This is a genomic window from Collinsella sp. AM20-15AC (assembly GCF_003471405.1).
Lineage (GTDB): Bacteria > Actinomycetota > Coriobacteriia > Coriobacteriales > Coriobacteriaceae > Collinsella.
Window position 1 is genome coordinate 1 of record NZ_QRJA01000008.1, and the last position, 57,671, is coordinate 57,671.

Here is a 57,671-nt window from a genome sequence, read left to right on the forward strand (position 1 = left end):
AGCTCGTCGTCTCCGACGCGCACGCGGGCCTCGTCGCGGCCGCGGCGGAGGTCTTCCAGGGGGCGGCATGGCAGCGCTGCGCCGTCCACCTCATGCGCGACTGCATGCGCGAGGCGGGCTCCTGGCAGCTCAGGCGCCGCGTGGGCAGGATCGTCTCGCAGGTGTTCCGCGGGCGCGACGCCGCCACCGTGACCGCCATGTACCACGTGGCGTGCGACATGCTGGAGGGGTGCTGCCCGAGGGCGGCGGCGATCCTCGAGGAGGCCGAGCCGGACGCCCTGGCATACCTCGACTTCCCGCCGTCGCACTGGAAGCGCCTGCGCACCAACAACGTCCAGGAGCGGACGAACCGCGAGATAAAGCGCAGGTCGAGGGTGGTGCAGGCGTTCCCCTCGACGGCGTCGCTGGTGCGGCTGGCAGGCGCGGTCATGTGCGAGCAGGACGAGGCATGGCAGGAATCCAGGTACTTCTCGGAGGCGAAGATGAGGGAGCTCTACGACGAGGGCCGCACGCGCGGGCTCGACGGGACGGTCGACTGGTCGCGGCTGGAGGCTGAGGCCAGGAAGATGATCGAATCCGGCCTCGAGCTTGCGGACAGGATCGAGGCGGCATAGGATATCAACCGTATTCCAGGTTCTTGGACGCCGGGCCGACTCGCTTCGGATCGGACGCTACACCAACTTTCTCGACACTACCGGCATCTCTGATTTCGTTTGAAGGGTGTCAATGTGACAATTGTCCGATATGACAACGAGACTGTCCCTTTGTCACATTCCCGGAAAGCCTGTTTGGCGCAGGGCCTCGTAGAGGACGATGGCGGCGCTGTTGGAGAGGTTGAGTGCGCTGATGCGGTAGTCGTTCGGGTCGACGAAGTTGCCGCAGATATCCTGCTGAAGGATGGCCTCGTGGCTATCCTCGGTATGCCCGAGCGCCTCCTCGTGGGCTTCCCAGACTTCGGCGTTATCGAGCGAGTCACAGTCGCGTAGCATGGGAATGCGCTCACAGCATGTGGACGCTGCGGCGAGCAGCTCTTCGGGAATCCCCGAGCTCTCGCTGCCAAAGACCAAGAAGTCGCCATCGCGGTAGGTGCTCTGCGCATAGGTGCGGCGCGCTTTTTTGGTCAGCAGGTGCAGGCGCTCGTCGGCAGGGGAGAGGCCGTTGCGCGCAAGGAAATCCTCCCAGCCGGCATATGTCGTCACGTCCAAGTTTTGCCAGTAGCCCAGGCCGGCGCGACGCACCGTCTTGTCGTCGAGCGAAAAGCCCAGTGGCTCCACCAGATGCAGGCGGGCGCCGGTAACTACGCAGGTGCGGCCGATATTGCCCGTATTGGCCGGGATCTCGGGCGCATACAGCACAATGTTGAACATGAATCTCCTTGGCTCAGAACGAAAAACCACCACGAAGGGGACAGGCACCTTCGTGGTGGTTTTGGCGGTTACGTGGGCGGAAAAATGCCCGCTTCGATAAACCTAGGCGCGGTGCCAGTCGGTCAGGCAGGCATCGAGGGCGGCGATGAGCGCATCCTTGTCCATGTGACGGCCGATGACGCACAGGCTCGTCATGCGATCGCCCGTCTCGTCGTCCCAAATCTGCATGATCTCGGGGTTCTCGTCGATAATCTTCTGCTTCTCGCCCTCGGGCGCAGAATCGACAAACAGGCCGTTCTCCATCAGGCGCATCTGGTGGCCGGCCTGCTCGAACATGTAGCACATGTCCGGATCGCCGGTCTGCCACAGCGGGCCCTTGACGCGAATGACCTCGTCGGGCCACTCCTGCTCAACAAAATCGGTGAACTTCTGCAGGTCGAACGGCTTGCGGCGCGAGTACACAAAGGTCTCGATGTCGTACTCGAGCACCTCGGGGTCGTCGTGCTCCTCGGGATGCTCCATGGCCTCGATCCAGGCGGCGGAGTTGTAGGCGCGCATAAAGTCGAAGCGGTCGGTGTCGAGCAGCTCCTCCATGGGGACCTCGCCGTTTTGGGCCTCGATAATCACGGCGTCCTTCTGCAGGCTGCGCACAATGGCCTTAAGCTCTGCGATTTGCTCGGGGGTGACGGTGTCAGTCTTATTAAGAATCAGCGTGGAGCAAAACTCGATCTGCTGGATGAGCAGGCTCTCGATGTCGTCCTCGTCGATATCCTCGGCCAGCAGGTCGCGGCCGCCGTTGAACTCGTCGTACATGCGGGCGCAGTCGACCACGGCCACGATGTTGTCGAGCGCGAGCTTGGGCTCGCCGCCCACCTTGGCCTCGTCGCAGAAGCTCGAGATGGTGTAGGCGATGGGGATAGGCTCGCAAATACCCGAGGCCTCGATGATGATGTAGTCGAACTTGCCCGAATCGGCGATGCCCTGCAGCTGGTTGGCCAGGTCGTCCGAAAGCGTGCAGCAGATGCAGCCGTTGGTGAGCGGGATGAGGTCGTCGGTCTCGGAAAGGCCGCCGTCGGCGATAAGGCTGGCGTCGACGTTGATCTCGCCGATATCGTTGACGATCACGGCGGCGCGGATGCCGCCGTCGTTGGCGAGGATGTGGTTGAGCAGCGTGGTCTTGCCGGCACCGAGGTAGCCGGTAAGCATGATGATCTTCACGGGTTTGTTGGGCATGTGCCCTCCTTTGTTAGACATGGCTTACAGTTGAATCTTATGCCAAACGCCAGCTCTTATACCCACGCGCCGACAAATAACACAGGCTACTCCCAGGCTCCCCACACATCGGGACAATAGCCGACGGTGGCCTTTTTGCCGTTGCGCACGATGGGCTCGGCCAGAACCTGCTGGTTCTCGAGCAGCTTGTCGAAGCGCTGGCTGGGGGTAAGGTGCTGGATGAGCGCGAGTGTCTCCTCGTCCTTGGCTTTGGGGTTGAGCAGCTTGTCGATGCCGCCGACCGCCTGCATCACGCTCGTGAGCTCGCCCTTGCTCATCTCTTTTTCCTTAAGGTCAATAAACTGCACCTTAATGCGGCGCTCCTTAAAATAACGCTGGGCCTTCTTGGTATCGAAGGACTTCTTAGTCCCGAAAATTTGCACGTTCATATTTATGTTCCGCCGTTCTACCGAATAAAGTTGGTTCGCTCGCGATCGGCCTCGGGGGCTTCGATGCCGGCGGCCTTTCCCGCCTCGATGCAACGCAGCAGCCAGGCCATGTTTTTACCGATGTTTCGCATGGTGGCAAGGCCCTCGGCGTCCTGGGCGGCCTCGCCCGGCATGGCACCGAAGACGTTGTTCCAGTAGGTGGATGCTACCACGGGCATCTGGTTGATGGTGAAGTACTTGTTGAGCACGTCGAAGGTGGTCGACGTGCCGCCGCGACGGGCAACGGCGACAGCGGCGCCCGGCTTGTGCGTAAAGGCCTTGCTGCCTGCATAGAATGCGCGGTCGAGTGCCGAGAGGATGCGTCCGCTGGGATGTGCGTAGTAGACGGGCGAGCCAAAGACAAAGCCGTCTGCCTGCTCGGCAGCGGCAATCAACTCGTTGACCACATCGTCGTCAAAGGTGCAACGGCAATCGAGCTTGCCGCACTGGCCGCAACCAATGCAATCGCGAATGGGCTTGGCGCCCAGCTGAAACATCTCGGCCTCGATGCCTTCGGCGTTAAGCTGCTCGGCGACCTCGGCGAGCGCGCGAGCGGTGTTGCCGTTTGCCTTGGGGCTGCCATTGACCAAAAGAACCTTCATCACAAACTCCCTCTGCTGTTGGTGACTTCTGCAGAGGATTATCGCACGAGCGGGCAGATGGCGTGGGGCACGATGCCGGCCCCGAGGGCCCACGGCAGGCACGCTTACCAGGTACGAGCGGGATACGGTCCAGAGGATGTTGGAGTGCGGGGCCTCGTGCGAGCAGATTGTAAGGGGTCTGGGCGGGTCGCCCTCGATGGCGAGCTTTGAGGCCTTGGAAGGCGGGCTGCTGCGGCGGCTATGGTTTATACTAAGGCGGTTGCTATCGAGTAATTCATACTTGGTTTGATTCGATTGTGAATGCGTAACTAGGATGGAAAGCAAAGGAAACTCTATGGAAACAGAGGATGCTGTTTGCTTGATGACTTCGATTGCCTTGATTGTCCTTTCAATCCAATACCGAAGAGGAAGATGGCTCTGCTCAATTGCTGGATATGATGTCACAAAAAGGGAGAGCGAGATTGATATACGCCCTTACGCAAAGCTGATTTCTTCTGTGACGTTATGGATGGGGCTGCTGTTTTTCTTGTGGGCGGTAGAGGGCTGGGTACGCGATTGGAATACCAGCGTTTTTGAAGTTTTGGTTCTACTTCTGTTCAGCTTGGCCTCTTTGTCGTTCGTGCGGCTCGTTAGGTTTGTGTTTATGAGGCGATAGCCAGCGGAAGTGGCTGGACGACAAAATGGACCAATGCAGCCAATTGTCAATAGAATTTGATAGGCTTGGCTTAACAGATTTACTCGAGGGCATATCCGTGGCGGGGGATAGGTTCTATCTTGTTGAGCACTTATTTGCATCAGGCAAAGTAAACCAAGAGTATCGAAACGGTGCCCCCGGGCCCCGGGAGGGACTGAGGGGACGTTCGGCTAACTGCGGGTACGACCTATTTGCCCAATGTGTTCGGTTGAGATCGGAAATTAACCATCATGCGCCCCATAACGCTAGTCCAGCTTGGTGCCCGGTACCTGCGGCGCCTCTTTAATCAGCGCATTAAGTTCGTTCAAAATGGAAACGGGCTGTCGGTCGACGGCATCTAGATGAAGTGTGGCCACACGAATGGGCGGCTGATATTCAAATGAGCCAAAGAGTACGGGCGACCCCAAGAACCGCTCGATTTCTTCTGCGATCGCGTCGGTCTCTTCGGGATCAAGGTCATCGAAAAGCGCCACGAACATCGGTCCGGTCGAGCGGAACAGACGGCCCTTGCCGCGCGAACAGTCCATGAGGCAGGCGGCACTTTCTGCCAAAACGCGGTCGCCCGCATCAAAGCCAAAGCGGGCATTGACCTTGGCGATGTCGTCGATTTTGATGGCGACCAGGCCTGCCTTGCGCGCCACGCGACGCATTTCGCCAATGGCGTTGACCAGGGCGTGGATATCGCCCAGGCCGGTCACGGAATCGGTCGTATCCGCCAAGCTTCGGTTGATGATAATGCCCACATACATGTTGGGCTCGGTTTCGGTGCTATCCAAGCGGTAGCCCGTACACTCGCACAGCGCATATTTACCAGCGGTATTCATGACGCGATACTGCATGTAATGGAAGTGCCACGCGCCGTTTACCACCATATCGAGCTCGCTGCGCACGTTGTCGCGGTCCTCGGGGTGAACGCGGGCGAGCCACATATCGAGCGAGTTATAGGGATGCTGGGAGGGCAGGTCAAAATCGCGCACGGCATTAATCGACCATTGCGATTCGCCGGTATCGAGGTTAAGGATAAACGGATAGCGCGTCTCGGAGCTCATGGAGATCGCTTGGAACACCCGGTCGTTGCAGGGAGGCTGATCGGCGATCGGGCGCATGGATGCGTCGTTTTCCTTCGGCTGCTGCACACGGTGCATGAGCTTGTAGCGATACATTTTGCGGTCGGCGTCCATGGTCATCTGGCGACGCGTATCGCCAGCGAGTGGGTCGACGCGCGAGCAGCCAAAGCTAAAGCTAGCGATCATGGGCGCTTTGCCGCCCGATGTTGCCTCGATAAGGTCGGTGCGCGTCCGCTCCAGGCGCTGCTCGAGTTCGGCTTCATCTGTCGTGGGGGATACGAGTACAAATTCGTCTCCACCGATACGGAACAGCAGGTCATTGGGTTCCATTGTCTCGGTGAGTGCACGGCAGATGCTCAGGATGTAGCGATTGCCCTCGGTGTGGCCAAACGTATCGTTGCAATGCTTAAGGCGATCGATATCGATATAAGCGCAGGTGAAGGGGGTGCCTTTGTGCCAAAGCAGCTCGGCATAACGGTGGAGTCCAGCACGGTTGCCAAGATTGGTGAGCGAATCGATATAGGCGCCGCGCTCAAGCAGCTCGCGTTCTTGCTGCAGGATGGCAAATGTCTTCTGTAGCTGCTCGCCGATGGCGCACAGCTCCGTGGGCAGCGCGGCAACATCGAGCTCGGCGGTCGAGACCCCGTTCGCAAGTCGCTGAAGATAGGCAATGATCGATTGCTCGCCCAGGCGATACGACTCGTTCATGATGGATAACCTCCTTGGGCACAACAGTGGTTTGCATCATATCCCCAATTCGGTTTGGATTGGGGGCATAAGTTAGCCAATGGGGACAAGCGCCCCTTCGGCGGTATCGTTTTGCGCGCGAGCGTATCAGTTTTTGTTGCCGCCATCGAGCAATGCCTCAAAATCCTTTGCCTGCATGGGGCGGTAGTAGAGGAAGCCCTGAGCGTAGTGGGCACCCATGTGGAGCAGCATGTTCGCCTGCTCGTTTGTCTCGACGCCTTCGATTACAACGGGCAGATGGAGCGATTGCGCCATCTCGAGCATTGATGAAACGATTTGCGCGCTACGGCTTTGATCGCGGTCGGTGGGCACAAACGTGCGATCAAGCTTGATGACGTCGACGTTGACGTTCTTGAGCATCGCGAGCGTAGACTGGCCGGTGCCAAAATCGTCCATGTAGGTCGAGAAACCGCGAGTGTGTAGGTCGGCCGTCAGCTTATCCACGGCCTCGGACTCTCCCGTATAAGCCGTCTCGGTGATCTCAATGCGCATGAGCTCGGGCGGTAGGTTGTATTGGGCGGCAAGCGCCCCCATATGCTCGGCGACGTCGCAGGCAAGGATATCCACGCGCGACACATTGAGCGAGATCGGAACTACGCGCAGCCCTCGATCGATGCACTCACGCAGCCACGAGGCGACGCCCTGCCAAACATATTTGTCGAGCGTCACCACAAAACCGCTTTCCTCGAGAGCGGGGATAAAGGTGGTAGGTGAAATGAGGGAGCCATCCTTGTCAATCCAGCGTGTGAGCGCCTCGGCGCCAACGATCTCGCCGGTTTCCATGTCGACCTGGGGCTGCACGTAGTAGGTAATGCGGCCGTTTGAGAGCGCATACTGGAATTCGGTCAGCGTGCGGTGGAACGCGATTTCGTGCTCGTATTCCTCGGGGCGGAAAATGGCAATGCGCTCCTTAAAGTCGTTTTTTGCGCGCCGATTGGTAAACATGGCCTTGGCCTGCGCATCGATGGTGATTTCCTCGTTGGAGTCGATGGGGTAGACGCCCATGGACGGCCAGAAGCCCACGCCGTCATCATGCTTGACCACGGCCTGGCGAACGCGGCTATAGATCTGATGGACGGTGTCGTGTTCAAAGGGGATGAGTACGCAAAAATCGTCTTGGCCCCAGTACCCTGCGACGCCCATGGCGGCATTCTCGATGTCCTTGAGAACCGTGCCCACATCGGCGAGTACGCGGTCGCCCTCGGCCTGTCCGTGCCATTCGTTGAACAGTCGCATGTGCCCCATATCGACGGTGGCGATACACCAGGCGCCATTGCGCCTTGTCTCGAGAAATTCGTTGGCGCGGCGCATAAACTCGCTGGGTCGATAGAGACCCGTGAGCGGATCGATGCGTTCGGCGATGGCGCTTTTGCGCTCCACCTCGGGTATGGGGAGGCTGTCGTTGGGAACAAGCCCGCCGGCCGTGCGAATGCGACGGTCGAGTTCGCCTAAAACGGCGGCCGTTTGATTGGTCAGGTGCTCGTAAAAGGCCGGAACGACAAGACAGACGGGGGTAATAGTGTCGCCCGCGATTCGAACGGGAGCGAAAACGGCCTCTTTGAGATGTTGGATCAGTTGCTCGAATGCTTCGTGATCCAAATTGTTGCTAAGCACGACGAACTGGGCGTTGCGTGAACGGAAGACGCGACTCCTGCCGCGAGTAATCGACAGCATGCGGCCTGCGTATTCGGCGAGCATGTTGTCGACGGCCTCGGCCCCGTAGAGCTCGTTGAGCTTTGCCGTGCCGCGAACGCGCACTGCTATAAGCCCCGTCTCGCAACGGTCGCGACGGCAGGCATCGATAGCGTTGATCAGCGTGCGCTGCGTTCCGAGACCCGTGGCGGCGTCGACGGTCTCGGCAAGCGAGTGGTTGACGAGCTCGCCGACATAGAGCGAGGGGACATTTCCGTCGCCGTCGATACGAAACCCGCGAGCACGGCCGAGGATGTAATCGCCGGCGGCATTGCGCACGCGGTACTGCATGACGTGACGATGTTTGGAGCCGTCATAGATTTGGTCGATGTCGTTGGTATAGGCCTCAAGGTCATCGGGATGGACACGCGTTTTCCAATAATCGTGACAGTTGTCTATATGCTCCGAAGGAAGACCAAGATCGCGCAAGGCGCCTTGTGACCAAAGGGTTCGATGTTTGTCCAAGTTCTCGATAAAGAAATAGCGGCCTTCGTTGAGCATCGAAAGGGCGTCGAAAATTCGATCGCTTATTTCGAAGTCGTCGGTGTGGGCTTGTGCGATATTGCGTCGATCAAGGTGCACGGCATGACGTAGCTTGTAGTCGTACATGCGATGGTCGGCATCGTTCGTCAAGCGATTGGGGGCTTCGCCCAGGGCGGGGTCGGCGTGTGCCACTCCGTAGCTAAACGAGTGAGGCATCTCGGCATCGTTGTTTTTGAGCAGGACCGTTCGGCAGCGTTCCAGACGTTCGGCGAGGTCGTCCTCGGTTGCAATCGTAGACAGGATGGCAAACTCGTCGCCTCCCAGACGAAACGCCGCTTCGTCCACCTCCATATACAGCTTGAGATAGAGGCTTACCTGCAAAATATAGCGGTTGCCCTCGTCATGGCCAAAGACGTCGTTGCAGTGCTTGAGATTGTCGATATCGATGTACGCCATGGTAACGGGGGTGTCCTGCTCCCAGAGCTCCTCGAGGGAACGGGCAAAGCCGCCGCGGTTGCCAAGCCCGGTAAGCTGGTCGGTAAAGGCGGTCCTGACCAGATCCTCCTGACGCTTGAGAAGGTCGCGGACGGTCTTTTCGAGCGTTTCAGTGTAATTGCTGGGGGTATCCATGCTGTAGGCGGCTTTCTGGGGTCGGGGCGGATTGCGTCGGGCGAGCTCGTTGTGCACACGCGTTGTTGCTCAACGCCTCGCGTGTTTCCAAGCCCCCGCCTTGCCGCGTCGTTGGGTTTATTTGTCGGCTGACGTTCGTTGCTGATAACTACTGAGTAGTATAAACAACTGTTTTGGTTTGTATATGGGTGTCCATGCGGTGGATGGCTATTATTCGCCAAGCGGTGGCGCTACGACGCAATGTTCGATGAAAATGCGACTGAGGCGATATGTGTTGGCGGCTATACTTGTCCCGGTTTAAAACGCAGGAACGGAGATGGTCGCATGGCACAGCCAGATACGACGCCCACGGTGGGGCTTGCGCTCGAGGGAGGCGGCTACCGCGGTATGTATACGGCGGGCGTGCTCGACGTATGGATGGAGCACGGCTTGACCTGCGACCATATGGTGGGCGTCTCGGCGGGCGCGGCGTTTGGCTACAACTTTAAATCGCGCCAAATCGGCCGTGCCATTCGCTACAACAAGGCCTATTGCGCTGACAAGCGCTATGCGAGCGTGACGAGCTGGCTGCGAACCGGCGACATGTTCAATGCCGAGTTTGCCTATCACGAGGTGCCCATCGAGCGCGATCCCATCGACCTTAAGGCTTATCGTGCCTGCCCCATGCGGTTCACCTGCGCGTGCACCGATATCGAGACGGGCAAGGCCGTCTACCATGACTTGCCCTATGGCGACGAGCGCGATATCGAGTGGATCCGGGCGTCATCGGCGATTCCCGTGGCAACGCGTCCTGTCGCCATTGAGGGGCATAAGTATCTGGACGGCGGCGTTGCCGATTCCATTCCCAGCGCCTGGCTGTTTGCGCAGGGCTATGACCGCAACGTGGTGGTGCTGACGCAGCCGGCGGGCTTTGTAAAGCAGCCCAATAGCGTGATGCCCATGCTGCGTCGCGTGTATCGTCACTATCCGGAATTTGTTGCGGCGCTTGAGCATCGGCACGAGGTCTACAACGCCACGCTCGATGACCTAGCGCGTCGCGAGGTCGCTGGCGAGGTCTTTGTGGTGCGGCCGAGCGAATCGGTAAAGGTGCCGTCGCTGTGTCGCGAACCGGATGAGCTCGAGCGCATCTATCAGATCGGCCGCCACGATGCGCAAGCGACGTTGCCCGCGCTGGAAGCGTATCTGGCAGAGTAGGGCAAACTGCCGCGCGCTCAGCGGAAGGCGCATCCCGGAATTTACGTTCAGAATGGGATGCGGTTTCCCAATGGAGCTGCAAACGGAAAGCGCATCCCGGAATGGACGTCCAAACTGGGATGCGCTTTTTCGCTATTGAAGATGTGAGGCTGCGGAGCAACTGCTCGGCATAGGCCTATGCCTGCTGCCAGGTATCGACGAGCTCCTTGGCCGCGGCGCAGGGGTCGTCGGCACTGCATACGGCGCTCACCACAAAGAAGCCGTCGACGCCGGTGGCCTTGAGCTGCGGCAAGTCGGCTTTCTTGACGCCGCCGCCCACCACGATGGGCACGGGGCTTGCCGCGTGGAGGGCGGCCAGGTCCTCAAAACTCTTGGTGATAATGGAGCCATCTGCCGCGCGTCCGCAATCGCGCTTGGTCTCGGTCTCGTGGAGCGGGCCGATGCCCAGGTAGTCGACCAGGCTCATGTCGGCGGTTTTGACGTACTCGAGCATCTCTTCGCAACGGGCCGAAAGGCCCACGATGGCATCGGGGCCCAGAAGCTTGCGGCAGACCTCGACGGGAATATCGCTTTGGCCCACATGCACGCCGTCGACAGCGATGCCCTGCTCGCGCGCGGCGAGTACGCAGTCAAGGCGGTCGTCGATCAGCAGAGCGACCTGACCGGTCTTGCCAGCCTGAGCGATAGCCTGCGCGGCATCGCCCGTCAGCGCGATGATCTCGCGGGCGCTTGCCACCTTGGAGCGCACCTGGATGCAGGTAAAGCCTGCGTCGAGCGCCTGGGCCACCACATCGCCCACGGGACGTCCCAGCGTGTTTTCGGGGCCGAGAACCAGATAGGCCGAGATATCAAGGTTGTCGCGGATGCTCATCGTGCTTCCTCCTGCTTTTTGATCTGCGCTTCCATGCGCTCGAGCTTGCCGGTCATGGTGTCGGTAAATCCGGGTCGAATATCGGCTTTGAGCACGACTTCGGTGCGGATGCCCTTGCTCGCCAGAACAAAGGTTGCATCGCGCACGACCTGCATGACCTCGTCCCAGTCGCCCTCGATCTCGGTGAACATCGAGGTGGTGCGGTTGGGAAGGCCGCTCTCGCGAATGACGCGCACGACCTCAGCGACCTCGGCGGACAGTTCATCGCCGGTGCCGCACGGGGCGATGGCCACGGCGACGAGTGTGTTCATGCCGGCGTTGGTTGCGGGCTCGGACATGGCTTATGCCTCCTCGAGCTCGAGTCGGTTATCGGCGATGTCCTGGGCGGTCGCGCGGTAGAGCTCGTCGATAAAGGCGACCTTAAAGCTTGCCGGGGCATCGGCGACAGCGGCGGCACGCGTGCCTGCGACGTTGTAGACGGCGGTGCCGCAGACTGCCGCCGTAAACGGATCGGTAGCACAGGCGTACACGGCCAGCACGCCGCCCTGCGAGCAGCCACAACCGGTGATTTTTGACATGAGCGGGCTGCCGCCGTGGGATTTGGCCACGGTCGTGCCCTCGGTGATTAGGTCGACTTCGCCCGAGACCACTACGGCGCCGCCGGTGTAGCGGGCGAGCGCCACGGCGGCATCGCGGGCGGCGTCGACCGTGTCGGTGGTATCGACACCGCGCACGCGGCTCAGGTCGGCCGCCTCGCCCTCAAGACCCCACAGGCCGGCGAGCGCGATAATCTCGGAGGCGTTGCCGCGCACGATGGCTGGCTTGTACTGCTTGAGTTCGCTTACCAGTTGGGTGCGCAGGCTGCCGATGCCCAGGCCCACTGGATCGAGCACCCAGGGCTTGCCGGCGTCGTGTGCTGCCTTGGCCACGCGGGGGATCGTCTGCTCGTAGATGGGGAAGAGCGTTCCCATGTTCAGATAAATGGCGCCGCCGCCGGCAACAAGTGCCTCGCCCTCGTCGGGAAGATAGACCATAGCGGCCGAACCGCCCACGGCGAGCTGCGCGTTGGCGACAAAGTCAATCGTCACCGTATTGGTGATGGAGCCTGCCATCGGGTTGGTGGCGCGAATCTCCTCCACGGCCTTGACCACTTGTTGCTTAAGCTGTTCCGAATCGATCACTGCACATGCCTCCTTGGCACAGAAAAGGGGCGCTGTGCATAGACAGCGCCCCTGTAAAGGCGGCATGCTCCCTACGCCAGCATTAACTGACAGGTTCAAAGGATTGGGCCCTATGCCCTCTCAGCCTTGTGGTTTGCACCGCCGGCACTCCCGCATCGAATCTGTTGTTCCCTATACTAGCGCACCTGCCAATATGGGACAGGTTTATTTTGGCAGGTGGCAACAGGGGCGCTGCATTTTCCCAGATAAAACCTGCCAAGATAAACCTGTCCCTTATTGGCAGGTCGTTACAATAGACGGGATAAAGAATGACCGAGGGGACCTTATGATCAAACTTGTGCTGACCGATATGGACGATACGCTGATTCCTGCTGGACACGATGGCGCCAGCGACTGCGCCATCGAGGGCATTCATGCCATGCAGGCGGCGGGCCTGCATTTTGGCCCGGTTTCGGGTCGCCAGCCGTCCGCGATGAGCTGGATGTTCCGCAATCGCTCCGAGTGCTTCTCGACCGGTGCGTTTTGCAACGGCCAGGTGATGTTTGTCGATGGCGAGGCGGTTGCCTCGCGCGCAACTGATAACGATGCCCTTATGCGCCTGGCCGACTACCTGGAGCAAGAGACCGACGATACCTATTTGAAGGTCTACCGTCTGGGTGATGACTTTTGGGACAACGACGCCTATTGCGTGACAAGCGATCCCGAGCGTGTGCGTCACGCCATGGAGTCAGGCGGCAACGCGTGGCTCAAGGGCGAAGAGGCTCCCTGTCGCCCTGTCGTTGACGATGCCCCGGTATACAAGGCGAATATCTGGAGTGCCCGTTCGCGCGAGGAGCTCGCCGAGCTGCGCGAGCGTGTTGCCGCCGAGGTGCCGGAGCTCTCGCTCGTGTTTCCCAACAACCGCGTGCGCCTGTTCGACGTTCTTCCGACCGGCTGGGACAAGGGCTGTGCTGCGCTGGAGCTGGCGCGCGCTTTGGGCCTGACGCCCGACGAGGTGGCCGTATTCGGCGATTCCGATAACGATTTGCCCATGATCGATGCCGTTCCCAATTCCGTTGCAGTCGCCAATGCTAACGAGGCCGTCACGGCTGCCGCGCGCTGGCATATCGGCGCTGCGGCAGATGATGCGGTTGCCGGGGCTCTGCATCAGATTGCCGCCTGCGCCGCGACGGGGGAGATGCCGTCGTTTATGCGTCAGATGGACGTGACGGGTTTCGACGTCACGAACGTCTAGGGAGAAAGCCATGAAGCTCCAGCAGCTCAGATATGTCGTCAAAGTTGCCGAATGCGGCAGCATCACCGAGGCCTCGCGCCGGCTCTTTGTGTCGCAGCCTTCGATTACCGCGTCAATTCGCGATCTCGAAAACGAGATGGGTGTACACATCTTTGAGCGCACCAACAAGGGCGTCATTGTGTCCGAGGAAGGCGAGACCTTCTTGGGCTACGCGCGCCAGGTGCTCGACCAGGCCGACCTGCTCGAGGGCAAGTACAAAGGCACGTCCGAGCAGGTGCCGCACTTTAGTGTGAGCTGCCAGCATTATTCCTTTGCCGTTAATGCATTTGTCGATGTGATCCGCGAGTTCGATGCCGCGCGCTACGACTTTACCCTGCGCGAGGAACAGACCCACGAGATTATCGAGGACGTCGCGCATATGAAAAGCGAGCTCGGCATCCTGTATCTGTCGGAGCACAATCGCGAGGTCATCGAGCGCATGCTGGCGGCCAACGAGCTCGTATTCGAAGGACTCTTCTGCGCTACGCCGCATGTCTTTGTGTGCTCCGACCATCCGCTGGCGGGTCGCTCGAGTGTGACGCTCGAGGACTTGGAAGACTACCCGTTCCTGTCCTATGAGCAGGGCAGCTACAACTCGTTTTACTATTCCGAGGAGCTGACCTCGACCTTTGAGCGCCGCAAGAATATCCGCGTGCGCGACCGTGCGACGCTGTTCAACCTAGCTATGGGCCTTAACGGCTACACGGTTTGTTCGGGCGTGATCAGCCATGAACTTAACGGCCCCGGCATTATCTCCATTCCGCTCGATGTAGACGAGTACATGGAGATCGGCATCATCACGCGCAAGAACACGACACTTACGCGCTACGGGCAGGCCTATATCGAAGCGATTCGTCAGCACATCTAGACTGCTGCGTTCTGCACGGGTCAAATCTCTTTATGGCAGTCCTAGCTGATATAGGAAACATCTATATCAAACTGTTATAAACATATATTTTACGATGGCCATATGAGCGCTCATACTCTGTCCCAGTAAAGCAACCAATGCAAAGGGAGATATCCATGAGCACTTCGATTCAACCGAACGCGCCGTTTCGCGCCGATATCGTCGGCAGCTTTCTTCGTCCGCAGGCTGTAAAGGACGCCCGTGCCGCCTATGTCGCGGGTAAACTCGACGCTTCCGGCCTTAAGGCCGTCGAGGACGAGGCCATCCGCGACTTAGTGGCCAAGCAAAAGGCCGCCGGCCTGCAGGTCATCACCGATGGCGAGTTTCGCCGCAGCTACTGGCACCTCGATTTTATGTGGGGGCTGAACGGCGTCGAGCGTCGCACCTCGCGTACGGGCTATATGTTCCACGATGAGGAGACTACCGCCGACACCGCCGTGGTAACCGGTTCCATTAGCGGCGAGAATCATCCGTTCGTCGAGCACTTTAAATTTGTCAAGGCGCTCGAGGGGGAGGGCCAGGTCGCACGGCAAACCATTCCGGCGCCGATCCAGACGTTCTCTGAGGTCACGCTCGATCGCTGCGATGGCCAGCAGGAGAGCCTGCGCGCCGTCTACAAGACCGACGAAGAGCTCGCCGATGCCATCGCCGCAGTATATCGCACCGTGATTGCCGACCTGTATGCCGCAGGCTGCCGCAACATTCAATTTGATGACTGCACCTGGGGCATCTATTGCGATACCGACTTTGTGTCCAAGACCGGCATGAGTCCGGTTGACCTGCAAAAGGTGAGCGAGCTGGGCGTGGCGCTCAACAATGCTGCCATCGCGGGCAAGCCCGACGATTTGGTCATCAACACGCATGTATGCCGCGGCAACTACCACTCCACCTACGCTTTTGAAGGCGGCTACGATCCCATCGCTCCATATCTGTTTGCGCATGAGGACGTCGACGCTTTCTATCTGGAGTTCGACACGCCGCGCGCCGGTGGTTTTGAGCCGCTCAAGTACGTTGCCCCGGGCAAGAAGGTCGTGCTGGGCTTGGTAACCACCAAGGCGGCAGAGCTCGAGAACGAGGATGTTATCGTCGAGCGCATCCGCGAAGCCGCAAAGTACGTGCCGCTCGAGAACCTGTACCTGTCGCCCCAGTGTGGCTTTGCCAGCTGCGAGATTGGCAACAAGCTGACTGAGGACGAACAGTGGGCAAAGATCGCGCTGGTCAAGCGCATTGCCGAGCGCGTTTGGAAATAGCGCTAGCGTTTGCAGGTGGCGGCGCGTGCGAGACGTGGCGTATCGCGTACAATGGTTCGGATCGTATCGTTCGGGCAGGTTATCCGATATGCCTGATCGCCCTTCCATTCGAAAGGACTTCCATGTCCCAGTCTTCGACACCCGCCGTCACCGATGCCATCTACGATGCATCGTCGCTCGGTCGCCCGCGCATGTTTTTGCTCGGCCTACAGCACCTGTTTGCCATGTTTGGTGCCACGGTGCTGGTGCCCGTGCTCACTGGTCTCTCGGTTTCGGCAACGCTTTTGTTTGCCGGCTTGGGCACGCTGCTGTTCCATTTCCTGTCGCGCGGTAAGGTCCCCGCATTCTTGGGCTCATCGTTTGCCTTTATTGCCGGTTATGCTGCCATTGCACCCAACGGCGAGGCCGAGCTATTGCCTTACGCTTGTCTGGGCGTTGCCTGCGCCGGATTGCTCTATCCGGTGCTCGCGGCGCTCTTCCGTGCGTTTGGTGCCAAGCGCGTCATGCGCTTCTTCCCGCCGGTGGTGACGGGCCCCATCGTCATTTCGATCGGTCTGATCCTGGCAAGCTCCGCTATTGCCAACTGCCAGACCAACTGGCTCGTTGCCGTGGTTGCCGTCGCCGTAATCGTCATCTGCAATATTTGGGGTCGCGGCATGGTCAAGATTGTGCCGATTTTGCTGGGCGTTGTGGTGAGCTATGCCGTTGCGACCGCGCTGGGCGAGGTCGATTTTTCGGGCGTTGCCGCCGCTCCCTGGGTTGGCTTGCCCGTCGTGTGGGACAACACAGTGTTTGCACTCTTTGGGCCGCAGTTTGATAGCGGCCTCGCCACGACGGCCATCATCACTATCATGCCGCTGGCCTTCGCAACCATGATCGAGCATATCGGTGATATCTCCGCTATTGGCTCCACTTGCGAGCGTAACTACATCGCCGATCCCGGCCTGCATCGCACGCTGCTCGGCGATGGCCTTGCCACGATTCTGGCTTCGCTCTTTGGTGCTCCGGCCAACACTACCTATGGCGAGAACACCGGCGTGCTTGCTCTGACGCGTGTGTTCGACCCGCGCGTGATTCGCATTGCCGCGTGCTGCGCCATCGTGCTTTCGTTCTGCCCCAAGTTCGCGGCCGTCATTGCGGCCATGCCGGCGTGTGTAATCGGCGGCGTGTCGCTCGTGCTCTATGGCATGATCAGTGCCGTGGGCGTACGCAACCTTATCGAAAACCAGGTCGATTTCCAGAACAACCGCAACGTGCTGGTGGCAGCTCTGGTGCTCGTGCTTTCGCTCGGCATTGCCTATAGCACCGCCGGTGCCATCGTGCTGGAGCTGGGCGGCGTGACGATTTCGCTTTCCGGCCTTGCCGTGGGCTCGCTGGTGGGTATCGTGCTCAACGCGATTCTGCCGGGTAACGACTTTGAGTTTGATGTCTCCGAGCTTGAGGAGGCTGCTGAGTAGCAGCTGCGTTCAGCTAAAACAAGATATGGTGCCCATGCGTATATGCGCGTGGGCACCATTTTTAATGATTCAGTATCCAGTGGATGCCGCGGGCCATGCGCAAGTCGGTTTGGGCAAAGTGATTGCCGGGGTTGAGCTCCAGCGTTGTTGGAATGCCGCGCTCGACGAGCAGCGCTTCCATCGCGCGTGTGTCGTCGAGTACGTGCCGCATCATGCGGTTGGGCGTCTTGGTCTCTTTTTTGCCGAGCGACAGGTAGACGGCATCGGGCGCGTTCGGCATCGTGTGCTCGTGCGCGTAGTCGATAAAACCGGGAAACCACAGCGACCCCGATGCACTCGCCGCGCGCTCAAAGACATCGGTTTGCCAAAGTGTCCACAGTGCAAAAAGACCCGCCAACGAGTAGCCGGCAACGCCGCGCCAGGTGGGTGGTTGCGGGAGCGATGATTCGGCCTCTGGGATTATCTGCTTCAACAACTCGTCAAGAAAACCAGCAGCCTGTCCGCCAAAGGGTTCGGCATCTCGTATAGTTCCGTCGCATTCCCAGGGGCTCAGCTCGCGATTCCAGTTGAGGCTGCCAATGCCGACAAGCGTGAAGGGCGGGCAGTTGAGCTCTCGGCAGCGTTCATAAACCTCCGTGCCGTCGCCCATGACCACGGGAAGATAGATGACTGGTGCGCTTTCGGCATGCTGTGCATGAACGGTTATCTGCTTTTGATGCGCTTCCATGACGGGCTTCTCTCGGCGTTGTGATATCGACGGCCCCCATTGTCGCACGCCGGCTCATGCAGGTTGGGCTAGACCAAAGACAATCTCGTGCATACCCTGCGGACGCATATGGAAAACGCCACCGCCGGAGGGGAGCTCGGCGGTGGCGTTGTTAAACGGTGCTGGGACTCGGGGCCTTCGCGGGAGCTGCCATGTGCGCAGAGGCGTCTAAGAGCGCTTGCGGCTCGCCATGGTGCCTGCGGCGATAGCGGCTGTTCCCGCAAGGACGGTTGCCACGATGGCCGCACCCGAGGTGTCGCCGGTTGCCGCGAGCACGCCGGTAGTCTTGGCTTTCGTGATTGAAGCCGCAGCGGCCTTGGTCGGCTTTGAGCCCTCAGGCTTGGGGTTCTGCTTGGACTCCGCGGGCTTGCTTTCTGCGGGCTTGGTCTCGTCGGGCTTGGGGTCTTCCGGCTTGGCTACCTCGGGAGGCGCGATGACCATGCTCTTGGCGACAGCTTCGTTATAGGGGGAGTCGATCACAGCGTCGCCTGTGCCGATGGCTTGGCCTGCCTCGTAGATGCCGTCACGGAGCTTGCGATAGTCAATGACCTTGCCGCCTTCGGGCGTCTGGATGGCGGCGTTCTCAATCTTGATGGTGCCGATTGTCTTGCCGTCAGCGCTCATGGCACGGGCAAAGATTGCCGCTGTATCTCCTTCGGCCGTTACCTTGCTGCGGATGATCGAGATGACTGCGGGTGTGACGCCCTCGCTGGTCTGGGCGATGATGCCGATGTTCTCGCCTTGGGGCTCGGGGCTCGTCTCACCATCTTGGTTTTCGCTGTAGGGGATGGGGCCGTCGCCGTTCCCGACATAGCGGGCTATGGCCTTGACAACGGAGTCGCTGATGTAGATGTGGCCACCCTCCTCGTTGGGTCGATCGTTTCTGGTGGAGAATGCAGCCGAAACCTCGCCTTCCGCAAACGCGTCCACGGTGGAGCCGTTCTTGACGACGATATCGTCTTGGTAGGTGAAGAGGGCAATGGCGTCACCGTATCTGCCTTTACTTGCGCGGACTGTCACGTTTGCATGATCGAGTGTGATGCCCTTGTGGGCATAGACGCCATATTCAACACCGTTTGCGTTGAGGGAGGCGTTTGTGGCTGCGAGGCTGCCCTTGGCCTCGACGGCGGCGTCTTTATCGGAGCTCGCCTTGACCTGGCTGCCGTCCGAGATATTGATGTTGCCGCCGCTCCAAATGGCCTCACCATCGGCTGAGCTTGCCTCGACTGTGCCGCCACCCTTGATGGTGAGGTTCTTGTCGGTTCCGATACCCTTGTCCTTGGTAGCCCTGGCGGTGACGGCCCCGCTGTCGTCAATCGTGATATTGCCGTTTGCCCTGATGCCATCCGATACGCCCGTGGCGTTGACGTTGCCCGAACCTTTGATAGCGAGATCGCCCTCGGCGTCGATGGCATCAAACCCAGCGCTCGTGGCGTTGACGGATCCGACTCCGTCGATGTTGATATTACCCGTGGAGAGGATAGCGTCCTCAGTAGATGTCACGCTGAGCGTGCCGCCCGCGTCGCCTTGGATATTGAGCTCGGCGTTCTCATTCTTGCCATGAGTAGCCTTGATGCCTTCGATCCAGTCGGCAGTGACGATGTTGTTTCCCGAGTAATTCACGTTGAGCTTGCCTGCGGCCTGGATCTCGCCGCCGTTATAGCCGTTGAGCTTCAAGTCGTCGGCGCCGTCCCACGACCAGGTGCCGGTCTCGTCGCCCGCCGCAGTGCCGGCGTTGTATTTGGTTTCGCCGACCTTGACCCATTCCGCCGCGAGCGAGACGCTCGGCATGAGCAGCGAGCTCACCGTGAGCGCGCACACGGCGCCTACGACGATGCGGCGCGTCACGCGGCGCCAGCTGCCGTGCGCGAGTCCTATGCGACGGCGAACGTCGGGTTCGGCAACATGGGTTCCGGCGGTAGTGTCATTGCGCTTGGGGGTCGTGAACAAGGCTGCCATGGTTGCTCCCGTTCTCATAGGGCCTATACGGCTAGGTTCAGCGTATCTGCTGGATGTTGCCGGCGGTAGTGCCGTTTGGAGGGCAAAATGGCCAAAATGGGGGAGAAATAGGCCGCACGCCGGCGCAGGGACCGACGCTAAAAGAAAAGCGCGGGGCCGCATGGCGACTCCGCGCTTTATTGTTCAGCTTTTGCAGCCTTGCCCTTACGCTACGAAGAAGTAGACGGGGAAGGCAAGGGCTGCGATCCACCCGTCCTGTGCGAAAAAGTGTTTACGAGCGTTTGCGACTCGCCAGGGCGCCTGCGGCGATGGCGGCTGTTCCCGCAAGGGCGGCTGCCACGATGGCTGCGTTCGAGGTGTCGCCGGTTGCCGCGAGCTTGCCGACGGTCTTGGTTCCCTTGGCTGCAACTGCAACGGTCTTGGTTGTCTTCGTGCCCTCGGACTTGGAACCCTCTGGCTTGGTCTTGCCGTGCTTTTCCTCGGGCTTGGTCTCCTCGGGAGGCACGATGACCGTGCTCTTGGCGACTGCTTCGTTGTAGGGGGAGTCGATCACGGCGTCGCCCGTGCCGATGGTTTGACCCGCCTCGTAGACGATGCCGTCGCTGAGCTCTTCCTTGTTGCGATAGTCAATGACTTTGCCGCCTGCAGGCGTCTGGATGATGGCGTCCTTGATTTCGATGGTGCCGATCGCCTTGCCGTCCGCGCTCATGGCAAGGGCGAAGATTGCCGCCGTGTCTCCCTCGGCCGTGACCCTGCTGCGGACGATCGAGATGGTCGCGGGCGTGATGCCCTCGCTGGTCTGCGCGAAGATGCCGATGTTCAGGCCCTCGGACTCAGGGATGATTTCGTCGTTTTGGTCTCCACTGTAGTGGTCGGGGCCGTCGCCGCTGGTCTCGGCATAGCGGACTATGGCCTTGACAACGGAGTCGCTGATGTAGATATGGCCACCCGCTTCGCCGGAGTAGAAATTACTGGTGGAGATTGCAACCGAGAACCTGCCTTCTGCGAGCGCATCCACAGTCGAGCCGTTCTTGATGACGATGTCGTCCTCATCGGTGAAGAGTGCGCTGACTTCCCCGCCATCTGAGCTTGCGCGGATCGTCACGGTCGCGCCATCGAGCGTGATGCCCTTGTAGACATAGATGCCATACCCAACGCCACTTGCGTTGAGGGAAGCGTTCGTGACCGTGAGGCTGTTTTTACCGTCGATGGCGGCGTCTTCCTCGGAGCTTGCCTTGACCTGGCTGCCACCCGAGATCTCGATACTGCCGTCGGCCCAAATCGCATTGTCCTCGATAGAGCTTGCCTCTACCTTGCCGCCGCCCTTTATGATGAGGTTCTCGTTAGCATCGATACCCTGATCCTCGGTGGCCTTGGCGGTGACGGTTCCGCTGTTGTCGATCGTGATGTTGCCGTCGGCCCTGATGCCATCCGAATCGCCCGTGGCGTTAACGTTTCCCGAGCCCTTGATGGTGACATCGCCCCCGGCATCGATGGCATCGTGCTCGGTGCTCGTGGCGTTGACAGTGCCAGCGCCGTCGATGTTGATGTTGCCGACGGAAGTGATGGCGTCACGAGAAGATGTCACGTTGAGCGTGCTGGACGCGTCGCCCTGAATATTAAGCTCGGCGTTCTCGTTCGCGCCATCCTTAACCTTGATGCCGCGGCCGTCGTCGTTAGTGACGGTGTTGTTGCCCTCGTAGCTCACGTTGAGCTTGCCCGCTGCCTCGATCGCGCCGCCGTTATAGCCGTTGAGCTTCATGTCATCGGCGCCATCCCATGACCAGGTACCGGCGGCGTCTCCCGTGGGGCCCGCGGCCGCTTCGTGGCGGACGCCGCCAACGTCCACCCACTCGGCTGCGAGCGAGATGCTCGGCATGAGCAGCGAGCTTACCGTAAGCGCGCATACGGCGCCTACAACGATGCGGCGCGTCACGCGGCGCCAGCTGCCGTGTGCGAGCAGCGTGCGACGGCGCAGGTCGGGCTCGACAAAATGGGCTCCAGAGGTTTTGTCATTGCGCTTGGGGGTCGTGAACAAGGCGGCCATGGTTACTCCCATCCTCATAGGGCCTATGCGGTTATATCCAGCATATCTGCAGGATGTAGCCGTCGGTAGTGCCGTTTGGAGAGCAAAACGTCCAAAACTTGCGAAGCAATACATCGCGTGTCCGTGTGGTGCCTGGCTTTAAAAGCAAAGCGCGGAGCCGCTCGATGCGACTCCGCGCTTTGCTGTTTGGTATTGCGAATCTTGCGCCTACGCTACAAAGAAGTAGACGAGGAAGGCGAGGGCTGCGATCCACATGAGCGGCTTGATCTTGGAGGCCTCGCCCTTAAAGAGCGCGACGATCACGTAGGCGATAAAGCCCAGGCCAATGCCGGCAGAGATGGAGTAGGTGAAGGGCACGCCGGCGACAATCATGAACGCCGGGAAACCCTGCGACACGTCGGACCAGTCGATCTCGGAGGCCTCGCTCATCATGAGGTAACCGACGTAGACCAGAGCACCGCAGGTGGCGGCGCTGGAAACGATGGTGACGATGGGGGAGAAGAACGCGGCGAGAATGAACAGCACGCCGGTGGTGACGGAGGTGAGGCCCGTGCGGCCACCGTCGGCAGCGCCAGAGGTGGACTCGACGAAGGTGGTGATGGAGGAGACGCCCATAAAGCCACCGGCAGCAGCGGCCACGGAGTCGACGACCAGGATGGGACGGATGTCCTCGACATTGCCGTCCTCGGTCAAGAACTCGCCCTGCTTGGCGACGGCCATCGCGGTGCCCATGGTGTCGAAGAAGTCGCTCATGAGCAGCGAGAAGGCAACGACGAGCAGCATCGGGTCGGTCAGGACCTTCACGATGGCAAGGTTGCCGTCGGCAGTGCTGGCAAACGGGGCGCCGAAGGTCGAGAAGTCGAGCGGTGCGATGAGGCCCTCGGGCGCATGGGTGACGCCCAGCGGGATGCCGGCGATAACGGCGACGATGATACCGATGAGCAGCGAGCCCGGCACGTTGCGGGAGGCCAGGGCAACCGTCACGACGATGGAGATGATGCCGACGATAAAGGTGGGGGAGGTGATGTCGCCCAGACCGACGAGTGTACCGGCGCCAGCGGTGATGATGCCGGCGTCGCACAGGCCGATCATGGCGATGAACAGACCCAGGCCCACCGAGATAGCGTGGCGCAGAACCACGGGGATGGCGTCCATAATGGCCTCGCGCAGGCCGCAAAGGACGAGCAGCAAGATGGCGACACCCTCGAGGAAGATGACGCTCATGGCCACGTGCCAGTCACCGCCGCACATGGTGGTGGTGATGCCCGCAATCATGGCGTTGATGCCCAGGCCCGACGCGCATGCGAGCGGACGGTTGGCGAAGATGCCCATGCAGATGGTCATGATGCCGGCGCCCAGGCAAGTGGCGCAGGCGAGCGCTCCCGCATCGATGCCGGCGCCCGAGAGCACTGCGGGGTTGACGGCGATGATGTAGGCCATCGCCAGGAATGTTGTCAGTCCAGCGCGAAGTTCGGTCCCGATTGTGGACTTGCGCTCACTGACGTGAAAAAGTTCGTCCATGCATACCCTTTCCTTGTTCGGCCCCGAGTTTAGGCCGATTGACACGAACCCACCCACTATATCGCCTTTGTGAAGTTGGTGTTCCTCACATGTTGATGTTCGGCGGTTTGTAACGGACGGGCGGTATCTTTCGCATGAAATTGTGTAGGTACCGTATACTTAAGCGGTTACAACGACCCCTATGGAGGAACGTATGATTAAAGAGCTTTGCCACGACGAGGCTATCCTGTCCCAGCGTTGCGAGGTTGCGACCGTCGAGGACGAGTCGGTTGCTCAGGACCTGATCGATACCATCAAGTCGCTCGACGATGCCGGCTGCCTTGCCGCTAACCAGATTGGCGTTACCAAGAAGGTTTGCGTCTACCTGGACGACGCCGGCGAGCCCCACGTGCTCTACAACCCCCGTCTGGTGTTTGGCCTGGGTGCCAGCAAGATGGAGGAGAGCTGCCTGGCGCACGAGGAGGTCACCAAGTCCACGCGCTATATCAAGTGCAAGGTTGCCTTTGACCAGATCGTCGACGGCAAGATGAAGGAGTGCCGCCGCGACTATGCAGGCTTCGAAGCTCAGATGATCCAGCACATGATTGATCACTGCCAAGGCAAACTTGTCTAGGGTGGTTCAATTGGGGACCGAATTTGCGGTCTTTGTCCCGGGCGTGACATTGTTGTCATGTCCGGGCTTTTTTTGTTTAGCGCCTCTTTGTTTGGTGACAATGAGTTTAGCAAGAACGAAAAGCTAGGAGGCGCTATGTGCACGAGCATTCGATTTACCGATAATTCTGGCCACATGTATCTGGGCCGTAACCTCGACTGGAGCTTTGACTACGGCCAACAGGTTCGCGTGATGCCGCGCGGGTTTCACATTCCGTATTCGTTTATCGACGACGCGACAGCGGCACACGCGGTGATCGGCATGTGCATCGATTACAAGAACTACCCCATGTTCTTCGACTGCGGCAACGATGCGGGCCTCGCCGTGGCGGGTCTCAATTTCCCGGGTTATGCCGAGTATGCCGAGGATCCTGCCGACGGCAAGACCAATATCGCGGCCTATGAGTTTCCCCTGTGGGTGGCAGCGACGTTCTCGACGGTCGACGAGGTCGAGGCTGCGTTGCACGATACGGTGATTGTTGCCAAATCTGCAGGAGAGGGGCTGGGCGTGTCGCTGCTCCATTGGATTATCGGCGACAGGCAGCGTAGCATCGTGGTCGAGATGATGGCTGACGGCCTGCACGTATACGACGATCCGGTCGACACCCTTGCCAACCAGCCGACCTTCCCGTGGCATATGGAAAATCTACGCACCTATATCACCGCCACAAGCGATTTTCCGCAGACGGCGACGTGGCGTGGCGCCGAGCTTAAGCCCTATGGAGCCGGTGCCGGCATGCGCGGCATTCCCGGCGACTGCTATTCGCCGAGCCGTTTTGTAAAGGCAGCGTACCTCAATGCCAATTACCCGCAAAAAGACAGCGAGGCCGAAAACGTCGTCCGCATGTTCCGTTCGCTCGAGGGCGTGGCGATGATCGAGGGAGCGTCCAAGATGGGCGATGGCAAGTTCGAGAAGACCATCTACACCGGATGCTTTAGCGCGCGTACGGGCAATTATTACTACGCGACCTACGATGACCCATCGATTCGCTACGTGAGCCTGATGGATGCCGAGGGCGCGAGCCCCGATGGGCTCGTGGTTCCCGAGCCGCGTCGTTCGTAGCCCATAGCTTTACTGCAATGCAAAATGGCCCTGCATCTCCCGTGAGGTGCAGGGCCACTGTCATCGATGTGTGACGTCGCTAGAAGTTGACGTCGTTGAGCTGGGCACTCTCGAGGCCGTCGAGCTGTTGCTGTTCGGGCGTATCGGCGACGCTTAGGTGTGATGCTGCGGCGGTAGCTCGCCCGACGCCATCAGGTCGCCAACAATCTGGCGCAGGTAGGCGTTGACGCGCTGGTTGACCTTAAAGCCCAGGTCCAAGCGCACGCGGAACAAAAAGTCCGTGCCAAAGGTCTCGACGGAATACTCGTGCGTATAGGGCTCGTCGGTGACATGCACGTTGATGAACCAGTATGCCTTGGCGCGCTTGGGGTGTTTGTCCAGGATGGAGTAGAGCACGTCGCGGTCGAGCGTGAGCGGGTCGGGGCTGTTGGTGAGAAACACGAGGTTGTCGGCGGGCACGGGATAGGTCTCGTCGTTGCGCAGACGGTCGAGCTGATCAATGTACTTGGAGACGGGCAGCAGGATCGTTTGCGTGCGCTCGATGGCGAGGCCGTAGGCGTACTTTTATGCCGTCTTCATACATATATGAGCAGTGTGGCTCATCGGATTATTTAAGACAATAATCCCCAGCTGGGGATTATTCACGTACGCAGGTAGCATTTCAAAATAGGGGCGCATCCGCTGAATGGTTCTGCTGCAATGTGATAACCGCGGACAGACCCTGCTTTGAAACTGAAGAGGGGCTTTTAGGCGCGTGCTGCCTGGGCGATACCGGCCTTGGCGCTTGCGCGTTTGCCGGCGAGTTCGCAAAAGATCGCGCCGCAGATGATAAGCGCGGCGCCCATCAGGCGGACCGGCGTTATGGCTTCGCCCAAGAGGACGGCGGAGAATACGACGGCCGAAAGTGGCTCGAGGTAGCCGACGACCGCGACGGTCTGCACGGGCAGCTTGGCGACGGCACTAAAGTAGAGCAGGCAACCGATGCCGGTGTTGACGACGCCGAGCATAGCGACGGCGCGCCAATCTATGCCTGCGGCGATGCCGGGGGATAAGAACGAGGGGACTCCCTGAGTGGCGAGTGTGAGGACAAGCGCGGTCACAAAGGCAGCGCTCACCTGGAGCGCGGAGTTCTCGAGGCCTTCGATGTGCGGCGCTCTCTTGCTGGCAATGATCATCAATGCATAGCAGAAGGCCGAGGCGATGCCGCAGACGATGCCCACAATGGGCATATTGCCGCCGAGACCTTGCGCCGCAATGAGAAAAGCGCCGCAGGCGACGGCGATAAACCCGGCGATTTTGCCGCCGGTCAGTTTTTCGCCAAAGATAAGCGGTGAGAGGGCCATGACGATGATGGGACCGCAGTAGTACAGCAGCGAGGAGACGCCGACGCCAATCGTCTGATACGCGCGGAACAGAAAAATCCAGCTGGCGCCCAGCGCGGCTCCCGAGAGGAGGAGGGCTGCGGCTTCGCGGGGGCGAGATGGCGCCTGCAACTTATGGCGTTGGGTGATGGCGAGGATGGCGGCAAGCGAGAGTGCGCCCAAAAACGTGCGTAGTAGCACGATATCGGAGCTCGGCAGTGCGATGACGGCGGCGATGATGCCGTTGGAGCCAAACAATAGCAATGCTGCTAAGTACGCAAACAGTCCGTTGTTCATGTGCTGACATCCCCTCTATATCCGAGCATGTTCACTATGGGTGAACTGGCTTTAGAAGAAAAGCGAATATAATGCATGGATAACATGACAAAGACTCATGCAAAGGTGGAGGGGTGCCGTGGAGACGAATATTCAAAAGATGCAGGTGCTGCTCGAGACCGTGCGCGCCGGCAGTTTTACGCGCGCCGCCGAGCGGCTGAGCTATTCGCAGTCGGGCGTGAGCCGTATGGTGGCCGATCTCGAGGCCGACTGGGGCTTTAAAGTGCTCGATAGAAGCCGCGAGGGCGTAGTGCTTTCTGCCGATGGGCGGCAGGTCATGCCGGCAGTCGAGGCGTTATGCGAAGAGTTTGGCCGCCTGCAACGACGGGTGGATGAGATGCGCGGGCTCATGCGCGGCAAAATCTGCATCGGTACGTTTTCGAGTGTGGCGACCCACGTGTTGCCGCCGGTGATTGCGCGTTTTCGCGCCGATCACCCGGACGTCGATTATGAGTTGCTGATGGGCGATTACTCAGAGATTGAACAATGGGTGGCAGAGGGCCGCTGCGATCTGGGCTTTATCCCGCGTGAGCCACGCGGCGCCGGCATGGCGTCGCGGCCGTTGGTGCAAGACGAGCTGATGGCCGTGGTGCCAGCGGACTCCTCGCTTGCCACCGCGGAGATCGTTTCCCTTGCCGATTTGGCCAACGAGCAGTTTATTCTGCTGGAACGCGGTAGCGACGACGAGATCACGCCGCTGTTCCGCCGCGCGGGCCTGGCGGTGCGCTCTAAGCTGTCGACCTGGGATGATTATGCGATTATGGCTATGGTCGAGGACGGCCTGGGCGTGAGCATTCTTCCCGCGCTCATCTTGCGCCGCTGCCAGTTCGATGTTGCCGTGCGTTCGCTCGAAGGGCATCCCCATCGGCAGATCAACGCCATATGCCGCACCGCTGACGTTTCGCTTGCGGCGGCTCGTTTCCTCGAATACCTCTAAACGTGTACACGTCATTGTCCGCTTTGGGCAAATCTCAGAGTCCGGTACATTTTCTTATGAAATTGAACTTTCGAATGAGGTGGCGCGTTATACTGCTGCCTAAATTGAACTTTGGTTCAATTCGTGTTCTATAAATTGAACTTTGCCAGCAAGGAGGTTCCTGTGGCCCAAGAGGCGTTTTGCGATCGCCTGCGACAGACTATGTCCGATCGCGACGTTCGCCAGTCGGACGTGATCCGCGCATCGGAGATGCTCGGCAAAAAACTCGGCAAGAGTCAGATGAGCCAATATGTGAGCGGCAAGACGATTCCGCGGCGTGATGTGGCAGAGCTGCTCGCCCGTATTTTGGAGGTCGATGTTACCTGGCTGCTCGCCGGTGACGCCGATCAAGGCGAGACGTCCTCGTCCCATAACGTTGCCAAATTCGAACCTAGTCCTTCAGCTCAAATTGCAAGGAGCACCACCATGCGTACTTTTTCTAAATCCACCAAACTCGACAACGTCCTGTATGACGTGCGCGGTCCCGTCGTCGACGAGGCCGCCCGTATGGAGGACGAGGGAGAGCGCATTCTCAAGCTCAACATCGGCAACCCGGCGCCCTTCGGTTTCCGCACGCCCGATGAGGTCATCAAGGACATGCGCCAGCAGCTGCCCGACTGCGAAGGCTATTCCAACTCGCGTGGCCTGTTCTCCGCGCGCAAGGCGATCATGCAGTATTCGCAGATCAAGGGCCTGCCCAACGTTCAGATGGAGCATATCTACACGGGCAACGGCGTGTCCGAGCTCATTCAGCTTTCGATGAACGCGCTGCTCGACAATGGCGACGAGATTCTGATCCCCAGCCCCGACTATCCGCTCTGGACGGCGTGCGCAACCCTTGCCGGCGGTCATCCTGTGCACTATCTGTGCGATGAGCAGGCGGATTGGTATCCCGACTTGGAGGATATGGAGTCCAAGATCACGAGCGCGACCAAAGCCCTCGTTATCATCAACCCCAACAACCCCACGGGCTCGGTCTATCCGCGCGAGGTGCTCGAGGGCATCGTTGAGATCGCGCGCAGACACCAGCTCATGATTTTTGCCGATGAGATTTACGACCGCCTGTGCATGGACGGCTACGAGCACGTCTCGATTGCCTCGCTCGCTCCCGACCTGCCCTGCGTCACCTTTAGCGGCCTTTCCAAGTCGCACATGATCGCGGGCTATCGTATCGGCTGGATGGTGCTTTCGGGTAACCAGCGCTGCATGAGCGACTTTATTATGGGCATCAACATGCTCTCGAACATGCGCCTGTGCTCCAACGTGCCGGCTCAATCGATCGTTCAGACGGCACTCGGTGGCCATCAGTCCGTCAACGACTACATCCGCCCCGGCGGCCGTGTCTACGAGCAGCGCAACTTTGTGTATGAGGCGCTCAACAAGATTGATGGCATCTCGGTGGTTAAGCCGCGTGCGGCGTTCTACATCTTCCCCAAGATGGATGTGAAGAAGTTCAACATCACCGATGACGAGCAGTTTGCCCTCGACCTGCTGCACGAGAAGAAGATCCTGATCACGCGCGGCGGCGGCTTTAACTGGGCCGAGCCCGATCACTTCCGCATCGTGTACCTGCCGCGCATGGAAGTACTCAAAGAGTCCCTCGAAGACCTCGCCGACTTCTTCGATCATTACCGCCAGAGCTAGTGGGATAGAAGCTCCGCACTATGAGAAGCTCCCTGCAGTTATTTTTCTGCAGGGAGCTTTCTTGAATCGGCGGAACTATATAACGATTCCGCAACAGTGGTCGATTTCGTGTTGGATGATCTCGGCGGTGTAGCCCGAGAAGTTTTTGATGCGGTGGACGAAATTCTCGTCCAAATACTCAACCTTAATGCGGCGATAGCGGGTACAGGGGCGCTCGCCGGAAAGCGAGAGGCATCCTTCGCTCGTCTGATAGGCATTGCCCTGCTCAAGAATTTGAGGGTTGTACATCAACAGCGCCCTGTTGCCGTCCTTTACGCAGATGATGCGTTTGCGCACGCCGATCATATTGGCGGCGAGGCCCACGCACTCGTGCTCATGCTCATGGAGCGTATCCAGGAGGTCCTGCCCAGTCACGGCGTCATCGGGGCCCGCGTCTTCGGAAGGCAGGCGCAAAAAGAACTCGGATTTCATGATGGGCTTAATCATGGCGGGCTCCTCATGTCTTATGCTTTCGTGGACTTTTAATAATAGCGCGGAAGGAAAGCTGCGCGTCCGCGTTACAATCTTTCGACGTTGGACCATGTTGTCAGATTCGTCGTGTGCGGCGTCTGGCGTAAGTCTAGGGCTCATTTTCGCCCTGGACTGTTCCTCTGGGGCGATGCGACTGTCGTTCCAAGAGGAAGGAAATGCATGGGGAGCAAATCTCAGCAACAAGTTCAAGTAGCGCCATCGGCCACTGCGGCGTTTCTCGTCGTAATGTATATCGCGGCCTTTGTCGCCGCGTTTAACGAGAACATTATTAACGTGGCGTTGCACGACATCATGGCGGTCTTTTCGGTGAGCGCTACCACGGCGCAGTGGCTCGTTTCGGGATACATGATCGTGACGTCGATCTTTACGGCCATCATGGCCTTTCTGTCCGGTCGTTTCTCGACGCGCAAGCTGCTGTTTTTCGCATGCGGATGCATGGTCGCCGGAGAAGTCCTGTGCCTGGTCGCCCCGTCGTTTACCGTTTTGCTGCCAAGTCGTATTTTGCAGGCTGCGGGATCGGGCATCTTGTTTCCGCTCATGATGAATGTGGTGCTATCTTGTGCTCCGCGCGAGAAGCTCGGTCTGTATCTGAGCCTGGGCGGTGCCTGCATTACGCTAGGGCCGGCGTTTGGGCCCGTGATTAGTGGTCTTATGTGCACGTTGTTTGGCTGGAGGGCGGTGTTCGTAGTGCCGCTGGTGGGCGGTGTCGTGGTCGCCGCGGCGGCAGCAAAGCTCGTTCGGAATGTCGGAGAGCGCTCGAACACCACGCTTGATATTCTGTCGGTTGTTTTGCTCGCCGCCGGCATTACGGCGTTTGTGTATTCCGTAGGCGAGTTCTCGACCAATGTGATGGCCGGTATCGCGACGCTTTTCGCCGCTGTTGTGGTGCTCGGCCTGTTTGCGGTTCGTCAGCTCAAGCTCAAGCATCCGGTGCTTAACGTGCGTCCCATGGCGAGCGTTCGTTTTTGGCCTGCATGCCTGCTTGTGGTGGTGTCGATGATGACGACGTTCTCGATGAGCGTTTTGTTGCCGCTCTATTTTGAGGGCGCATACGGCATGACCGCACTTGTCGCGGGTTTGCTCATTTTGCCGGCGATCGCCTGCAACGCCGTGACCTCGATTGTGGGCGGACGCGTGATGGATGCCCGTGGTGCGTGGCCGCTGCTGCCGGTCGGCTTTGCCCTGATCGCTGTGGGGCAGACGGCAATCTCGATGACCGCGGCAAGCATGAACATCGGCGTTGTCGTGCTGCTGACCTTTGTGGTGTATGCCGGCGTCGGTTTGGTACTGAGCCCCTCGCAGACCGCCGGTTTGGAGACGCTTCCCGCCGCTGAGCATCCTCACGGAACGGCATTGCTTAACACGTGGAACATGATTGCCGCGTCGTTTGGTCCGTCGCTGTTTATCGGCCTGCTTTCGAGTTCTGCGGTGGCTGCTGGAGCCGCAGGCGTTGCGTCGGACGTTGCCCAGGCGATAGGATTTGCAGCCGCCGTGCGCGTGGCGGCCGTGATTGCCGTTGTCGGGTTCGCGGTGTCGCTGGTGTACGCTCGCCGCGAGTCGCACATGTCGCATTAATGTGTGCACATAGATTCTGCAGCTAGATTGGATGGCGACACCATAAACTAATGGACGTTTTGCCGAGAGGCATGAATGTATAAAGCGCAAAGAGTGCGCGACGGGCCCCGCGAATGGGGCGATGATGCCCGAGAGGGCCAAGAAGGAGTCTCATGTCTGAGAACGAAGAGATCATGAACGAGACCGAGAACGAGACCATGGCTGCCGAGGTCGAGGCAGTCGAGACCGTGGAGACCGAAGGTGCCGAGGTTGAGGCTGCTGACGAGGTTTCCGCCGAGGAGGCCGAGGTTGTCGAGGCCGCCGCTGATTACGATGACGAAGAGCTGATGGACAAGATGCAGAAGGCCGCCCGCCTGCTGCGCAGCCGTCGCTTTGCTATTTCCAAGGAGGAGGAGGCCAAGGCCGAGCGCATGGCGAACATCGAGCGCGCCATCAAGCTTCTTGACCTCAAGCCCAAGATGGAGCAGAAGGAAATGTCCGACCTGCTGGGCATGCGCCTTCGTGAGCTCGATGGCCTGATGGCCGAGGCCGAGGCTGCCGATCTGGTCGGCCGCATCGACGACGCCGAGGGCGATATGCGCAAGATCGTTGTCTTCGCTGCCGAGGATGCCGCTGAGGGCCTGGTCGAGCTTGCCAACAAGAAGGAGAAGCTCCTGCCCGAGCTTTCTTACGAGGAGGCTACCGAGCTGATGGCCGCTCTCGATAAGGTTATCGCTCCGCTCGTCGCCATGGGCCTGGACGAGGACCGCGGTCCTCGCGGTGGCCGTGGCGGCGACCGTGGCGGTCGCGGCGGCTTTGGCGATCGCGGTGGCCGTGGCGGCGACCGTGGCGGTCGCGGTGGCGATCGCGGTGGCCGTGGCGGCTTTGGCGACCGTGGCGGCGACCGTGGCGGCGACCGTGGCGGTCGCGGCGGCTTTGGTGGCAACCGTGGTGGCTATGGCGATCGCGGTGGCAACCGTGGCGGCTTTGGCGGCAACCGTGGTAACGACCGCGGCGGTCGCGGTGGCGACCGTGGCGGCCGTAACGGCGGCGGCTTCCGCGGCAACCGTTTCTAGGGGTTACGCGGTTCTACGAACCGCGTAACTAGTTGACGCTGCAAACCCGCCAGAACGGCAATCTGCCTTTCAACTTCGGCGGCATGATCAAAAAATCAATGCCGCCTCGTTTCAAGGCACCTTGCTCGCTCTGGCGGGTTTTCGCTGTCGGTACCAAGGCATCGGCGTTGCCTTGATCCAAACCTACCAAAAGGGGACAGGTTTATTTGGTCGGTTTTATCTGGACAAACGTGGTCGTCTATCGCAATGTGGTCGTTGGGGACGTTCTTGTTTGACTAGTCGTTTAAGAACGTCCCCAACGACTACATAGCATGAGAGTGGATAATCTCCCGGTTTGAGTCTGCATTCAAGCTCAAAGTGGGAGATTATCCACTCTCGTTTTTGTTCTACCTACATTTGTAGGAACAGTTCGTGGAGGCGGGTGTCTTCATCGAGTTCGGGGTGGAAGGTTACGCCGAGCTGGTTGCCCTGGCGGGCGGCGACGATGCGGCCATCGACCTCTGCCAAGGCCTTGGCGTCGCCGTGGACCTCGACGATGCGGGGCGCGCGGATAAATGTCAGCGGCACTTCACCGTCGATGCCGTCTACCTGTCCCTTGGTGCGAAAACTGCCGAGCTGTCTGCCATAGGCATTGCGCTCAACGAGCACATCCATGGTTGCCAAACGCGGCGTGCCCTTATCGTCATGAGCGGCAAGGTCGTGAGCCAGCAGAATCAGGCCGGCGCAGGTGCCCAGGACGGGCATGCCTTCAGCGATACGGTTACGAAGCTCCTCGAGCATGCCCAACTCATCAAGCAGTTTCCCTTGAACGGTAGACTCGCCGCCGGGAAGTACCAGACGGTCAAAGTTCTGCTTCAAATCAGCCGCCTGCCTCAGCTCAATACAGCGTGCGCCCAGCTCAGATAGCCTTGCCTCATGCTCGGCAAAAGCGCCTTGGACCGCCAGCACGGCAACCGTTTGGTGTGCATAATCGCTCATGTGCGATCCTTTCTGCTGGACTAGCGCCCGCGCTCCTCCATGATGATCTCGATCTCGTCGGCGTTGATGCCCACCATGGCCTCGCCCAGGTCCTCCGAAAGCTCGGCGATGAGCTTGGCGTCGGTGAAGTTTGCCACGGCCTTGACGATGGCGGCGGCGCGCTTGGCGGGGTCGCCGCTCTTAAAGATGCCCGAGCCAACAAAGACGCCCTCGGCGCCCAGCTGCATCATCAGCGCGGCGTCGGCGGGGGTCGCGACTCCGCCGGCGGCAAAGTTTACGACGGGGAGCTTGCCCGTGGCATGGACCTCGCGCACCAGCTCGACCGGAACCTGCAGCTGCTTGGCTGCCTCAAAGAGCTCGTCGTCGCGCAGGGCAACAACGTCGCGGATCTGCTTTTGGATCTTGCGCATGTGGCGCACGGCCTGGACGACGTCGCCCGTGCCCGGCTCGCCCTTGGTGCGAATCATCGTGGCGCCCTCGGCAACACGGCGCAGCGCCTCGCCCAGATCGCGGGCGCCGCAGACAAATGGCACGTCAAACTGGGTCTTGTCGATGTGATAGACGTCATCGGCAGGGGAGAGGACCTCGGACTCATCGATGTAATCGATCTCGATGGCCTGCAGGACCTGCGCCTCGACAATGTGACCGATGCGACACTTGGCCATAACGGGGATGGAGACGGCCTCCTGGATGCCCTTGATCATCTTGGGATCACTCATGCGCGAGACGCCGCCTGCGGCGCGGATGTCGGCCGGGATACGCTCGAGCGCCATGACGGCGCAGGCGCCCGCCTCCTCGGCGATGCGTGCTTGCTCGGGCGTGGTGACGTCCATGATGACGCCGCCCTTGAGCATCTGCGCGAGTTCGCGATTGAGTTTGACGCGATCGGCCTTGCTGGTCTGTTCTGCCATGGTTGCTCCCTTGGTTGGCATGTACATTGCTTGACGGAACATCCTATCGGGGAGCTGGGTATGGCGAAATACTCAGTTTTCGAGATAATAACAAGGTCAGACTAATGCCAGATTGAATGATTCGATAAGGTCAGGTGATAGACCCATGCTTGACTACAATTTGGAAAATCGCGGCGAAGCATCGCTTTATGAGTATGTTTACCAGCAAATTCGCGATGATATTGTTGCTGGCCGTATTGCGGCGGGGGAGCATCTGCCGTCTAAGCGCGCCTTTGCGAGTCATTTGGGTATCAGTGTCATTACCATCGAGAATGCATATAGCCAGTTGCTTGCCGAGGGCTATATTTGCTCGATGCCGCGTCGTGGCTACTACGCGTGCGAGCTTCCGGATGCGCCGGTTTTGGCTTTTGCTGCGGGGGATATCGACCGAGATGCTGTCCCTGTTGGTCCCAGCGCGCATGATGCCATGGGGCAGGCAGAGCGATTCGACGCACTTTCTCCTTCCGCTTTGGAGGCGGCGCGGCTTTGGCAAAGTGCGCTACGGGCGACGCTGACGTCCGAAGACGAACGTGAAATCTTTTCGCCCGCACCGGCGCAGGGCACCGCTCGACTGCGACGTGCAATTGCGCACCATCTGCGCGGGACAAGGGGCATGAATGTCAATCCCGACAATATCGTTATCGGTGCGGGCGCCCAGCTGCTCGATACCATGTTGGTTCAGTTGCTTGGCGCGGACAAGGTGTATGCCGTCGAGGATCCAGGCTATTTGCGCTTGACGCGCATCTATCAGGCCATGGGTTGCGAAGTGCGGCATGTCCCGTTGGATGCTGAGGGCGTGGACTTGAGCGCGCTGCAGAAAACCGGGACCGATGTCCTTCATCTGATGCCGTCTCATCAGTATCCGACCGGTCTTGTGACGAGCATTGCGCGTCGCTATGCGCTGCTGAGCTGGGCCGCCGAGCGACCAGGTCGGTATCTCATCGAAGACGACTTTGATTGTGAGTTTCGCCTTGCCGGCAAGCCGATTCCCGCGCTCGCGTCGATCGATGCCGCCCAGTCGGTTATCTACACCAACACGTTTTCGAAGAGTCTTTCATCGGCGTTGCGTTTGGCGTACATGGTGCTGCCCGATGAACTAATGGAGAGGTTTAAACGCAACCTTGGTTTCTACGCCTCGTCGGTAAGTTCTGTTGATCAGGTTGCCTTGGCGCGTTTGCTGGAATCGGGTGATTACGAGCGACATGTGAACCGCGTGCGCGCTCGTGCTCGTGGGGCGCGTGATGGCCTGGCGGCGCTTGTACGGAAAACGTTTCCGGCAGGGGAAGTCTCGATCGAGTACGCGGACGCCGGCCTTTACTGCGTCGTGGCCGTGGAGTGTGACGCGGGCGGAAGCTCTTTTGCACGGGCCCTCACGCGCTCGAGCATCCCTTTTATCGATATCGGTGACTGTTTTTGGTGTGCCGATGGCGCATCTGTCCCTGAAAACTCAACTCAAATTCTTGTTCAGTATGACGATCTGAGTCCAAAAGTACTAACTACCTTGGAATTGCAGCTAATGGGGAGCACTCTGCAACCTAAGTGAGTAGACTTTTAGCACTTTGGCGACCAGACAGTTTTGTAACAAGCTATCTACCTGCGGTTTTGAAAAGCAGGATGACCGGCCTGCTCGGGATGTTCAAAAAAGTCTACTCACTTGCCGCGCAAAGCTCCTGCATGAGAAAAAAATGGGGTTTTCAACAGGGCTTCGTCCAGCTCTCGGCAAGCTTTTGGCCAGTTGGGGAGGGCTGTTGAAAACTTGGCAGTCCGTTCGGCGCCATTTTTGGTGCGTTCGCGCCAATGCGTGACTGACTGGGTTGAAATTCGTGTTTTCCTGTGCCTATGAAGGATCTACTTTGTGACATATCAGCTTTTAGGTACTGGCGTTTGCCTCCTCAAGTCCGCGCTTTGTGTCCGCCGCTTCCACGACCGGAAGAAGACCGGCAGCGATATGATCTCGCCCGCAACCCGACGGCTGCGGTCGCGCTCGGTTTTCCGTTGTATACATTGGTTCGGACGAGAAACAAACGGACTTGTCCTGCCAGCATTAGGCAGCGGCTGTTTCTTGGTGAGCTTCCCAGGGAATCCGTGCTGGAAACGGAGCATGGGGTTTTGATTACGTCTCCTCTACTGACGGCATTCATCATGTTGCGGCATCTGACGGATCTTCAGCTTCTTTTGGTATTGGCGGAGATGTGTGGCTTGTTTGCGGTGTGTGCCCTGCCGGCGGCACTTGAGGCGGAGCTTTCGCGTGCAATTGATTCGGGCGCGATTTCGACAACGTTCGGTTGGGTGCGCTGCCCGTCCGAGGACGGCACCGCCTCAAATTTATGGCGTCGAGACGCTTTGGTTTTGGGCGGAGACCTTGACCGTTTTTGTTCAGATGTTTGTGGGATGCGTTACGGCAAGCGATTTGTCGCGGTATCGCATCTCGTTCCACTGGGTGCCGCATCGCCTTTTGAGGTTGAGACGTATTTGTTGCTTGGGTTGCCACGATCATTGGGAGGCGAAGGTTTTTGCGGCATAGAGCTCAATGTCGAAGTGGCGCTAAGCGCAAGTGCTCGGGCGATTGTAGGCAAGTCCCGTGTATATATCGACCTACTTCTTTCTTCGCCGGACGGAGAGCGACAGGTGGCCATTGAATGCCAAGGAAAGGGCTCACACGGGCGAGCCGGGGATGGTTTGCGTGACGCCGACCGCATGACGGCGCTTCAGGCCATGGGCTACGATGTATTTCTCCTGACACACGGACAGATATCCGATGATGATAGATTCCATGCGATTGTTAAGGCCGTATGCAGGTTGCTCGATGTTGAATATCGCGATAAAAGCTTGGAGGAGCAAGGGGCCGAGGCATTGCTTCGGTCTGAGCTATTCGTTGACTGGTCAAAACTGGGAGAAATCGACAAAAAGATGCCCGTTAGACACAAAAAGGCCCGATCATGGACGGTTGCAAATCTAAGTGAGTAGACTTTTAGCGTGATGGCGACCAGATTGTTTTGCGGCAAGCTATCTACCTGCGGTTTTATAAAGCAATACGGGTGGTCTGCTCGACAAGTTCCCAAAAGGCTACTCACTTAGTTTTTGACGCGAAGCCGATGTCAAAGGTGGTCCTATTTTTGGGACGTTAACTGGTTTGCAAGACACGAAAAAGGCCCGAACCATGCGGTCCGGGCCTTATAAAGCTAGAGAATGTCTCTCAGGCGTTTGGCTTAGCCAAAGTAGCGCTTGAGCAGGCCGGCGAAAGCCTTGCCGTGGCGAGCCTCGTCGCGAGCCATCTCGTGCACGGTGTCGTGGATGGCATCGAGGCCAGCGGCCTTGGCGCGCTTGGCAAGATCGGTTTTGCCGGCGGTGGCGCCGTTCTCGGCCTCAACGCGCATTTCGAGGTTCTTCTTGGTGGAGTCGGTCACGACCTCGCCCAGGAGCTCAGCGAACTTGGCGGCGTGCTCGGCCTCCTCGTGGGCAGCCTTCTCCCAGTACAGGCCGATCTCGGGATAGCCCTCGCGATGAGCGACGCGAGCCATGGCCAGGTACATACCGACCTCAGAGCACTCGCCCTCAAAGTTGGCGCGCAGATCGGCAACGATGTCCTCGGAGACACCCTCCATCTTGGCGACGCCCACGACGTGCTCGGCAGCCCACTCGAGCTGACCCTCTTCCTGCTTCAGGAAACGAGAACCGGGAACGCCGCACTGGGGGCACTTGAAATCCTCGGGCAGCTGGTCGCCGTCGAACTCTTCCACATAACCGCAAACGGGGCAAACAAACTTCATAATTCGATCCTTTCGATCGATGGCGATGGCGCGCTCGTCCGGTCCCGTAAGGGCCCTCTCCGGACGTGCGTCTTGACGAGTTCTATTATCCATAAATGCGACCGAATGTGAAGCCTATTAGGAATGATTTTTAATAAAACAATTTTGGGCATGTGAAGATGTTGATTGATTAACGATTGCTAGACCTCGTGCGACCTCCGATGAGTACAATCGGTCGAGCAAATGTTGACCTATCAACAAATGAAGGAGTTTCCTTTATGCATCTAGCCCGTCGTGCCTGGTGTCGAACATATCAGACGGTTTTTCGCATTGCATTGCCAATCCTGCCCTATACCGAGCCGCGCATTTTAGAGCATGCCGAGGATGTGCCCGCGGTGCTTCAAAAGCGCTCGATCCAGAAGGTCCTTATCGTGACGGATCCCGGCATTGCCCGTCTGGGGCTCACGGCACCGCTCGAGACAGCGCTCGCGTCCAAGGGAATTGGCGTTGCGGTCTATGCCGAAACACGTGCGAACCCCACGGTCTCAAACGTGGAGGAAGCGGCGTCCCTGTATCGCGCGAGCGCTTGCCAGGCCATTATCGGCTTTGGTGGCGGTTCGGCCATGGACTGTGCCAAGGGTGTGGGGGCGCGCATTGCGCAGCCATACAAGCCCATCAACAAGATGCGCGGCCTGCTGCGCGTTCATCGTCGCCTGCCGCTGCTCATCGCCGTTCCCACCACGGCAGGTACGGGTAGCGAGGTCACGCTCGCAGCGGTCATTACCGATGACGAGTCGCACTACAAGTACCCCATTAACGACTTTGTGCTTATCCCGCGCTTTGCGGTGCACGACCCCGAGTTTACGCGCGGCTTGCCCGCCTCCATTACGGGGCAGACGGGCATGGATGCTCTGACGCATGCCGTCGAGGCCTTTATCGGGCGCAGCACCACGCCCTATACGCGCAAGATGGCGCGTCAGGCGGTGCAACTCATCCGCGATAATTTGCTCGAGGCCTATGAGCATGGCGACAACATGCGTGCGCGCCGCAATATGCTTTCGGCGGCGTATAAAGCGGGTGTTGCCTTTACGCGCTCATACGTGGGCTACGTGCATGCCATTGCACACAGCCTGGGCGGACGATACGGGATTCCGCACGGCTTGGCCAACGCGATCATCCTGCCGCACATGCTTCGCGCTTATGGTGACGCCGCCGCCCCCAAGCTCGCCGATCTTGCTCGCATGGCGGGCATTGCGCCGGCTACCGCGCAGGACGGTCTTGCGGCCGAGGCCTTTATCGATTGGGTCGACCGCATGAACGTTGCCCTGGGTATCCCCAAATATGTGACAGGCATTCGCCGCTCCGACATTCCCGAAATGGCAACGCACGCCGATGCCGAGGCTAATCCGCTGTACCCCGTTCCGCTTTTAATGGACCGCTTGGAGCTCGAGCGTATGTACGAGGTCGTCGCGGGTGGTATGCTTGAGGACGAGAACTAGGAGGGCGCCATGAACACCGAGGAAATTGCGCGCATCGTCGGCGATCAGCGCGCCTACTTTAAGACGCACGCCACGTTTGATGTCGATGCTCGACGTCGTGCGCTCGTGAGTTTACGCGATGCGGTACGGGCCCACGAGGCCGATATTGCCCATGCGCTCAAGACCGATTTGGGAAAGTCGCATGACGAGGCCTATATGTGTGAGATCGGCACATCGCTTTCCGAGATTCGCCATCAGATTGCGCATGTGGCTCGATGGAGTCGTCCGCGCCTGCGTCCGTGTGACCTCGCCAACGCCGTGAGTGTGTGCAAAACGCAAGCCGTGCCCTATGGCGTCACGCTCATTATGGCGCCCTGGAACTACCCGTTTTTGCTAACGCTCGAACCGCTTGCCGGCGCCCTTGCCGCGGGCAATACCGTGGTCATCAAGCCGAGCGCATATGCTCCGGCATCGAGCGCGGTGCTCAGGCAAATCTGTGAAGAGGCATTTGATCCGCGTCTGGTGACGGTTGTCGAGGGCGGCCGCGCCGAAAACGAAGCGCTGCTCGATGAGTGCTGGGACAAGATCTTCTTTACCGGTAGCGTTCCGGTCGGCAAGCTCGTCATGGAGCGCGCGAGCAAAAACCTCACGCCCGTGACGCTTGAGCTGGGCGGCAAGAGTCCCTGCATCGTTGATGCGACGGCAAACTTGAAGGTCGCGGCACGGCGTATCGCCTTTGGTAAATGGCTCAACGTAGGGCAGACCTGCGTGGCGCCCGACTACCTGCTGGTCGATACGCGCGTGCACGACGAGCTGCTGGGACTCATCAAGGAGGAAGCCCGTCGTATGTTTGGCGAGCACCCGCTCGACAACGAGGATTACGGTCACATCGTCAACGCCAAGCATTTTGCGCGTGCGCGCGGGCTGATCGATCCCGATAAGGTTGTGCTGGGAGGTACCGCGCGCGAGTCGTCGCTCAAAATTGAGCCGACGATCCTAGACGGCGTGGCCCCCGATGACGCCGTGATGCAGGAGGAGATTTTCGGCCCCATCTTGCCGGTGCTGACGTTTGAGAGCTTAGACGAGGCCGAAGCGTTTATTACGGATCGTCCGACGCCGCTGGCCCTGTATATCTTTAGCCAGGATCGCGCGGCTCAGCAGCGCTTTGTGCGCTACGTGCCCTTTGGCGGCGGCTGTGTTAATGACACCATTATGCATTTGGCTACGAGTCATATGGGCTTTGGCGGCATGGGAGCGAGCGGTATGGGGCAGTACCATGGACGCGAGAGCTTCGATACGTTTAGCCACAAGAAGAGCATCGTGAACAAGGCAACGTGGTTGGACGTGCCATTCCGCTATGCCCCTTATGCAAGCTGGAAGCACAAGTTCGTGCGCATGTTTGTGCATTAGAATCAGATAAGGATGAATTTATGTCCGCACGGGCCCGTAGACTTCTCGATAAGGTTGAGTGCCGGGTATCCCGGCCGTTAGAGGAGCTGCTATGTACGAGCCTTCACGTGTTCTTCTGTCGTTTCACATTGCGGGATTTCAGTATGCCGACGGCGCCTTGGTCTTGGGCGATCTTAAAGCGGGCGATAAACTGACGCTGCGTGCCGAACGTGATAATCCTCACGACCCCGAGGCGGTTGCGATCTATTATGGCAAGACCAAGCTTGGCTATGTTCCGGGAGACGAGGTTGGCCCGCTGTCCTTGATGATGTATTACGGGCATGGGGACGTATTTGAAGCCCGTGTGCAGCAGGTTGCTCCCGAGCGCAGCCCGTGGCATCAGGTGCGCGTTGGACTCTATGTGGTGGATGCCCGCTAGTCGGCAATGGAGGCGGTCATGGTTGATGACGACGACCTGTTCGATCTGACAGACGATCCGTTTGAGTGGGATATGCTGCTCGATGACGATGAGTTGGAGCAGGACCGGAAGAAGCGGCAGGACAAGAACGCCCAGGGTGATGCGTCGAAAAAGAAAGACAAACGCCGCCGAGGTCCGTTCGTCGGGCTCTTTGGCTAACCGACGCGCCAAAGCGTCTGTATACTAGGCACGTGTTAGACACGTTGCGAAATGAGGATACAGACGATGATGTGGTTTACCGCCGACCTGCACCTGGGCGATACGAATATCTTGCACGATATGGATCGGCCGTTTGATTCGGTCGAGGAGATGAACCGCAAGGTCATCGATGCCATCAATGAGTGCGTGGCGACGGACGACCGTCTCTATATTTTGGGTGACTTTACCTATCGTTTGCCCCTGGCGGAGGCGGTGCGCCTGCGCGAGCGTATCGAATGCCAGAACGTGACGCTCATCCGTGGTAACCATGACGGCGACTGGGAAGATCCGGACGCGCCGCGCATTTGGGATGAGGTACGCGATTATCTGGAGGTTGCTCCCGGTTACGCTAAGGGTCATCGCCTGGTGATGAGCCATTACCCCATGCTCAGCTGGAATGGCAAGGCGCGCGGCGCCATCATGCTGCACGGGCATATCCACAGCAGGGGAGACCGCGCCAACGCGCGCAACCGCGATCGCCCCATTCTTCGCTACGATGTGGGCCTCGACGCCAACGACTACAAGCCCGTAAGCCGAGACCAGATCCTAGGCTTTTTTGGACTGTAATTCTCGAACCACCACAAGATGGGCCAGGCACCTTTACCGTGGTTCTGGCGCCGTTGCCATTATGGCAGCGGCGCCTTTTTTGTCCGCGCGGCGCGGTAGAGTGTAGACGGTTTAAATTTGCGTCCATCGAGGAGCTGCCATGAACGAGATCAAGTGCCCGCATTGCGGCGAAGTGTTTAAGGTCGATGCGTCCGGCTATGCGGATATCGTCAAACAGGTGCGCGATGCCGAGTTCTCGCGCGATCTTGATGAGCGTGTGAAGGCGGTCCAGCGCGAGGGCGAGCAGGCGCTGGAGCTTGAACGCTCGCGTTCGACGGCCGCTTTGCAAAAGGCGGAGTCCCAGCGTAACGCCCAGCTTATCGAGCAGAAGAATGCCGCAGCTCAACAGCTGGCACAAGAGGTCGCCAAGCGCGATGCCGAACTTGCCAAGCTGCGCGCCAAGCTCGAGGGCGCTGCTGCAGAGCGCGAGAGCGCAAGCCAGCGTGCGGCGGTAGAGGCCCGCGCCGATGCTCAAAAGGAGAATGCCGAGCTCCAGCGCGAAATCGACAGCTTGCGTGCACAGTTGGGACGTAAGGATGACGAGGCCAGGCTTGCCGAGTCGGAGGCGCGCAACGCTGCTCAAAGCGATCTGGCCGCACGCGATGCGCAGATTGCCGAGCTGCAGGCCAAGCTTGCCGCGGCGGACAAGGCCCAGGAGATGGCGCTCGCCGCTGCTACGGCTGAGTCGCAGCGTGAGCTCGATGCCGCTCGCAGCGAGGCCGAACGTACGCTTGCTGACTATCAGGCGAAGGTGCAGGAGAAGTTTTCTGCCGCAAAGGCTCAGTCTGAGCAGGAGGCCGAGGGCCTGCGCGCCCAGCTACGCGAGCAGGAGCTGACGGCAAAAATGAACCTGTCAGAGGCGGTTGCCGCGGCGGAGCGAGAGCGCGACGAGGCGCGTGCCAAGCTGACGAACGAGCTGGCGGTGCGCGATTCGCGCGAGGAGCAGGCCAAGGCGGCACACGAGCTCGAACTTGCGCAGACCAAGCGCGCGAACGAGGAGCTGATTCGCTATAAGGATGAAGAGATTGAGCGCCTTAAGGACATGAAGGTCCGCCTGTCCACCAAGATGGTGGGCGAGTCGCTCGAGCAGCACTGCGAGACCGAGTTTAACCGCCTACGCATGACGGCGTTTCCCAACGCGTACTTCGAGAAAGACAACGATGCGTCCGAGGGCACCAAGGGCGACTTTATCTTCCGCGAGTGTGACGCGAGCGGCAGCGAGATCATTTCGATCATGTTCGAGATGAAAAACGAGAACGACGAGACCGCGACCAAGCATAAGAACGAGGATTTCTTTAAGAAGCTCGATCACGATCGTCGCCAGAAAGGCTGTGAGTACGCGGTGCTCTGCACGTTGCTCGAGCCCGAGAGCGAGCTTTATAACGCAGGAATCGTGGACGTGAGCTATCGCTACGAGAAGATGTACGTGATCCGCCCACAGTTTTTCATTCCCATGATTACGCTGCTGCGCAACGCCGCCATGGGTTCGCTTCGCTATAAGCAGGAACTGGCGGAGTACAAACAGCAAAATATCGATGTCACGAACTTCGAAGCCAAGATGGAGAAGTTCAAGGATGGCTTCTCGCGCAACTACAACTTGGCGAGTAAGCAATTCGAGTCGGCAATCAAGGAGATCGATGCCGCCATTAAGCAGCTCGAGAAGACCAAGGACGACCTGCGCCGCAGCACCGAGAACCTGCGTCTTGCCCACAACAAGGCCGATGAGCTTACCATCCGCAAGCTCACATGGGGCAACAAGACCATGAAGGCAGCGTTTGACGAGGCGCATGAGGCTACACCAGAGACAAACGATGAGCCAGCCGAGGCAGATTCGTATGAGGTCGAGGATGCCGAGTAAGGCATAGCGGATATTGCAAGAGCGGGGCCGCTGGCGATGTTGCCAGCGGCCCCGCTTCGTTTCGTTCCATTATGTTGGCTAGTCTTCGAGCAAGTCCTCGATAAAGCCGACGCGGTAGTTCTTGAAGATGACCTCGCCGCCGTCCTGTGTAGCGTCCAGATCGACATCGCCCATGATGCCAAAGTCGTGGTCGCCGTCCTCGTCGGCAAAAATCTGGTGCACGTGCCACACGTGGAGCGCCTTCTCGTCGGACTCGTCGATCGAGAACATAGCAGAGGAGCGCGCGTCGCCGTCGGTGAGAATCTCCTCGTGCTGCTCGTGGTAGGCGTCGAGCGCCTTTTGCCAGCGAACCTCGCTCATGCCCCAATCGGCATCGAGGTCTCCCAGGTCGCGCACGTGCCCGCGGACGGCAAGGGTCACGCGGCGGAAGAGAGCGTTTCGCACCAGCAGCGTGCAGCCGCGGCGGTCCGCCACGACTTCGTCGATGCCTTGCGGCGGCGCGGCGTCGAGCGCGGCCGGGTTGCCGGCGTTCTCCCACTCGTCTACCAGGCTCGAGTCCACCGAACGCACCACAAAGCCGAGCCACGAGATGATGTCGCGCAGGCGCTCGTCGCGCTTCTCGATCGGTACGGTGCGGTCGAGCGAACGGTAAGCCTCTGCCAGGTAGCGCAGCAAAATGCCCTCGGAGCGGGCGATGCCGAGCTTTTGAATGTAGCCCTTAAAATCGCTCGCGCTTTCCAGCATATCGCGCAGGACGCTCTTGGGAGAGAGCTGGTAGTCGTTTGCCCAGGGTACTTCCTGGCAGTACTTGTCAAAAGCGGCATCGAGCAGGTCCTCGAGCGGCTTTTCGTACGTGACGTCCTGAATGCGCTCCAGGCGCTCCTCGTATTCGACGCCGTCGGCCTTCATCTCGGCCATGGCGCGGTCGCGCGCGGCACGCTCCTGGGCGCGGAGCACCTGTTTGGGGTCCTCGAGCGTGGCCTCGACCATACTGATGAGGTCCATGGTATAGGTCTCACTTTCGGGGTCGAGCAGCTCCAGCGCGGCAAGCAAAAAGGGCGAGAGCGGCTGGTCGAGCGCAAAGTCCTCGGGCAAGTCGACCGTCAGTGCGTAGTCGATGTCCGGCGCGGCGTCAGCCGGAGCGTCGGGTGCGGGCGGCACCTCGGTGCGCACGACGACGCCGGAGTCGATGAGCGTGGCGAAGATCTCGTCGGCACGAACCTCGAGCTTCGCCTTTTCCTCGGGCGTTTGCAGGCTTGTCTCGATAAGGTCGTGCACGCGGGCGCGGGCGTCGCCGCCCTGCTCGACCACGCTAATCACCATGGAGTGTGTGATGCGAAGGCGCGGCTTGAGCGTTTCGGGCTGCGTCTCGATCAGGCGCTCAAAGGTCTGCTTGTTCCAGGTGACAAAGCCCTCGGGGGCCTTCTTCTTTTTAATCTTGCGGAGCTTCTTGGGGTCGTCGCCCGCCTTGGCCATGAGCTTGGCGTTTTCGATCTCGTGCTCAGGCGCCTCGGCAATTACCATGCCCTCGGTATCGAAGCCCGAGCGGCCGGCGCGACCGGCAATCTGGTGGAACTCGCGGGCGCGCAGGCGACGCATCTTGTAGCCGTCGAACTTGGTGAGCGCGGTGAGCACCACGGTGTGGATGGGTACGTTGATGCCGACACCGAGCGTGTCGGTGCCGCAGATGACGGGCAGCAAGCCCTGCTGCGCCAGGCGCTCGACCAGCAGACGATAGCGCGGCAACATACCGGCATGGTGCACGCCGACGCCGCATCCGAGCAAGCGCTTAAGAATCTTGCCAAAGGCCGTCGAGAAGCTCGTGCCCTTGGCTGCCTCCTTGATGGCCTCGCGCTGCTCCTTGCTGGCAATGCCGAAGTTGGCGAGCGACTGTGCCGTCGCAAGTGCGGCATCCTGGCTAAAGTGCACGATATAGAGCGGGGCCTCGCCGCGGCGCATCGCGAGCTCGACTGTGCCTTCGAGGGAGGTCGTCACATAGCCGTAGCTCAGCGGAACAGGGCGCGGGGCATCGACGACTAGGTCGCACGTGGCACCGGTGTGCTCCTCGAGTGAGGCAGCGATGGCGGTGACATTGCCGAGCGTGGCGCTCATGAGCATAAACTGCGTGTGGGGCAGGGTGAGCAGTGGCACCTGCCAGGCCCAGCCGCGGTCGGGGTCGGCAAAGTAGTGGAACTCGTCCATGGCCACGCAGCCCACGTCGGCGTCCTCGCCCTCGCGCAGCGCATCGTTGGCAAGGATTTCGGCCGTGCAGCAGATGACGGGCGCCTTGGTGTTGATATGCGTGTCGCCGGTAATCATGCCTACGTTATCGCGGCCGAGCACCTGCACCAGGTCGAAAAACTTTTCGCTGACCAGGGCCTTGATGGGGGCCGTGTAATAACAGCGCTTGCCCTGCGCCATGCCCATAAAGAGCATGCCCAGCGCGACAAGCGACTTACCCGAGCCGGTCGGCGTGCCTAAGATGACGTGATCGCCGGCGGCCAGGTCCATGAGGGCCTCTTCCTGGTGGTCCCACAGCTCAATGCCGCGGTCGCTCGTCCATTCAAAGAAGCGTTCGAAGGACTGATCGGGCGTGAGCCACGGCTCGGGCTCGCTGCCGTCCTCGGGCTCCCACCAGGTGGGGGAGAGTGCGCCGAGCGAGCCGAACTCTGCCTCGGTTCCCGTGCCGCCCGAGAATGAGCTGGCAGCGCCGGCGCCGGAGACGGTGCTGGCGGCGGTATCTGTCGTGCTTTGCGTCATGTGGTAACTTTCTCTCGCGTTTGTCCGCCATCCATTATGGCGTAGCGTCGCATCGATGCGTTCGCAGGCAAGAAAATGCAGGAAATGGGCGTTCTGCCAGCCGTTTGGTGCAGTCGCCAGCTAAGTGAGTAGACTTTTTGCGATATCGCGAGCACATGGTTTTTACGCAAGGGCTCTACCTGCGGTTTTAGTTTTCGCCATACGGGTTGTGCTTGGTTGTTGCCAAAAAGTCTACTCACTTAGGTTTGAGGGCCGTTCGTCGGCACCTATTTGCGTTTGGTTACCGGCGCAGCGACTGTCAAAAGCCCCTAGGACTCCTGCGGCAGGCGCTTCTTGCCCTTGCGGGCGCGGTTTCTAAAGTTCTCGACGGCTTCTTCCATGCCCAGAGGCACATAGGTGAGCTCATCGAGGTTATCGGGCAGGTAGCAGGCAAGACTTTGCTCCTGCATGTGACCCGCCGTGAGCACATCGTCACTGGGATGTGCGCCGGGTGTGGCGCAAATGCCATAGACGACGGCACCCATCTCGCGCGTGCGACGCTCGTATTCGGTCTCGGGGTGCTCGGGATGGTCGCGGCGGACGTCGTCGCTTACCCAAAGCGTGTCGTAGCCGGCCGCAGCAAACTGCCCCAAGGCGTAGTCGCGCAATGGCTTACTGTCGGTTCGCAGTGTGACGGTGGCACCGGCTGAAAAGAGCGGACGGTACAGCATTAGGTGGTCGACATGGACGAGTCGCGTTTTGGCGTACTTGGCCTTGGGCTGCGGCGTGGGAAAGTTGATGGTGATGGCATCGAGTTCGCCTGCGGCAAATAGCTGCGGCAGCGATGCGGCACCTCGGGGCAGGACGAGTGCGTTGGACAGCCTCTGCTCGCAGATTTTCTGTGCGGCATAGGCGATGCAGATGGGCTCCTGGTCCATGCCGATAAAGAGCGTGTTTGGCTCGTGGGCCGCGCGCTCTACAAGGTACGTTCCCTTGCCACAACCAAGATCCAGGTGAAGGTGTTCGAAAGGCTTGCTGCCTGCGGGCGCACAGGCCTTGCGCCAATCTCCGACATAGGCCTCGGGGTTCGTCTCAATCGCATCGGCGTAGCGCTCCAGGCGCTCCTCGAGTACAAAGTTCTTAGGCGTGCGAACGTGGACGGCTCCCATGAGGCTCCTTGGTCATAAATGCGAAACGCATGGCTGCGCGTTTCGGCGATGCGTTGGAAGAAGGTGGGCATAGTTTGCCCGAAAGATGCGGCGCGGCTCGGCGGCGCGTCGTCGGTGCCTACAGACACTTGAGAATCACATAACGGTTGAGCTCGCCGCTACGGCCGTCGGCGTGGAAACGCTCGAGCTCGCGTACGGGAACCTCGCCGCTCTTGTAGAACGTACGAACGCCGCGCACCAGGTCGGTGATCTGTTGATCGTCAAAGTGGTGGCAGTAGCGGTAGGCATGGCGGTCGTTTTGCCAACCAATGAGGTGGTCGCCGGCTTCAAACTGCGCGGAATCGTAACCCTCAAACGGCGGGGTGAGTTCGGCGCGGGCTTCGGCGCGAACGGCCTTGCGCGCCATGCGCTCGTCGTTCATAAACTCCCAAAAGCTGATGGCGATGATGCCGCCCGGGCGTGTCTGGCGCACCAGGGTGTCGAGCACGCGTACGCGGTACTCGCACGACGGCACGTGGTGCATAAAGCCAAAGCAGACCGAGATATCGGCGAGCGGGGCGTCGAAAAGCACGTCGGGTGTCTCGGCGGGGTTGAGCTTCATAAGGGCGTCGAGCACGTCGAGTTCCTGGAAGTGCAGGTTGGGAATGCGCAGGGCGTGGCCATGTGCATCGATGGCCAGGTCTTGGCACGAGTCGACGCCATAGAACTCGAAGGGGCAGCTGGCATCTGCCGAGGGGTTTGCGCCGTCGACGCCCTTGGCGGCAAGTGCCCCGCCGGCGGCAAAGTTCTCGAATCGCATATTGCCGCAGGCAAGGTCGAAGACGCGGACGGGATGCTCGATCGTGGCCACATCGAGCTGCTCAAGCGCGATGTCCATGGTGCGCACCCAGCCGGGCCACGGGGCTTGGCGCGTATCGGAAAAGGAAGTGGAGTGCTCGCGATAGAACGTATTGTTGAGCTGGATGAGCGATGATGCGAAATCGCGGTTCACGGCGCGGAACTCCCTCCGATGGCGGTGCGGAATAAACAGTACGACCATACTACCGTTAACGCCGCAACGGGGACAACCGAGCTGTGGGTCATTGCTTTGTTTGGACACATTTCCGCAGCTCATATGTGCCCGCAACCGCTGGTTGTCAAAAATCTCACTAGAATAGGTGGCATGATTTTGGCGGTGGCGGATAGATTTTTAACTGTGCAAGGCGCCTTAAGAACAGCAACGGTCCGGCGGCACGGCTGGCAAAAGCATAGGAGGAACCATGAATGTAGAAACTGCGCAGCGGCTCGCCGACCTTCGCCGCAGCAAGGGCTTTAGCCAAGAAGGGTTGGCGCGAAAGCTGGGTCTGTCGCGCCAAGCGGTCAGTAAATGGGAGCGCGCGGAGAGCTCGCCCGATACCGAGAACCTGATCTCGCTTGCCAAGCTCTATGGCGTGAGTCTGGACGAGCTGCTCAATCCGAGCGACGAGATCGAGGACGATATCGAATTTGAGAACGAGGACCGCGCCCGCCAGCGCGAGGCCGAGGCGGCGGAACGCGCCCGTACCCACGAGGCGGCGGCACGCGCAACCGAGGCGGCAACGCAGGCAAGTGATGCTGCGGCCAAGGCGGCGCAAGCTGCAAGCTGGAGCGCGCAGGCGGCTAACGCCGCGACGGCGCAGGTGACGGGCACCGGTGCGGTCAATCCGACTCCGGTGAAAGGTCCGTTCCAGTCGTTTCCGTATTGGGCCGTGTGCTGGCTGTTGTTCTTTTTGCTGATGGTCCTGTTTGGTGGCGGCCCCTTTGCTGCACTGATTTTCTTTACGATCCCCATCTATCACTGGGTGGCGCGTGCGCTCGATGGCGACTGGGCACGCGGGGATATTCAGGTTGGTCCGGCGCCGGTGGCAGTTAGGGCTCAGGATGTTTCCGTTGCGGTTGATACTGACGTGGCTACCGCGACCAGCGCTGAGCCGAGTGTCAAAGAGGGTGATGAATGATGAAGCTCTCGCGTGAGTCTAAGGTGCGCCTGGGCGTTGGCATCGGGGCGTTTGTGCTCATTATCGGGCTTGTCTTTGGCGCTTCGCGGCTATTGGCTCATTCCGATATTGTGCGTACGACCGGTATTCTATCTGGCCATTTGTCTGATTTTGACGATATGTTTGACGAGGACGATTCCTTGAATAGCGGTAACTATTCCGCTCGGCCTCAGCAGCTTTCGAGCACGACTTTTGATGCCGATGAGTTCCGCTACCTCGATTTCGATATCAATGCGGCTTCGGTGGACGTCAAGGTTGTTGATGGCAACAAGGCTCGCGTTATCGAGCGGGGACGCGTTGCCAAGGGTATGGATGCCTCCAAGGCCGCGACGCAAAACATCGCATCCGTCGAGGACTCGACGCTCAAGGTTTCCCAGTTTGGAAGTGATGACGGTAAGGCAATCGATCGCTCAGTTACGGTCGAGCTGCCGCGCCGTGTTGCCGAACATCTGAAGGGGATCAACGCGCACGTGGGCTCGGGTGATCTGCAGATTGCCGGTGTCATCTGTGATGGTTTTGACCTTTTCCTGGGTGCGGGAGATGTAGAGTTTACGGGCAGCGTGACTGATGCGCTCAGTGCTGAGGTCGGTTCGGGCGATGTGACGTTCGAGCTCTACCAGGCCCCCGCGAAGTCGATGGACGTAAGCGTGGACTCGGGCGATGTGGAGATATCGGTTCCGAACTCTACGGGCTTTAAGGCGAGCCTCACCGTGGGCAGCGGCGACTTCGAGAGCGATTTCCTTCCGCTTGGCTACGACGGCGAGACCATTTTGAATCTTGAATTCGACAACGGTGATAAATCTGCCACGTATCGTTTTAAGGTCGGTTCGGGCGACATGTCGTTTGATTCGGAGTGACATGCGGTTTTCGGAGACCCGCAAACGTAGCCGCGCTGTTTGATGAAGGCGCCGAAGCCGAGATTGGCTTCGGCGCCTTTGCCTTTACAATGGGGACATGGAACAGATTATCTTGAACATACTTGAGGCCCTGCGTCGCGGCGAGACCGTGGACGACAAGGCGCTCGTCAAACTGATACATGCCGAGGCGCGCCGTGAGGGTGCCGACAAACGCGATTTGGCCAAGCGCCGTCTGCTGCCGTTCTATCAGCGGGTGAAGCGCGAGGAGCCGGCTCGGTGGGCTGCGTGGAATGTCGATTCCGATCTGGAACGCCAACTGCTGCAGGTGCTGCGCATGAAGCCGCGCCGCACGGCTTCGGGCGTGGCGACCATTACCGTTATCACCAAGCCCTGGCCATGCTCGGGCGATTGCCTATTTTGTCCCAACGATCTGCGCATGCCCAAGAGCTATCTGCACGCTGAGCCGGCGTGTGCCCGTGCGGAGCAAAACTGCTTCGATCCGTATCTGCAGGTGAGCGCTCGTCTGACCGCGCTTTCGCAGATGGGGCATGCGACCGACAAGATAGAGCTCATCGTGCTCGGTGGTACCTGGAGCGACTATCCGCAAGGGTATCAGGCATGGTTTATGTCGGAGCTCTTCCGTGCGCTCAATGACGATGCCGTCGCCGGCGTGGCGGCAAACCCCATGTTGGCGCGTCCGGGCATCAGCCGTGCCGAGGCAGGGCGCCTGCTCGATGGTGCTCCCGCCGATGCCCTGCCGCCGGTGGTAACAGAGCGCCGCGAGCGCTATCGGGCTGCCGACATTGCGACAGACGAGGCCAAGCTCGCTGCCGGCGTTGCCGACGAGCAGGGGCGTGTGGATGCTGCCGTGGGCGGCTATAACCGCGCGGTGCGTTGTCTGTACGGCCCCGGCACGCCGTGGGGCGAGGTCGCCGAGTGGCAGGCGGCAACGATGGAGGAGCTTGAGCAGCAGCAACGCATCAACGAGACGGCGAAGCATCGCGTGGTGGGACTCGTTATCGAGACGCGCCCCGATGCTGTAACGCCGCAGGCGCTCACGCTCATCCGTCGTCTGGGCTGTACCAAGATCCAGATGGGCATCCAGAGCCTCGACCAGCATCTGCTCGATATCAACGAGCGTCGCATTTCGGTGGCGCAGATCGAGCGCGCGTTTTCGCTTGCGCGCCTGTTTGGCTTTAAGATCCATGCGCATTTTATGCTCAACTTGCTGGGCGCCACGCCCGAGGGTGACAAGCGCGACTACGAGCGCTTTATGACCGAGGGCGCCTTTATGCCCGACGAGGTCAAGGTCTACCCGTGTGCGCTCATCGAGGGTTCGCGCCTGGTGGGCTGTTACGAGCGTGGCGAGTGGCGCCCCTATACCGAGGAAGAGCTGCTCGACGTACTGGCCGATGACATCGTGGTGACGCCGGCGTTCTGCCGCATCAGCCGCATGATTCGCGACTTTAGCTCCGACGACATTATGGTGGGCAACAAGAAGCCCAACCTGCGTCAGCTCGTTGAGAACCGCCTGGCTGCTCGGGGTGACGGTGCGACGGTGCGTGAGATTCGCTATCGCGAGATCAGCACGGCGGGTGCCGACCTGGGCGAGTTGACCCTTGACGAAGAAGTGACGTACGAGACGCCGGTGACGCACGAGCGCTTTTTGCAGTGGGTGACGCCGCAGGGCAAGATTGCGGGCTTTTTGCGGCTGTCGCTGCCCGATCGCGCATTTGTTGCCGCGCATGCGGACGAGTTGCCGACGACGCCGGACGAGGCGATGATTCGCGAGGTGCACGTGTATGGCATGGCGGCGCGCGTGGGGGATCAAGGCCAGGCAGCCCAGCACCATGGGTTGGGACGGTCGCTGGTGGAGTGTGCGTGCCATATTGCTCGGGACGCGGGCTATGCGCGCATCAACGTGATCAGCGCGATTGGTACGCGCGAGTACTATCGGCATTTGGGTTTTTACGATCATGGCCTTTATCTGCAAAAGGAGCTCTAAATGAACAAGCCGAGTGTTTCTGCTGGCGTCGTTGCCGGCGTTGCTCTGGGAGCCGCGGCGCTTGGTGCGGCCGCCGTCGCTGTTCGTGCTGCCTGTCTGCAGGTTGCGCGAACCCGCAATGGGTTGGCGCGTGTGAAACGCGTGCACGATGAGGGCGGCGATGAGATTCTCGTGTTGGTGCAAGGCGGCGTCTACCAAAGCGCAAGCTACGTTGGCGAACGTTGGGCGGAGCCCGTCTTTGCGTACTATCGTGCGTTTGACGACGTGTTTGAGGCCGAGGGCGCAATGCGTGACGCTTATGGTCATGGCATCGACCGCATGCTTATGCTGGGCGGCGGCGGGTTTGCCTATCCCAAGTTCGCGCTGATGTTGCATGAGAGTTTGCGCATGGACGTCATTGAGTACGATGCCGAGATTACACGTCTAGCGCGTCGTTGGTTCTACCTAGACGAGCTGGAGCGTACGGCGGGCGATCGCCTGCGGGTGATTACCGCCGAGGCGCGTTCGTACCTGGGCGTGACGAGCGTGGGGCATCGTCGCTACGACGTGGTCGTGAGCGATTGCTTTGGCGGTGCCGAGCCCGTACGCGAGCTGGCGACGGTTGAGGCGATGCGTTTGGTGCGGGGCAGCCTGAACCCCGGCGGTATCTATGCGGCCAATATCGTGAGCGCGAACGAGGGGAGCGACGTGACGTTCCTGCGCGATTGCGCAGCCACGGCGCTCGAGGTGTTCGCCCATGCCTGGGTGGTCCCGTGTGGCGATGCGGAGTTCGGTGGCGAGGAGAACTACCTGCTCATCGCCAGCGACGGCGACTACACCTTTGCCGAAGCCGTGCCCTTCGATGCTGACTTCCTCGGCGCGGCCCTCCACGACAAGTAAGTCTCCCTGTCCCAAAAAAAGACTGGTCCTAGGCGTGGTCGCACCAGCTGCGGACACGCTGCTTCATGCCCTCTATGTCGAGCACACCTTCGGCAAAGCCCTTGCGCACGAGCTCTTCGGGAACAAACTCGTCGTAGCGGTCAAAGTAAGGCACCTCGCCAGGATAGACGAGCTCGATGCGATCGAAGTCCTTTTCGGCCTCGGCGGCGAGCACCTCAAAGAACGTCTCCTCATCGGCCTTCATCTTAAACTGCATAAAGTATGGACGCGACGGATCGAGCCCGCGAAGGCCCAGCTCCGCGGCGCATTTAATCTTGAGCATGCGCTCGAGCGCCAAAAAGGCGTAGCTTCCCAACCAGGGGAAGAGCACCCAGGTGTCGCCGCCCAGGTTAATGAGCGGTTTAGTTCCCGCGCCCGAAATCTCGGCGGTATGACGAGCCTGTGCAAGGCGTGCCCGTGCGTTGCCCATGAGGTACGGATATGCCGCGTGCTCGTTGAGCGCCTTGCGCATGCGCTCGAGTACGTGTGTATTGATATCGCCGGGACAGTCGCCAAAGTAGGCCGGCACACGGCCCTTGACCTGCGTGGCAAAGACGGTATGACGCTTCCAGTCCACTTCCTCGACAATCCAGCAGTGTCCGGCGATGGCGATGCGCTCACCGGGCGGTGGGGGATTGACGATCGTGCCCAGCTCGGCCGATTCGCTGCGAACGGTAAACTCCTCGTTTTCCTGGAACACGGCGTAGAACTTAAAGTTGTTGATGATGCGCTCGCCCGCGAGGCCCACGATGAGCCCACCGCCCTCGGTGACCTGGATGTGGTCGATCTTGATGAGGTGGCGCAGCAGTACGCGATAGTCATCGGCCGAGACGCGGTGGAAATAGCTGAGCGTGAGCACGCGCTGAGCAAGCTCGGCCGGTGTGAGCTCGCCGGTGCTGGCGAGGGTCGACATAGTCTGGTGATAGAGCAGGCTGTAGGGGAGACGATCGAGCTCGGGTGGCTCGACCCACTTTTCCTCGCGATAGAGTTGTACGAGCGCGATACCCTGCAGGAGCTTCCAGGGAATGGTTTCGGGCATCATCGTGCGCGGCTCGGGCTCTTCCTCGCGCATGACAAACCACATCTCGGGCGGAAGATCGCGACGGCCTGTGCGCCCCATGCGCTGCAAAAAGGAGCTGACGGTAAACGGCGCGTCAATCTGGAAGGCGCGCTCCAGGCGGCCGATATCGATACCGAGCTCCAACGTAGAGGTGGTGACGGTTGTCTGCGTCTGCTCCTCGTCGCGCATGAGCTCCTCGGCCGTCTCGCGTAGCGATGCCGAAAGATTGCCGTGATGGATGAGAAAACGGTCGGGCTCGTGCCGGCTCTCGCAGTAGCTGCGCAGCATGGAGCACACGGCCTCTGCCTCCTCGCGCGAGTTGGCAAAGACCAGGCATTTGCGGCCGCGCGTATGCTCAAAGATATAGCCCATGCCGGGGTCGGCGTTGTCGGGCGCCGTGTCGGTGGGGTTGAGAAGCGCCTGCTCGGTCGCTCGTGGGATGTCGACTTCGCCCTCGGGGGCCGAGGAAGTGCGACGGTCTTTGGGAGCGGCCTTGTCCCGCGCCTGCTCACGACGTTGACGGTGTTCTTCCTGTGTAAGCTGTCCGCTGTGGCACATGTCTTGTCCGGATGCGGGCAGCGCCGCGGGCGCCGCCGTCTCAATACGCTCGCAAGCAAGCACCTCGGCTTCCTGCGGACCTGTGCCTACGAATCCCCGCTGCTGTGCCTGGGGGCCCGAGTTGTAGAAGTGCTCCATGGAGATGCGCCACACGCGGCGCGGTTCTTCAAAGCGGGGGATAACGCAGTCGCGCCCCGTTCCCTGTGAGAGAAAAGCGCCCGTGCGCTTGGGGTCGCCGATGGTAGCGGAAAGGCCAATGCGTCGAGGCTGCACGCCGGCCATGCGCGAGAGTCGCTCGACAAGGCAGAGCGTCTGCCCGCCACGGTCGCCGCGCATGAGCGAGTGAACCTCGTCGATGACCACGTAGCGCAGGTCGCAAAACATGCGCGGGATCGCCATGTGCTTATGGATCAGGAGCGCCTCGAGTGATTCGGGCGTAATCTGCAAGATGCCGCTCGGTTTTTTGATGAGTTTGGCCTTGTGCGACTGCGAGACATCGCCGTGCCAGTGCCAGACAGGGATATCGGCCTCTTCGCAGAGGTCGTTGAGGCGAACGAACTGGTCGTTGATGAGTGCTTTGAGGGGGCCAATGTAGAGGGCGCCCACGCTCGCGGGCGGGTTCTCCCAAAACTCGGTCAGGATGGGAAAGAAGGCCGCCTCAGTTTTGCCAGATGCCGTGGATGCCGTCAGGAGCACATTGTCTTGCGTGTTGAAGATGGCATCTGCCGCCGCAACCTGGATGGAGCGCAGACTCTCCCAATCGTGGGAGTAGATGAAGTCTTGGATAAACGGGGCGTAGCGGTCAAAGGCGTTCACGGGGCCTCCTTTCAACAACGAATCTCTCAACGCGGCTGGCAACGGCTTGCTGCATTACTGCTTCAACGTTTGCCCAGATAAAACCTGCCAAAATAAACCTGTCCCTTATTGGCAGGTTAGATGGTGAATTCGGCGAAGTTACGGTCGCCGCCTGCGGTATCGGTGTCGCCTGTTGCGGTTGCCGGCGCCAACGCGTCGCCGCCGACGCTTTGCAGCAGCTCGGCCACGTTGGCGTCGGGGTTTTGGCATAGGATGTCGAGCAGCTCGATAAAGTCACGAATGACTTCACGCGGCGTCAGATGCGTGTCGGCTCCCACGCGACCGAACTCGATCTTGAGGAAGTCCACCAAGTCGTTCTCGGTAAGCGTGGGCGTCCAGCCAAAGTAGCCGGCGTGAATTTGCATGAGTTTTTCGATCAGCACCAGCAGCTCCTCGTAGGTGAGTGGCTGCAGGCGGATGATGGGCGCGAGCATGTCCTTAAGGTCTTCGCGCGCAAAGCGGCCCTGAGCGAGTCGGCTGCGCAGGGCCTCGTAGGAGAACACGCCGCGGCGGCGGTCTTCGATGGAGGTTGGCGTGCCGCCCATGATCATGCCCAGGTACTGCGCCTTGCCTTGGAGCGTGTCGTTGTACATGGTCAGGATCTTCTCGTAGTTGTATTGGCGCGTGATGGCGTTGGGAATCTTATACAGATTCACGAGTTCGTCGATGAGCACCAGCATGCCCTTGTAGCCGCTGCAGACCAAAAAGCGCGCAATGAGCTTAACGTAGTCGTACCAGTCGTCATCGCTGATGATGGTCGAGGAGCCCAGCTCGGCGCGTGCCTCGCTCTTGGTGCGGTATTCGCCGCGAATCCATTTGGTCACGCGGCTCATGGCCTCTTCGTCGCCCCCGGATGCGGCCATGCGATAGCGGCGGAGCATGCGGGTGAAGTCGAAGCCGTGGACCATCTCCTCGAGCGGGGCCAGTTGGGCATTGACGACCGACTCGTCGACGTCGGCACGCGAGGCGACCCAGCGATCCAGAATAAGGTTGAGCGCACCGCCCTCGGGGCGCGTCTTGGTCGATATATTGCGGATGAGCTCGCGGTAGGTGGCAAGGCCCTGTCCCTGACCGCCCTGCAGGCGGCGCTCGGGCGACAGGTCGGCATCAGCGACGACGAATCCCTCGCCCATGGCGTGCGTGCGGATAGTCTGGAGCAAAAAGCTCTTGCCGGCGCCGTAACGACCGACCAGAAAGCGGAAGCTCGCGCC

Annotated in this window: 48 protein-coding genes, 1 pseudogene and 1 riboswitch (1 of these 50 running past the window's edge); of the genes and pseudogenes, 25 read left to right on the top strand and 24 right to left on the bottom strand. The window is 59.8% G+C overall.

The genetic code is table 11. The annotated features are described in order from the left end of the window. Positions 1-614, top strand: a 614-nt coding sequence (locus DW233_RS03850; RefSeq protein WP_199574575.1) for a transposase, incomplete at its 5' end; no start/stop codon positions are given. 153 nt (positions 615-767) lie between these two features. Here DW233_RS03850 and DW233_RS03855 read toward each other — a convergent pair. The 4 genes from DW233_RS03855 to DW233_RS03870 form a co-directional block, all read right to left on the bottom strand. Then, the gene (locus DW233_RS03855) at positions 768-1,367 is read right to left on the bottom strand and encodes a tRNA (cytidine(34)-2'-O)-methyltransferase (protein ID WP_118266778.1); all 600 of its coding nucleotides are present in this window, start codon (positions 1,365-1,367) and stop codon (positions 768-770) included. Positions 1,368-1,469: 102 nt separating this feature from the next. After that, positions 1,470-2,600, bottom strand: a complete 1,131-nt coding sequence (locus DW233_RS03860; RefSeq protein ID WP_118266780.1) for a GTP-binding protein — start codon at positions 2,598-2,600, stop codon at positions 1,470-1,472. Positions 2,601-2,686: 86 nt separating this feature from the next. Next, the gene (locus DW233_RS03865) at positions 2,687-3,028 is read right to left on the bottom strand and encodes an arsenate reductase family protein (protein WP_055252194.1); all 342 of its coding nucleotides are present in this window, start codon (positions 3,026-3,028) and stop codon (positions 2,687-2,689) included. Between the two features lie 17 nt (positions 3,029-3,045). After that, positions 3,046-3,669: a flavodoxin family protein gene (locus tag DW233_RS03870; RefSeq protein WP_117635528.1), complete on the bottom strand. Its 624-nt coding sequence runs from the start codon at positions 3,667-3,669 to the stop codon at positions 3,046-3,048. Between the two features lie 334 nt (positions 3,670-4,003). On the opposite strand from DW233_RS03870, the gene DW233_RS03875 reads away from it, so the two are divergent. Further along, positions 4,004-4,324 (top strand): DUF3784 domain-containing protein, encoded by a 321-nt coding sequence (locus DW233_RS03875; RefSeq protein WP_117635527.1) that lies wholly within the window; start codon positions 4,004-4,006, stop codon positions 4,322-4,324. Positions 4,325-4,608: 284 nt separating this feature from the next. Here the strand turns inward: DW233_RS03875 and DW233_RS03880 are convergent, their stop codons facing one another. Together DW233_RS03880 and DW233_RS03885 are read right to left on the bottom strand one after the other, a co-directional pair. Beyond that, complete coding sequence (locus DW233_RS03880) at positions 4,609-6,138, bottom strand: diguanylate cyclase domain-containing protein (protein WP_118266781.1); 1,530 nt, start codon at positions 6,136-6,138, stop codon at positions 4,609-4,611. A gap of 126 nt (positions 6,139-6,264) precedes the next feature. After that, positions 6,265-8,982 (bottom strand): EAL domain-containing protein, encoded by a 2,718-nt coding sequence (locus DW233_RS03885; RefSeq protein ID WP_118266783.1) that lies wholly within the window; start codon positions 8,980-8,982, stop codon positions 6,265-6,267. A gap of 324 nt (positions 8,983-9,306) precedes the next feature. Between DW233_RS03885 and DW233_RS03890 the strand changes: the two genes are divergently transcribed. Then, positions 9,307-10,176: a patatin family protein gene (locus DW233_RS03890; protein ID WP_118266785.1), complete on the top strand. Its 870-nt coding sequence runs from the start codon at positions 9,307-9,309 to the stop codon at positions 10,174-10,176. Between the two features lie 175 nt (positions 10,177-10,351). Here DW233_RS03890 and DW233_RS03895 read toward each other — a convergent pair whose 3' ends face one another. Genes DW233_RS03895 through thiM form a run of 3 tightly spaced genes read right to left on the bottom strand, consistent with a single transcriptional unit; the run spans position 10,352 to position 12,228 of the window. Further along, a complete protein-coding gene (locus DW233_RS03895) occupies positions 10,352-11,047 on the bottom strand; it encodes a thiamine phosphate synthase (RefSeq protein ID WP_118266787.1) in 696 nt (231 codons plus the stop codon). Then, positions 11,044-11,385 carry a thiamine-binding protein gene (locus DW233_RS03900; protein WP_225093307.1) on the bottom strand — a complete coding sequence of 114 codons (342 nt, stop codon included), beginning with the start codon at positions 11,383-11,385 and terminating at the stop codon, positions 11,044-11,046. Before DW233_RS03900 ends, DW233_RS03895 begins: the two co-directional genes overlap by 4 nt. A 3-nt stretch (positions 11,386-11,388) precedes the next feature. Continuing rightward, complete coding sequence (gene thiM / locus DW233_RS03905; protein ID WP_118266789.1) at positions 11,389-12,228, bottom strand: hydroxyethylthiazole kinase; 840 nt, start codon at positions 12,226-12,228, stop codon at positions 11,389-11,391. Between the two features lie 51 nt (positions 12,229-12,279). After that, positions 12,280-12,390: riboswitch (TPP riboswitch) on the bottom strand. 163 nt (positions 12,391-12,553) lie between these two features. On the opposite strand from thiM, the gene DW233_RS03910 reads away from it, so the two are divergent. The 4 genes from DW233_RS03910 to DW233_RS03925 all read left to right on the top strand — a co-directional run bounded on the left by DW233_RS03910 (position 12,554) and on the right by DW233_RS03925 (position 17,115). Beyond that, positions 12,554-13,462: an HAD-IIB family hydrolase gene (locus DW233_RS03910; protein WP_158567797.1), complete on the top strand. Its 909-nt coding sequence runs from the start codon at positions 12,554-12,556 to the stop codon at positions 13,460-13,462. A 10-nt stretch (positions 13,463-13,472) separates the two neighbouring features. After that, positions 13,473-14,369, top strand: a complete 897-nt coding sequence (locus DW233_RS03915; protein WP_117563541.1) for a LysR family transcriptional regulator — start codon at positions 13,473-13,475, stop codon at positions 14,367-14,369. Positions 14,370-14,524: 155 nt separating this feature from the next. Further along, entirely contained in the window at positions 14,525-15,658 is a 1,134-nt protein-coding gene (locus tag DW233_RS03920) for a 5-methyltetrahydropteroyltriglutamate--homocysteine S-methyltransferase (protein WP_233547931.1), read from the top strand. A 122-nt stretch (positions 15,659-15,780) separates the two neighbouring features. Then, positions 15,781-17,115 (top strand): uracil-xanthine permease family protein, encoded by a 1,335-nt coding sequence (locus DW233_RS03925; RefSeq protein ID WP_118266794.1) that lies wholly within the window; start codon positions 15,781-15,783, stop codon positions 17,113-17,115. Positions 17,116-17,176: 61 nt separating this feature from the next. On the opposite strand, the gene DW233_RS03930 is transcribed toward DW233_RS03925, so the two are convergent. The 4 genes from DW233_RS03930 to DW233_RS03945 form a co-directional block, all read right to left on the bottom strand. Next, positions 17,177-17,842: an alpha/beta hydrolase gene (locus tag DW233_RS03930; RefSeq protein WP_118266796.1), complete on the bottom strand. Its 666-nt coding sequence runs from the start codon at positions 17,840-17,842 to the stop codon at positions 17,177-17,179. Positions 17,843-18,049: 207 nt separating this feature from the next. Beyond that, positions 18,050-19,840: a hypothetical protein gene (locus DW233_RS03935; RefSeq protein WP_158567798.1), complete on the bottom strand. Its 1,791-nt coding sequence runs from the start codon at positions 19,838-19,840 to the stop codon at positions 18,050-18,052. A 271-nt stretch (positions 19,841-20,111) separates the two neighbouring features. Then, complete coding sequence (locus tag DW233_RS03940) at positions 20,112-21,887, bottom strand: carbohydrate-binding domain-containing protein (RefSeq protein ID WP_158567799.1); 1,776 nt, start codon at positions 21,885-21,887, stop codon at positions 20,112-20,114. 207 nt (positions 21,888-22,094) lie between these two features. Further along, positions 22,095-23,408, bottom strand: a complete 1,314-nt coding sequence (locus DW233_RS03945) for an NCS2 family permease (RefSeq protein WP_118266800.1) — start codon at positions 23,406-23,408, stop codon at positions 22,095-22,097. Positions 23,409-23,601: 193 nt separating this feature from the next. On the opposite strand from DW233_RS03945, the gene DW233_RS03950 reads away from it, so the two are divergent. Continuing rightward, positions 23,602-24,021 (top strand): peptide deformylase, encoded by a 420-nt coding sequence (locus DW233_RS03950; RefSeq protein ID WP_118266802.1) that lies wholly within the window; start codon positions 23,602-23,604, stop codon positions 24,019-24,021. Between the two features lie 135 nt (positions 24,022-24,156). Next, complete coding sequence (gene bsh, locus DW233_RS03955) at positions 24,157-25,122, top strand: choloylglycine hydrolase (RefSeq protein WP_118266804.1); 966 nt, start codon at positions 24,157-24,159, stop codon at positions 25,120-25,122. Between the two features lie 159 nt (positions 25,123-25,281). On the opposite strand, the pseudogene DW233_RS03960 reads toward bsh, so the two are convergent. Together DW233_RS03960 and DW233_RS03965 are read right to left on the bottom strand one after the other, a co-directional pair. After that, positions 25,282-25,674: pseudogene (locus DW233_RS03960) on the bottom strand (potassium transporter Kup); the annotation flags it as partial. Between the two features lie 194 nt (positions 25,675-25,868). Next, positions 25,869-26,780, bottom strand: coding sequence for a DMT family transporter (locus tag DW233_RS03965; protein WP_118266806.1), 912 nt, complete (start codon positions 26,778-26,780; stop codon positions 25,869-25,871). A 118-nt stretch (positions 26,781-26,898) separates the two neighbouring features. Here DW233_RS03965 and DW233_RS03970 point away from each other — a divergent pair, with 118 nt between their 5' ends. Beyond that, positions 26,899-27,756: a LysR family transcriptional regulator gene (locus DW233_RS03970; protein WP_231501644.1), complete on the top strand. Its 858-nt coding sequence runs from the start codon at positions 26,899-26,901 to the stop codon at positions 27,754-27,756. A 201-nt stretch (positions 27,757-27,957) separates the two neighbouring features. Next, positions 27,958-29,439, top strand: coding sequence for an aminotransferase class I/II-fold pyridoxal phosphate-dependent enzyme (locus DW233_RS03975; protein WP_118266862.1), 1,482 nt, complete (start codon positions 27,958-27,960; stop codon positions 29,437-29,439). 75 nt (positions 29,440-29,514) lie between these two features. Here the strand turns inward: DW233_RS03975 and DW233_RS03980 are convergent, their stop codons facing one another. Then, a complete protein-coding gene (locus DW233_RS03980; RefSeq protein ID WP_118266808.1) occupies positions 29,515-29,925 on the bottom strand; it encodes a peptide deformylase in 411 nt (136 codons plus the stop codon). Positions 29,926-30,129: 204 nt separating this feature from the next. Between DW233_RS03980 and DW233_RS03985 the strand changes: the two genes are divergently transcribed. Both DW233_RS03985 and DW233_RS03990 read left to right on the top strand, forming a co-directional pair. After that, entirely contained in the window at positions 30,130-31,545 is a 1,416-nt protein-coding gene (locus tag DW233_RS03985; RefSeq protein WP_118266810.1) for an MFS transporter, read from the top strand. 152 nt (positions 31,546-31,697) lie between these two features. Continuing rightward, positions 31,698-32,600: a hypothetical protein gene (locus DW233_RS03990; protein ID WP_118266812.1), complete on the top strand. Its 903-nt coding sequence runs from the start codon at positions 31,698-31,700 to the stop codon at positions 32,598-32,600. A gap of 390 nt (positions 32,601-32,990) precedes the next feature. On the opposite strand, the gene pdxT is transcribed toward DW233_RS03990, so the two are convergent. Further along, positions 32,991-33,578 (bottom strand): pyridoxal 5'-phosphate synthase glutaminase subunit PdxT, encoded by a 588-nt coding sequence (pdxT, locus tag DW233_RS03995; protein WP_118266814.1) that lies wholly within the window; start codon positions 33,576-33,578, stop codon positions 32,991-32,993. Between the two features lie 20 nt (positions 33,579-33,598). Then, the gene (gene pdxS, locus DW233_RS04000) at positions 33,599-34,489 is read right to left on the bottom strand and encodes a pyridoxal 5'-phosphate synthase lyase subunit PdxS (protein ID WP_022094325.1); all 891 of its coding nucleotides are present in this window, start codon (positions 34,487-34,489) and stop codon (positions 33,599-33,601) included. Between the two features lie 145 nt (positions 34,490-34,634). On the opposite strand from pdxS, the gene DW233_RS04005 reads away from it, so the two are divergent. Both DW233_RS04005 and DW233_RS04010 read left to right on the top strand, forming a co-directional pair. Continuing rightward, a complete protein-coding gene (locus DW233_RS04005; RefSeq protein WP_118266816.1) occupies positions 34,635-36,071 on the top strand; it encodes a PLP-dependent aminotransferase family protein in 1,437 nt (478 codons plus the stop codon). A 542-nt stretch (positions 36,072-36,613) separates the two neighbouring features. Beyond that, positions 36,614-37,495 (top strand): hypothetical protein, encoded by an 882-nt coding sequence (locus DW233_RS04010; RefSeq protein ID WP_117774072.1) that lies wholly within the window; start codon positions 36,614-36,616, stop codon positions 37,493-37,495. 242 nt (positions 37,496-37,737) lie between these two features. Here DW233_RS04010 and DW233_RS04015 read toward each other — a convergent pair whose 3' ends face one another. Then, on the bottom strand, positions 37,738-38,301 hold the full coding sequence (locus DW233_RS04015) for a ferritin family protein (protein ID WP_070097113.1): 564 nt from the start codon (positions 38,299-38,301) through the stop codon (positions 37,738-37,740). A gap of 254 nt (positions 38,302-38,555) precedes the next feature. Between DW233_RS04015 and DW233_RS04020 the strand changes: the two genes are divergently transcribed. From DW233_RS04020 to DW233_RS04045, 6 genes are all read left to right on the top strand, one after another. Next, positions 38,556-39,776 carry an iron-containing alcohol dehydrogenase gene (locus DW233_RS04020; protein ID WP_117774073.1) on the top strand — a complete coding sequence of 407 codons (1,221 nt, stop codon included), beginning with the start codon at positions 38,556-38,558 and terminating at the stop codon, positions 39,774-39,776. Between the two features lie 9 nt (positions 39,777-39,785). Continuing rightward, positions 39,786-41,165 (top strand): aldehyde dehydrogenase, encoded by a 1,380-nt coding sequence (locus DW233_RS04025; protein WP_118266817.1) that lies wholly within the window; start codon positions 39,786-39,788, stop codon positions 41,163-41,165. 91 nt (positions 41,166-41,256) lie between these two features. Next, on the top strand, positions 41,257-41,583 hold the full coding sequence (locus tag DW233_RS04030) for an HIRAN domain-containing protein (protein WP_117647459.1): 327 nt from the start codon (positions 41,257-41,259) through the stop codon (positions 41,581-41,583). An 18-nt stretch (positions 41,584-41,601) separates the two neighbouring features. Then, positions 41,602-41,781, top strand: a complete 180-nt coding sequence (locus DW233_RS04035) for a hypothetical protein (RefSeq protein ID WP_118266819.1) — start codon at positions 41,602-41,604, stop codon at positions 41,779-41,781. Between the two features lie 66 nt (positions 41,782-41,847). Continuing rightward, positions 41,848-42,387 (top strand): metallophosphoesterase, encoded by a 540-nt coding sequence (locus tag DW233_RS04040; RefSeq protein WP_233547932.1) that lies wholly within the window; start codon positions 41,848-41,850, stop codon positions 42,385-42,387. A 139-nt stretch (positions 42,388-42,526) separates the two neighbouring features. Further along, on the top strand, positions 42,527-44,284 hold the full coding sequence (locus DW233_RS04045; protein ID WP_118266822.1) for a DUF2130 domain-containing protein: 1,758 nt from the start codon (positions 42,527-42,529) through the stop codon (positions 44,282-44,284). A gap of 78 nt (positions 44,285-44,362) precedes the next feature. Here the strand turns inward: DW233_RS04045 and DW233_RS04050 are convergent, their stop codons facing one another. The 3 genes from DW233_RS04050 to DW233_RS04060 form a co-directional block, all read right to left on the bottom strand. After that, positions 44,363-47,044: an RNA helicase gene (locus DW233_RS04050; protein ID WP_118266824.1), complete on the bottom strand. Its 2,682-nt coding sequence runs from the start codon at positions 47,042-47,044 to the stop codon at positions 44,363-44,365. 308 nt (positions 47,045-47,352) lie between these two features. Further along, positions 47,353-48,192 (bottom strand): tRNA (guanosine(46)-N(7))-methyltransferase TrmB, encoded by an 840-nt coding sequence (locus tag DW233_RS04055; protein ID WP_118266825.1) that lies wholly within the window; start codon positions 48,190-48,192, stop codon positions 47,353-47,355. A 118-nt stretch (positions 48,193-48,310) separates the two neighbouring features. Further along, a complete protein-coding gene (locus DW233_RS04060) occupies positions 48,311-49,183 on the bottom strand; it encodes a hypothetical protein (protein WP_118266827.1) in 873 nt (290 codons plus the stop codon). A 268-nt stretch (positions 49,184-49,451) separates the two neighbouring features. On the opposite strand from DW233_RS04060, the gene DW233_RS04065 reads away from it, so the two are divergent. The 4 genes from DW233_RS04065 (at position 49,452) to DW233_RS04080 (ending at position 53,948) form a co-directional block, all read left to right on the top strand. Then, entirely contained in the window at positions 49,452-50,168 is a 717-nt protein-coding gene (locus DW233_RS04065) for a helix-turn-helix domain-containing protein (RefSeq protein WP_118266828.1), read from the top strand. Further along, positions 50,165-51,064, top strand: coding sequence for a DUF4097 family beta strand repeat-containing protein (locus DW233_RS04070; RefSeq protein WP_118266830.1), 900 nt, complete (start codon positions 50,165-50,167; stop codon positions 51,062-51,064). The genes DW233_RS04065 and DW233_RS04070 overlap by 4 nt, the downstream gene beginning before the upstream one ends. A 97-nt stretch (positions 51,065-51,161) precedes the next feature. Further along, positions 51,162-53,069: an elongator complex protein 3 gene (locus DW233_RS04075; RefSeq protein WP_118266831.1), complete on the top strand. Its 1,908-nt coding sequence runs from the start codon at positions 51,162-51,164 to the stop codon at positions 53,067-53,069. Further along, entirely contained in the window at positions 53,070-53,948 is an 879-nt protein-coding gene (locus DW233_RS04080; protein ID WP_118266833.1) for a spermidine synthase, read from the top strand. 28 nt (positions 53,949-53,976) lie between these two features. Here DW233_RS04080 and DW233_RS04085 read toward each other — a convergent pair whose 3' ends face one another. Next, complete coding sequence (locus DW233_RS04085) at positions 53,977-56,421, bottom strand: DEAD/DEAH box helicase (RefSeq protein ID WP_118266835.1); 2,445 nt, start codon at positions 56,419-56,421, stop codon at positions 53,977-53,979. A gap of 116 nt (positions 56,422-56,537) precedes the next feature. After that, positions 56,538-57,671 carry the 3' portion of an ATP-binding protein gene (locus tag DW233_RS04090; RefSeq protein WP_118266836.1) on the bottom strand. The gene runs 171 nt beyond the window's last position, so only the last 1,134 of its 1,305 coding nucleotides appear in the window; its start codon lies beyond the right edge, outside the window; it ends in the stop codon at positions 56,538-56,540.

Coding starts and splice junctions, on each gene's coding strand:
- DW233_RS04045 (WP_118266822.1), top strand. CDS start 42,527: ATGAACGAGATCAAGTGCCCGCATTGCGGCGAAGTGTTTAAGGTCGAT.
- DW233_RS03870 (WP_117635528.1), bottom strand. CDS start 3,669: ATGAAGGTTCTTTTGGTCAATGGCAGCCCCAAGGCAAACGGCAACACC.
- DW233_RS03895 (WP_118266787.1), bottom strand. CDS start 11,047: ATGAGCATCCGCGACAACCTTGATATCTCGGCCTATCTGGTTCTCGGC.
- DW233_RS03940 (WP_158567799.1), bottom strand. CDS start 21,887: ATGGCCGCCTTGTTCACGACCCCCAAGCGCAATGACAAAACCTCTGGA.
- DW233_RS04050 (WP_118266824.1), bottom strand. CDS start 47,044: ATGACGCAAAGCACGACAGATACCGCCGCCAGCACCGTCTCCGGCGCC.
- pdxS (WP_022094325.1), bottom strand. CDS start 34,489: ATGGCAGAACAGACCAGCAAGGCCGATCGCGTCAAACTCAATCGCGAA.
- DW233_RS03980 (WP_118266808.1), bottom strand. CDS start 29,925: ATGATTAAGCCCATCATGAAATCCGAGTTCTTTTTGCGCCTGCCTTCC.
- DW233_RS03885 (WP_118266783.1), bottom strand. CDS start 8,982: ATGGATACCCCCAGCAATTACACTGAAACGCTCGAAAAGACCGTCCGC.
- DW233_RS04005 (WP_118266816.1), top strand. CDS start 34,635: ATGCTTGACTACAATTTGGAAAATCGCGGCGAAGCATCGCTTTATGAG.
- DW233_RS03860 (WP_118266780.1), bottom strand. CDS start 2,600: ATGCCCAACAAACCCGTGAAGATCATCATGCTTACCGGCTACCTCGGT.
- DW233_RS04065 (WP_118266828.1), top strand. CDS start 49,452: ATGAATGTAGAAACTGCGCAGCGGCTCGCCGACCTTCGCCGCAGCAAG.
- DW233_RS03890 (WP_118266785.1), top strand. CDS start 9,307: ATGGCACAGCCAGATACGACGCCCACGGTGGGGCTTGCGCTCGAGGGA.
- DW233_RS03975 (WP_118266862.1), top strand. CDS start 27,958: ATGTCCGATCGCGACGTTCGCCAGTCGGACGTGATCCGCGCATCGGAG.
- DW233_RS04030 (WP_117647459.1), top strand. CDS start 41,257: ATGTACGAGCCTTCACGTGTTCTTCTGTCGTTTCACATTGCGGGATTT.
- DW233_RS03925 (WP_118266794.1), top strand. CDS start 15,781: ATGTCCCAGTCTTCGACACCCGCCGTCACCGATGCCATCTACGATGCA.
- DW233_RS03880 (WP_118266781.1), bottom strand. CDS start 6,138: ATGAACGAGTCGTATCGCCTGGGCGAGCAATCGATCATTGCCTATCTT.
- bsh (WP_118266804.1), top strand. CDS start 24,157: ATGTGCACGAGCATTCGATTTACCGATAATTCTGGCCACATGTATCTG.
- DW233_RS04025 (WP_118266817.1), top strand. CDS start 39,786: ATGAACACCGAGGAAATTGCGCGCATCGTCGGCGATCAGCGCGCCTAC.
- DW233_RS03930 (WP_118266796.1), bottom strand. CDS start 17,842: ATGGAAGCGCATCAAAAGCAGATAACCGTTCATGCACAGCATGCCGAA.
- DW233_RS03865 (WP_055252194.1), bottom strand. CDS start 3,028: ATGAACGTGCAAATTTTCGGGACTAAGAAGTCCTTCGATACCAAGAAG.
- DW233_RS03915 (WP_117563541.1), top strand. CDS start 13,473: ATGAAGCTCCAGCAGCTCAGATATGTCGTCAAAGTTGCCGAATGCGGC.
- DW233_RS04055 (WP_118266825.1), bottom strand. CDS start 48,192: ATGGGAGCCGTCCACGTTCGCACGCCTAAGAACTTTGTACTCGAGGAG.
- pdxT (WP_118266814.1), bottom strand. CDS start 33,578: ATGAGCGATTATGCACACCAAACGGTTGCCGTGCTGGCGGTCCAAGGC.
- DW233_RS03900 (WP_225093307.1), bottom strand. CDS start 11,385: ATGTCCGAGCCCGCAACCAACGCCGGCATGAACACACTCGTCGCCGTG.
- DW233_RS04040 (WP_233547932.1), top strand. CDS start 41,848: ATGATGTGGTTTACCGCCGACCTGCACCTGGGCGATACGAATATCTTG.
- DW233_RS03950 (WP_118266802.1), top strand. CDS start 23,602: ATGATTAAAGAGCTTTGCCACGACGAGGCTATCCTGTCCCAGCGTTGC.
- DW233_RS03920 (WP_233547931.1), top strand. CDS start 14,525: ATGAGCACTTCGATTCAACCGAACGCGCCGTTTCGCGCCGATATCGTC.
- DW233_RS03945 (WP_118266800.1), bottom strand. CDS start 23,408: ATGGACGAACTTTTTCACGTCAGTGAGCGCAAGTCCACAATCGGGACC.
- DW233_RS04020 (WP_117774073.1), top strand. CDS start 38,556: ATGCATCTAGCCCGTCGTGCCTGGTGTCGAACATATCAGACGGTTTTT.
- DW233_RS04080 (WP_118266833.1), top strand. CDS start 53,070: ATGAACAAGCCGAGTGTTTCTGCTGGCGTCGTTGCCGGCGTTGCTCTG.
- DW233_RS03875 (WP_117635527.1), top strand. CDS start 4,004: ATGGAAACAGAGGATGCTGTTTGCTTGATGACTTCGATTGCCTTGATT.
- DW233_RS03990 (WP_118266812.1), top strand. CDS start 31,698: ATGTCTGAGAACGAAGAGATCATGAACGAGACCGAGAACGAGACCATG.
- DW233_RS04070 (WP_118266830.1), top strand. CDS start 50,165: ATGATGAAGCTCTCGCGTGAGTCTAAGGTGCGCCTGGGCGTTGGCATC.
- DW233_RS03935 (WP_158567798.1), bottom strand. CDS start 19,840: ATGGCAGCCTTGTTCACGACCCCCAAGCGCAATGACACTACCGCCGGA.
- DW233_RS04075 (WP_118266831.1), top strand. CDS start 51,162: ATGGAACAGATTATCTTGAACATACTTGAGGCCCTGCGTCGCGGCGAG.
- DW233_RS03985 (WP_118266810.1), top strand. CDS start 30,130: ATGGGGAGCAAATCTCAGCAACAAGTTCAAGTAGCGCCATCGGCCACT.
- DW233_RS03965 (WP_118266806.1), bottom strand. CDS start 26,780: ATGAACAACGGACTGTTTGCGTACTTAGCAGCATTGCTATTGTTTGGC.
- DW233_RS04035 (WP_118266819.1), top strand. CDS start 41,602: ATGGTTGATGACGACGACCTGTTCGATCTGACAGACGATCCGTTTGAG.
- DW233_RS03910 (WP_158567797.1), top strand. CDS start 12,554: ATGATCAAACTTGTGCTGACCGATATGGACGATACGCTGATTCCTGCT.
- DW233_RS03855 (WP_118266778.1), bottom strand. CDS start 1,367: ATGTTCAACATTGTGCTGTATGCGCCCGAGATCCCGGCCAATACGGGC.